This is a genomic window from Desulfovibrio cuneatus DSM 11391 (assembly GCF_000430005.1).
Taxonomy (GTDB): domain Bacteria; phylum Desulfobacterota; class Desulfovibrionia; order Desulfovibrionales; family Desulfovibrionaceae; genus Frigididesulfovibrio; species Frigididesulfovibrio cuneatus.
Genome location: NZ_KE387017.1, coordinates 57,249 through 114,919 on the forward strand (window position 1 = coordinate 57,249; position 57,671 = coordinate 114,919).

Annotated in this window: 47 protein-coding genes and 1 riboswitch (2 of these 48 cut by a window edge); of the genes, 23 read left to right on the forward strand and 24 right to left on the reverse strand. The window is 54.2% G+C overall.

Annotated features, from left to right (window positions below; translation table 11 throughout):
• From G497_RS0112855 to pdxA, 4 genes are all read left to right on the forward strand, one after another.
• On the forward strand, positions 1 to 23 hold the 3' end of the coding sequence (locus G497_RS0112855; protein ID WP_027188439.1) for a DeoR/GlpR family DNA-binding transcription regulator. The gene continues 751 nt to the left of window position 1, outside the view; only the last 23 of its 774 coding nucleotides appear in the window; its start codon lies off the left edge, out of view; it ends in the stop codon at positions 21 to 23.
• Positions 24 to 111: 88 nt separating this feature from the next.
• On the forward strand, positions 112 to 1,071 hold the full coding sequence (locus G497_RS0112860; RefSeq protein WP_027188440.1) for a 2-keto-3-deoxygluconate permease: 960 nt from the start codon (positions 112 to 114) through the stop codon (positions 1,069 to 1,071).
• A 2-nt stretch (positions 1,072 to 1,073) separates the two neighbouring features.
• Complete coding sequence (locus G497_RS0112865; protein WP_034637976.1) at positions 1,074 to 2,357, forward strand: four-carbon acid sugar kinase family protein; 1,284 nt, start codon at positions 1,074 to 1,076, stop codon at positions 2,355 to 2,357.
• A gap of 72 nt (positions 2,358 to 2,429) precedes the next feature.
• Entirely contained in the window at positions 2,430 to 3,446 is a 1,017-nt protein-coding gene (gene pdxA / locus G497_RS0112870) for a 4-hydroxythreonine-4-phosphate dehydrogenase PdxA (RefSeq protein ID WP_027188442.1), read from the forward strand.
• A 97-nt stretch (positions 3,447 to 3,543) separates the two neighbouring features.
• On the opposite strand, the gene grdA is transcribed toward pdxA, so the two are convergent.
• The 15 genes from grdA to G497_RS0112955 all read right to left on the reverse strand — a co-directional run bounded on the left by grdA (position 3,544) and on the right by G497_RS0112955 (position 20,145).
• Positions 3,544 to 4,020 carry a glycine/sarcosine/betaine reductase complex selenoprotein A gene (gene grdA / locus G497_RS0112875; protein ID WP_084516290.1) on the reverse strand — a complete coding sequence of 159 codons (477 nt, stop codon included), beginning with the start codon at positions 4,018 to 4,020 and terminating at the stop codon, positions 3,544 to 3,546.
• A gap of 234 nt (positions 4,021 to 4,254) precedes the next feature.
• Positions 4,255 to 4,575: a thioredoxin family protein gene (locus G497_RS0112885; RefSeq protein WP_027188445.1), complete on the reverse strand. Its 321-nt coding sequence runs from the start codon at positions 4,573 to 4,575 to the stop codon at positions 4,255 to 4,257.
• A 62-nt stretch (positions 4,576 to 4,637) separates the two neighbouring features.
• A complete protein-coding gene (grdD, locus tag G497_RS0112890; RefSeq protein ID WP_027188446.1) occupies positions 4,638 to 5,792 on the reverse strand; it encodes a glycine/sarcosine/betaine reductase complex component C subunit alpha in 1,155 nt (384 codons plus the stop codon).
• A 3-nt stretch (positions 5,793 to 5,795) separates the two neighbouring features.
• Complete coding sequence (grdC, locus tag G497_RS0112895; RefSeq protein WP_027188447.1) at positions 5,796 to 7,322, reverse strand: glycine/sarcosine/betaine reductase complex component C subunit beta; 1,527 nt, start codon at positions 7,320 to 7,322, stop codon at positions 5,796 to 5,798.
• A 414-nt stretch (positions 7,323 to 7,736) separates the two neighbouring features.
• Entirely contained in the window at positions 7,737 to 8,651 is a 915-nt protein-coding gene (trxB, locus tag G497_RS0112900; protein ID WP_027188448.1) for a thioredoxin-disulfide reductase, read from the reverse strand.
• Between the two features lie 343 nt (positions 8,652 to 8,994).
• The gene (gene grdB, locus G497_RS0112910) at positions 8,995 to 10,299 is read right to left on the reverse strand and encodes a glycine reductase complex selenoprotein B (RefSeq protein ID WP_084516292.1); all 1,305 of its coding nucleotides are present in this window, start codon (positions 10,297 to 10,299) and stop codon (positions 8,995 to 8,997) included.
• A gap of 72 nt (positions 10,300 to 10,371) precedes the next feature.
• Positions 10,372 to 11,658 (reverse strand): glycine/sarcosine/betaine reductase component B subunit, encoded by a 1,287-nt coding sequence (locus G497_RS0112915; protein ID WP_027188451.1) that lies wholly within the window; start codon positions 11,656 to 11,658, stop codon positions 10,372 to 10,374.
• Positions 11,648 to 12,148 (reverse strand): GrdX family protein, encoded by a 501-nt coding sequence (locus G497_RS20240; RefSeq protein ID WP_051258123.1) that lies wholly within the window; start codon positions 12,146 to 12,148, stop codon positions 11,648 to 11,650. The genes G497_RS0112915 and G497_RS20240 overlap by 11 nt, the downstream gene beginning before the upstream one ends.
• A 61-nt stretch (positions 12,149 to 12,209) precedes the next feature.
• Positions 12,210 to 12,303: riboswitch (glycine riboswitch) on the reverse strand.
• Between the two features lie 296 nt (positions 12,304 to 12,599).
• Complete coding sequence (gene uhpC, locus G497_RS0112925) at positions 12,600 to 13,913, reverse strand: MFS transporter family glucose-6-phosphate receptor UhpC (RefSeq protein WP_027188452.1); 1,314 nt, start codon at positions 13,911 to 13,913, stop codon at positions 12,600 to 12,602.
• A gap of 203 nt (positions 13,914 to 14,116) precedes the next feature.
• Positions 14,117 to 14,914 (reverse strand): inositol monophosphatase family protein, encoded by a 798-nt coding sequence (locus G497_RS0112930; RefSeq protein WP_027188453.1) that lies wholly within the window; start codon positions 14,912 to 14,914, stop codon positions 14,117 to 14,119.
• 117 nt (positions 14,915 to 15,031) lie between these two features.
• Complete coding sequence (locus tag G497_RS0112935) at positions 15,032 to 16,420, reverse strand: (2Fe-2S)-binding protein (RefSeq protein WP_027188454.1); 1,389 nt, start codon at positions 16,418 to 16,420, stop codon at positions 15,032 to 15,034.
• 2 nt (positions 16,421 to 16,422) lie between these two features.
• A complete protein-coding gene (locus G497_RS0112940; RefSeq protein WP_027188455.1) occupies positions 16,423 to 16,743 on the reverse strand; it encodes a (2Fe-2S)-binding protein in 321 nt (106 codons plus the stop codon).
• Between the two features lie 94 nt (positions 16,744 to 16,837).
• On the reverse strand, positions 16,838 to 17,845 hold the full coding sequence (locus G497_RS0112945; protein ID WP_027188456.1) for a proline racemase family protein: 1,008 nt from the start codon (positions 17,843 to 17,845) through the stop codon (positions 16,838 to 16,840).
• Between the two features lie 29 nt (positions 17,846 to 17,874).
• Entirely contained in the window at positions 17,875 to 19,071 is a 1,197-nt protein-coding gene (locus G497_RS0112950) for an NAD(P)/FAD-dependent oxidoreductase (protein ID WP_027188457.1), read from the reverse strand.
• 186 nt (positions 19,072 to 19,257) lie between these two features.
• A complete protein-coding gene (locus G497_RS0112955; protein ID WP_027188458.1) occupies positions 19,258 to 20,145 on the reverse strand; it encodes a dihydrodipicolinate synthase family protein in 888 nt (295 codons plus the stop codon).
• Between the two features lie 532 nt (positions 20,146 to 20,677).
• Between G497_RS0112955 and G497_RS0112965 the strand changes: the two genes are divergently transcribed.
• Positions 20,678 to 22,723, forward strand: a complete 2,046-nt coding sequence (locus tag G497_RS0112965; protein WP_027188459.1) for a sigma-54-dependent Fis family transcriptional regulator — start codon at positions 20,678 to 20,680, stop codon at positions 22,721 to 22,723.
• A 402-nt stretch (positions 22,724 to 23,125) separates the two neighbouring features.
• The gene (locus tag G497_RS0112970; RefSeq protein ID WP_027188460.1) at positions 23,126 to 24,628 is read left to right on the forward strand and encodes an aldehyde dehydrogenase; all 1,503 of its coding nucleotides are present in this window, start codon (positions 23,126 to 23,128) and stop codon (positions 24,626 to 24,628) included.
• On the opposite strand, the gene G497_RS0112975 is transcribed toward G497_RS0112970, so the two are convergent.
• Positions 24,612 to 25,331 carry a type VI secretion system domain-containing protein gene (locus G497_RS0112975; RefSeq protein WP_156908121.1) on the reverse strand — a complete coding sequence of 240 codons (720 nt, stop codon included), beginning with the start codon at positions 25,329 to 25,331 and terminating at the stop codon, positions 24,612 to 24,614. The two genes, G497_RS0112970 and G497_RS0112975, sit on opposite strands and share 17 nt — an antisense overlap.
• 509 nt (positions 25,332 to 25,840) lie before the next feature.
• Between G497_RS0112975 and G497_RS0112980 the strand changes: the two genes are divergently transcribed.
• The 9 genes from G497_RS0112980 (at position 25,841) to G497_RS0113020 (ending at position 35,734) form a co-directional block, all read left to right on the forward strand.
• Positions 25,841 to 26,542: a succinate dehydrogenase/fumarate reductase transmembrane subunit gene (locus G497_RS0112980; RefSeq protein ID WP_084516293.1), complete on the forward strand. Its 702-nt coding sequence runs from the start codon at positions 25,841 to 25,843 to the stop codon at positions 26,540 to 26,542.
• Positions 26,543 to 26,577: 35 nt separating this feature from the next.
• Complete coding sequence (locus G497_RS0112985; protein ID WP_027188463.1) at positions 26,578 to 28,452, forward strand: fumarate reductase flavoprotein subunit; 1,875 nt, start codon at positions 26,578 to 26,580, stop codon at positions 28,450 to 28,452.
• 12 nt (positions 28,453 to 28,464) lie between these two features.
• A complete protein-coding gene (locus G497_RS0112990) occupies positions 28,465 to 29,250 on the forward strand; it encodes a fumarate reductase iron-sulfur subunit (RefSeq protein ID WP_027188464.1) in 786 nt (261 codons plus the stop codon).
• A complete protein-coding gene (locus G497_RS0112995; protein ID WP_027188465.1) occupies positions 29,237 to 30,076 on the forward strand; it encodes a fumarate hydratase in 840 nt (279 codons plus the stop codon). Before G497_RS0112990 ends, G497_RS0112995 begins: the two co-directional genes overlap by 14 nt.
• Positions 30,076 to 30,618 (forward strand): Fe-S-containing hydro-lyase, encoded by a 543-nt coding sequence (locus G497_RS0113000; protein WP_027188466.1) that lies wholly within the window; start codon positions 30,076 to 30,078, stop codon positions 30,616 to 30,618. The genes G497_RS0112995 and G497_RS0113000 overlap by 1 nt, the downstream gene beginning before the upstream one ends.
• A gap of 315 nt (positions 30,619 to 30,933) precedes the next feature.
• The gene (locus G497_RS0113005) at positions 30,934 to 32,256 is read left to right on the forward strand and encodes a malic enzyme-like NAD(P)-binding protein (protein WP_027188467.1); all 1,323 of its coding nucleotides are present in this window, start codon (positions 30,934 to 30,936) and stop codon (positions 32,254 to 32,256) included.
• Positions 32,257 to 32,688: 432 nt separating this feature from the next.
• Entirely contained in the window at positions 32,689 to 34,224 is a 1,536-nt protein-coding gene (locus tag G497_RS0113010; protein WP_027188468.1) for an SLC13 family permease, read from the forward strand.
• A 182-nt stretch (positions 34,225 to 34,406) separates the two neighbouring features.
• Entirely contained in the window at positions 34,407 to 35,255 is an 849-nt protein-coding gene (locus G497_RS0113015) for a threonine/serine exporter family protein (protein ID WP_211228765.1), read from the forward strand.
• 2 nt (positions 35,256 to 35,257) lie between these two features.
• A complete protein-coding gene (locus tag G497_RS0113020; protein ID WP_027188470.1) occupies positions 35,258 to 35,734 on the forward strand; it encodes a threonine/serine exporter family protein in 477 nt (158 codons plus the stop codon).
• A 196-nt stretch (positions 35,735 to 35,930) separates the two neighbouring features.
• On the opposite strand, the gene G497_RS19375 is transcribed toward G497_RS0113020, so the two are convergent.
• The 3 genes from G497_RS19375 to G497_RS0113040 all read right to left on the reverse strand — a co-directional run bounded on the left by G497_RS19375 (position 35,931) and on the right by G497_RS0113040 (position 41,615).
• The gene (locus G497_RS19375; RefSeq protein ID WP_027188471.1) at positions 35,931 to 36,659 is read right to left on the reverse strand and encodes a TrkA C-terminal domain-containing protein; all 729 of its coding nucleotides are present in this window, start codon (positions 36,657 to 36,659) and stop codon (positions 35,931 to 35,933) included.
• Positions 36,660 to 36,932: 273 nt separating this feature from the next.
• On the reverse strand, positions 36,933 to 41,018 hold the full coding sequence (locus G497_RS0113035) for an MFS transporter (protein WP_027188473.1): 4,086 nt from the start codon (positions 41,016 to 41,018) through the stop codon (positions 36,933 to 36,935).
• A gap of 255 nt (positions 41,019 to 41,273) precedes the next feature.
• The gene (locus tag G497_RS0113040) at positions 41,274 to 41,615 is read right to left on the reverse strand and encodes an ArsR/SmtB family transcription factor (protein ID WP_027188474.1); all 342 of its coding nucleotides are present in this window, start codon (positions 41,613 to 41,615) and stop codon (positions 41,274 to 41,276) included.
• A 182-nt stretch (positions 41,616 to 41,797) separates the two neighbouring features.
• Between G497_RS0113040 and cuyA the strand changes: the two genes are divergently transcribed.
• From cuyA to G497_RS0113075, 6 genes are all read left to right on the forward strand, one after another.
• Positions 41,798 to 42,796, forward strand: a complete 999-nt coding sequence (gene cuyA / locus G497_RS0113045) for a D-cysteate sulfo-lyase (protein WP_027188475.1) — start codon at positions 41,798 to 41,800, stop codon at positions 42,794 to 42,796.
• Between the two features lie 303 nt (positions 42,797 to 43,099).
• Positions 43,100 to 44,374, forward strand: a complete 1,275-nt coding sequence (locus G497_RS18250) for a dicarboxylate/amino acid:cation symporter (protein ID WP_034637982.1) — start codon at positions 43,100 to 43,102, stop codon at positions 44,372 to 44,374.
• A gap of 96 nt (positions 44,375 to 44,470) precedes the next feature.
• Complete coding sequence (gene cuyB, locus G497_RS0113055; RefSeq protein ID WP_027188476.1) at positions 44,471 to 45,175, forward strand: cysteate racemase; 705 nt, start codon at positions 44,471 to 44,473, stop codon at positions 45,173 to 45,175.
• A 77-nt stretch (positions 45,176 to 45,252) separates the two neighbouring features.
• On the forward strand, positions 45,253 to 46,650 hold the full coding sequence (locus G497_RS0113060) for a Na+/H+ antiporter NhaC family protein (RefSeq protein WP_027188477.1): 1,398 nt from the start codon (positions 45,253 to 45,255) through the stop codon (positions 46,648 to 46,650).
• A 269-nt stretch (positions 46,651 to 46,919) separates the two neighbouring features.
• Complete coding sequence (locus G497_RS0113070; RefSeq protein ID WP_027188478.1) at positions 46,920 to 47,591, forward strand: GntR family transcriptional regulator; 672 nt, start codon at positions 46,920 to 46,922, stop codon at positions 47,589 to 47,591.
• A 25-nt stretch (positions 47,592 to 47,616) separates the two neighbouring features.
• A complete protein-coding gene (locus tag G497_RS0113075) occupies positions 47,617 to 49,413 on the forward strand; it encodes a YcaO-like family protein (protein ID WP_051258124.1) in 1,797 nt (598 codons plus the stop codon).
• A gap of 107 nt (positions 49,414 to 49,520) precedes the next feature.
• Here the strand turns inward: G497_RS0113075 and G497_RS0113080 are convergent, their stop codons facing one another.
• The 3 genes from G497_RS0113080 to G497_RS0113090 all read right to left on the reverse strand — a co-directional run bounded on the left by G497_RS0113080 (position 49,521) and on the right by G497_RS0113090 (position 54,060).
• Positions 49,521 to 50,699, reverse strand: coding sequence for an MFS transporter (locus G497_RS0113080; protein ID WP_169727007.1), 1,179 nt, complete (start codon positions 50,697 to 50,699; stop codon positions 49,521 to 49,523).
• Between the two features lie 74 nt (positions 50,700 to 50,773).
• Positions 50,774 to 51,838 (reverse strand): phosphotransacetylase family protein, encoded by a 1,065-nt coding sequence (locus G497_RS0113085; RefSeq protein WP_027188481.1) that lies wholly within the window; start codon positions 51,836 to 51,838, stop codon positions 50,774 to 50,776.
• Between the two features lie 92 nt (positions 51,839 to 51,930).
• The gene (locus G497_RS0113090; protein WP_027188482.1) at positions 51,931 to 54,060 is read right to left on the reverse strand and encodes an acetate--CoA ligase family protein; all 2,130 of its coding nucleotides are present in this window, start codon (positions 54,058 to 54,060) and stop codon (positions 51,931 to 51,933) included.
• Positions 54,061 to 54,087: 27 nt separating this feature from the next.
• Between G497_RS0113090 and rnc the strand changes: the two genes are divergently transcribed.
• Positions 54,088 to 54,774, forward strand: coding sequence for a ribonuclease III (rnc, locus tag G497_RS0113095; RefSeq protein ID WP_027188483.1), 687 nt, complete (start codon positions 54,088 to 54,090; stop codon positions 54,772 to 54,774).
• Positions 54,775 to 55,100: 326 nt separating this feature from the next.
• Here rnc and G497_RS0113100 read toward each other — a convergent pair whose 3' ends face one another.
• A complete protein-coding gene (locus tag G497_RS0113100; protein ID WP_027188484.1) occupies positions 55,101 to 55,991 on the reverse strand; it encodes a flagellin N-terminal helical domain-containing protein in 891 nt (296 codons plus the stop codon).
• A gap of 952 nt (positions 55,992 to 56,943) precedes the next feature.
• Complete coding sequence (locus G497_RS0113110) at positions 56,944 to 57,309, reverse strand: molybdenum cofactor biosynthesis protein MoaE (protein ID WP_027188486.1); 366 nt, start codon at positions 57,307 to 57,309, stop codon at positions 56,944 to 56,946.
• A gap of 27 nt (positions 57,310 to 57,336) precedes the next feature.
• Here G497_RS0113110 and G497_RS18255 point away from each other — a divergent pair, with 27 nt between their 5' ends.
• Positions 57,337 to 57,671, forward strand: partial view of a hypothetical protein gene (locus G497_RS18255; protein ID WP_051258125.1) — the 5' portion only. Its footprint extends 2,347 nt past the window's final position; 335 of the gene's 2,682 nt are visible here — the first part of the coding sequence; its start codon is at positions 57,337 to 57,339; its stop codon lies beyond the right edge, outside the window.

The window sequence follows — 57,671 nt, forward strand, 5'->3', positions numbered from 1 at the left end:
TGCCATTGGTGGAAAAACCGTAAGGTCCGCAGGGTGTTGGTTCATGGTGTTTTTTGAAACAGCAAAGGCACGTGTACACTTTTTTCCCATAACCCTTCTTAGGAGGACATCATGAAACAGGTTCCCATTACTGACTGGCTTCAAAAATTGCCCGGTGGCATGATGCTTGTGCCCCTCATTCTTGGTTCGCTGGTGGGGACATTTGCGCCAGACTTTTTGCAGCTTGGCTCGTTTACCACAGCCTTGTTCAAAAACAGCGCATTACCTTTGATAGGGCTGCTTATTTTGGCAACAGGCGCACAAATTAACGCCCGTCAAAGTACTGGCGTGTTTAAACGGTGCGGTGTTGTGCTGCTGGGGAAAACCCTTATTCCAGCCCTGCTTGTTATTGTGTATGGCAACATTTTTGGGCGGGAAGGAATACTGGGTGTTTCCCTTATTGCTGCCATGATCGCCTTTACCAACTCCAACGGGGGGTTGTGGCTGGCCCTTGCCGGGCAGTATGGCAATGAGGAAGACAGAGGCGCTTATATTGCCAGTGGCCTGAATGACGGCCCCTTCTTTACCCTGCTTGCTCTTGGCCTTTCCGGCCACGCCAACGTACCCTGGCAGGCTATTGTGGGCACCGTTATTCCCTTTATTGTGGGGTTTGTGTGGGGAAATGTGGACCGCAAATTTGCTGACATGATGAAGCCCACAGCCGCCATTACCATTCCATTTTTCTCCTTTGCACTGGGCACCGGCATTAACCTGAATAACCTGATAACAGGTGGCATGACAGGCATTTTGTTGGGTATTGCTGTTACTGTGGTTACGGGCACCCTGTGTTTTATCGGCTACCGCTGGTTTGTGAAAGATTCCAACCCCGGCATTGGCTTTGCGGCAGGTACCACCGCTGGCAACGCTGTTTCCAGTGTTATTGTGGTTACCCAGGCCGACCCAAGCTTTGCCTCCTTCCAGGGCGTTGCCACAGCACAAATTGCTGCTGCCGTGCTGGTTACTGCCTTGCTTAGCCCGCTCTTTACGCACTACATGTCCAAGCGCTACGCCAAGGTGAAGCAAGGGGCATAGCCATGAACCAATATGCTGTGATTGCGGATGATTTAACTGGCGCAGGCGATACAGGCGTGCAGTTTGCCAAGGCGGGAACTGCTGCCCGTATTTTGTTGGGCAACTGGGGCCGTAATGACATTGTCGGGTGCGAAGTGGTGGTTACCCACACTGAAAGCCGCGCCCTTGCGCCAAAGCAGGCCTATGCGGCGGTGGCCAATTGTGCCACCGCGCTGGCGGAAGCCGGGGTTATGCCCCTGTATAAAAAGGTCGATTCCACCTTGCGCGGGCAAATTGGGGCGGAAATTGATGCCATGATGGACGTGTGGCACCTGCCCATGGCCTTGTTGTGCCCGGCGTTTCCTGCCAATGGCAGAACACTGGTGGGGGGCTACCTGCTGGTGCAGGGGCAGCCTGTTTCCCGCACACCCATTGGGGTAGACCCCGTTTGCCCCGTTAAGGAAAGCCACATTCCCACCTTGCTGCACGGGCAAACCACCCGCCTTGTGCACAGCATAAACTGTTCCGACCTGGATAAAGGGGAAGAACACGTGCAGGCATTACTTACAGAGTTTGCCGCACAAGGCGGTGGCATTGTGGTGGCAGATGCTGTTACCCAGCAGGACATGGCCTTGCTGGAAGCGGCCTGTTATGCCGTGAACCCATCAATTTTGCTTGTGGGTTCGGCAGGGTTGGCCCAGCCGCGGGCTGCCCGTTTGCAACAGCAAAAGCCTACACCCAAGCCGGTACTGACCATTGTGGGTTCAGTAAACCCCGTTTCGCGCGAGCAGCTTAAGCGTTTGCAGCGTGAAGGTGCAGGCTTTTTGCTGGTTACGGCGGCTGATTTGCTGGCAGAAGAAAGTGCCTGGCAAGCTATTTTGCAGCAAAAGCAGAATGAACTGCAACGTATGCTGTTACAGTATTCCAATGTGGCGGTGGCCACACCGGGCAACCGGGAAGAAGTGCAGGCTATGGTACAGCAAGGCGAAGCGTTGGGCATTTCCGTGCAGGAACTCGCCCACAGAATTGCCGCCCGCACAACCCATGTTGCCAAAACAGTGCTGCAAGAAGGGCCGGAACCTGCAGTGGCAGGGGTAGTGGTAACAGGTGGCGACATGGCCCAGGCCATGCTTTCCCACCTGGGCGTCACTGGCATTAACCTGCTGGACGAAGTAAGCCCCGGCATTCCTGTTGGGCTTTTGTGTGGCACAAGTGTTGGTGGCTTGCGGGTGGTAACCAAGGCTGGCGGGTTTGGCACGGCGGAAGCGCTTGTGGAAGCAGCCACTTTTTTACGAGAACGTGCATAAGCGACGCTTAGGCAGTGCCCCACGCCTTTGGCGTGATACGGGGCACTGCTGCGGAGCAGAAGAGGAGCGTATATGACAGTCCCCATTTTGGCCCTTACTATGGGCGACCCGGCCGGAGTTGGGCCGGAAATTATAGCCAAAGCCCTGGGGCGGGTGGAAGACCTGGCAGGCTGTTTGCCTTTTGTGGTGGGTGATTACGCCACCATGCAAGGGCAGGCCCAGTATTTGCAACCAGGGTATTCATTTGTGCGGGTTGCCAGTGCGGAAGAAGTGAAGGCCCTGCCCAAAACACACTTTGGTGTGTACCAGCCGCATGGCAACCTGCACGGCATTGTGGCGGGGCAACTTTCTGCCCAGGCCGGGCAGGCCGCTGCGGCCTATGTTTATGGGGCTATTGAGCTTGCCAAGCAGGGGGCTATTCAAGGTATTGTTACCGCACCGTTGAACAAGGCTGCCCTGCACATGGGGGGCGACACCCACCCAGGCCACACGGAAATGCTGGCAGAAGGGTTTGGGGTGGAAAATTACGCCATGGTACTGGCAGCAGAAGGCAGTTATGTGTTCCACGTAACCACGCACTGCTCCCTGCGTGATGCCATTGGGCTGCTTACTGTGGAAAGTGTGTTGCAGCGCATTATTTTGGCCCACCTGCTTGCCAAAGCACTGGGGCAGGAACAAGACGTCATTGGTGTGGCAGGGGTAAACCCCCATGCCGGGGAAAACGGCTTGTTTGGCACAGAAGAGATTGACACTATTGCCGTTGCTGTGGAACAAGCCAAAGCTCAGGGCATTCCTGTTGTGGGGCCACTTCCTGCTGACGTGCTGTTCCCGCAAATGGCACGGGGGAAATACCACTTTGCCATAGCCATGTACCATGACCAGGGGCATGCCGTGTTCAAAGCCCTGTACTTTGATACAGGGGTGAATATTACCATTGGTCTTCCTGTTATTCGTACTTCCGTAGACCATGGCACGGCCTTTGATATTGCGGGCAAAGGCATTGCCCAGGAACAAAGCATGGTGGAAGCCATTCTGCTGGCAGCAAAGCTTGGGCCGAGCTGGAAAAGTATTAGCGAACAGTCGCAATAATTGTCTTTATTGGATTTTACAGTAAAAATACAGGCTGGCTCTTTTAGTAAGGAGCCAGCCTGTATTTTCAACGTAGGTCATATGGGCATTCTGTATGTTACAGAACGTTTTTCCCGTGTTTTTCACGCATTTCGGCAACAGAGGCGGCCAGTGCGTCGCCGTCCATTACCATTTCCATCATGCTGATTTGTTCTTCCCAGGCGGCTGGGTCGGCTTCGGCTTTCAGCAGGGGGTCAAGAATGTGGTATACGGGGAGTCCCAACGAGACTCCGGCCAATGGGCCTGCAAAGGTAGGGTCGCCAGCGGTTACGGTTTCGGCATAAATGCCTGCCCCTTCCGCATCAGAAGCCCCCAGTACAACAACGGTATTTTCCGCTCCGTACTGTTCGGTAGCGTCTTTTACACGCTGCTGATTTTGCAGGTCCATGGCGCCTGCCGCGGTTCAGACAAAGCATTCAGTGGCAGCAAAAACCACTTCAGCTCCGCTGGCGGCAAATACGCTTTCCATGGCAGGGCTGGGAATTCCGTCCCTTTCGCCCAGCAGGACCAGCTTTTTTCCGGTCAGCTTGCTCATTTTCCGTCTCCTTACAACGGGTTACAGGGTTGTGGCACTGTGCAGGGCATAGTGCATTCTTAAAAATTCTCTCACAGGAGTTGGGGACGCGTTGATTAGCTGGCGTTTTGGAAACGTGCAGTTATTTCGTTTGGCAAGGCGCAAACCTTTTTTGAAGCAGGAGTGGACTCTTTCGTCCTCGACTGTTTAAAAAAAGTGAAGCAACGCCGCCAAACGGAATAAATCAGCGTTTTCTCAGCCTGCCAGGGCGGCGGTTTTAGCCTTCACCGCCTCCAAGGTGACTTCTGCCCCGGCCAGGCGGTCTTTGCATTGGCCCCCGTTAAAGAATAAAAATGTAGGCACGCTCATAACCTTCAGCTCAATGCACATGCGGCGGTTGCCTGCCACGTTTACCTTGCAGAATGTCACTTTGCCTTCATACTCCGCGGCAAGCTTTTCAATTTCCGGCATCAGGGCAAGGCACGGGCCGCATTGTGGACCCCAAAAATCGAGCACCACAGGACCTGTGCTTTGGGTTACTTCCTGTTCAAAATTCTCTTTGGTAATCTCTATCATGGCATTCTCCTTTGGTTGTTTGTTTGTGGATTGGGTCGGCAAACCTTCTCCAACAAAAATAACTAAATGAAGCCAGCGCGGCGCAGAACGCCTTCCGCACTTGCCTTGGCGCAGGCAGGCACGCGCACCACGGGGCCAGTGCAGCCCATGGCGGTTTCCGCATACATGCCTTGGGCCCACAGGGCTTCGGCGGCGGCTTCCATGTCCAGCACGTCTACCCCGGCAATTTCTGCGTCCACTGGTACCACCGGGGGTTTTTGAACAGCTTTTGTTGCAGGGCCTTCTTTGGGGCGCAATTTTTCCAGCTCTGTATCCAGCCCGGCAGTGCGGGCGGTGTGTAGTTCTGTTGCAAGCGCTTCTGGCAGGTTACCCTGCACCGCCTGGGCCGTAAGGGCCAGCGCATTGGCTACCACAGGCGCGCCGGAAGCACGGGAAACAATGGAAACCACCTTGCCCCAGCCTTCCCCAACGGAAGGGCCGTAGCCAAAGCCAACGCTTTCATACCCGCCGCCTGTGGTGAAGGTGGCAAATATTTTCATCAGGGCATTTCCGGTAAGGGTGTCGCACACCAGCACATCCACTGCCCCGGTTACAAGGTCGTTGCCACGCAGCAGGTTGCCACCATCGCCCCTGCCGCTGCTGCCAAGGTTTACAGCATAGCCATTTTCTTGCAGGCGGGTAAGGCTGCGCAGGGCAGGGCCTGCCCCTTCGCTGTTTAAAAAGGCTACGCTGGGGTTTACCAGCCCGCAGGCCTTGGCAACGGCTGTGCCATATACGGCGTTGCGCAGCAAGGCTTCCCCCCGGCTGGCAGCCGTTGCCCCGGTGCAGGAAGCAATGAACATGGGGCGCCCCTTGGCAGGGGTGACTACACGCCCAATGGTGGCTACCCCAATGGGGAAGGGAAAGTGCATGGCCACAGCCCCTGCCACGGTGCCTTCGGCCAGGGCTTTTTCCAGCGCTGCCACCACGTTGGCTTCGCAATTATCGGTTTCCAGCCATTCCAGGGCTTCAAACCCTGGCACTTTGGGGCCAATGGCTACCACACGCAGGCCAGGGGTGGCCTGCTGGGCCATAAGGCCGCCTTGCAACACTTCTGCTGCGCCCAGTTCACTGCCAAGGGCCATTAGCCCAAGGCGCAGCACCGGGCCACCATTTTGGGCGCGGGCCAACAGGTTTTCCAGGGCCTCGCCAATGGCTTTGCGTGTTGTGCTGTTCATGGCTTACCCCTTCAGGCGGCTGGCAAGGTCGCCCAGCACTTCAAGAATAACGGCTTCCACATCTTGGCGGGAAACACTGCCTTGTGCAGGTTTTGGCGCTTCCACCATGAAGGAGGCACCGTCTGCCAGGTTGGTGAGCCGCCCAAGGAACAGGCTGCCTTTGCCAATAATCATAGCCCGTTGCATGGTGCCATTGCTAATGGCTTTTGCGGCATGGCCCAAAAAGGGCACGCCAGATGGAATGTGACCCTGGGTGGGGGCAAACCCCGGCACCCCGTGCTGGCGCACAAAGTCGGGTATGGCGGCTTTTTCGCCCTGGCCTTTCATAACTGCCAGGGCAGCAATCATTTTAAAGTTGGCTTCCGGCACGTTGCCCGCCCCTGCGGGCACGGTTACTTCCGGGTCGTGCAGTTCCGGGGCGTATTTGTCCACATCGGCAAACTTCAGGCCAGCGGCTTGCAATGGTTCCCACACCAGGGCGGTGGTTACGGCCTGGGGGGAAGCCCCGGCTGCCACGGTGTGCTTGCCCAAAGCGTCCAGACGTATAACGGGCAGGGTGCCGTCATCTGGCGTAAGCAGCAGGGCAAAGCAACCCAGCACATTTTCCATGGGGGGAACGTTCTTTTTTACATGCTCGCGGGCGTTCATGTACAGTTTGGGAATGGAGCCACCGCTGACTACAGCCACGTTTTTGCGTGCGCCGCAGGCAACCATGCTGGCGGAAGTAATAATAGCGGCCACCGGGGCTGCGCAAAAGGCCCGCAGGTCGAACCCGCTGGCATTGCCGCACCCGGCAATTTCGGCAATGGCTTTGGCCATGTTGCCGCCGCCGCGCTGGTTAATGTCGCCCACGGCTTCTTCGGAACAATCCACCACGAAGTCGATGTCATCTGGCTTCATGCCGGCATTTTTTATCAGGTGCAGCAGGGCAAGCACTGCCCCGGCTTTGCTGGCAAGGTTTTCCAGCAGTACGTGGGCGCTGAGGTTTTCATCCACGTCGTGCCCCGGGCGGCAGCAGCCCACAACAGCACCGTGGTAATACAGGGGCAAGGCATGGCGCTGGTTTACTTCTTCGGTAATGGCGGTAGCTTCGCGCCCCTGTCCCAGGCGTTTAAGCTGTTCCGGGCCAAGCAGGGGGTGGCTTTCCAGGGCAGGGCGCACAGAAGCGGCAAACCCTTTTTCCAACCATACAAGGTCAAACACATCACATATGTCCAGCAGGCCCAAAAATTCATCTTCAGGCATGATTTCGCCAAATTCGCCAAAACGCTGGGCCTGGGCCACCGGGTTGTCCAGGTGCGGGCGGGGCAGGGCTTCCAGGGCGTTGGTGTCTATGGCACCAATATAGGCCAGGTGCGGGGCGTACTGGCAAATGGCATCAAAAGGGCGCACAGCCCCGGCAAGTGACGCCAAAAAGGGCGATTCCGGGTGTGCTTTGCGCTCCTGATAGGTGGTGGTGCCATAGTGCAGCCCCAGTTCTGAAGCGTAGTTCAGGCAATACGCAGTTGCCTTGATTGCGGCTGTAACCATGGGGGGTCTCCGTAAAGAATATTTTGTGTGTGTAATCTGGGGACGTTGTCCCCCATACCCCCTACAAGGGGAATGATTGACTCGGCCCTTCCTGGACCTCGGCCTGCGACTCCCGCCCTACGGGCGGTTCCCAATTGTGCTTCCTGCACAATTGTCCCCTTGCCCCCCATTTGCATCCCCTTTTCCGCAAAGCGAAAAAGAGAACGCTGATGCGGGTTCCAAGGTCATTATGTCCTTAGTGGTGGAGTGGGGGAGGAGGTAGAGCCTTTCCCTGAACAAAGCACTCACCCGATTACTGAGGATTTTTTGGCTCTGCCCAGGAAGGGAAGTTGTGTGCGGGGCGATGTGTATTGAGGCATACATGAGCGTCGCACACAACGAACCTGACACAGGCAGAACAAAAAAGACTAGTAATCAATGGGTGACGATAAAGTGATAGGCGGACATGGCTGCCAAAGCACCGTCGCCCGCTGCGGTAACAACCTGCCGCAAGGGCGTGTTGCGCACATCGCCTGCGGCAAAAATGCCCGGCACAGAAGTTTGGAGGCGCTCATCCGTGGCTATCCAGCCGCCATCCACCCTGTCCAGTTGTCCATTGAGGAACGTGGCGGTGGGCACGGTGCCCACAAACACAAATACCCCGGCAACGGGCAGGGTGCTTAGCTCCCCTGTTTTGACGTTTTTCAGGGTTATGCCTTCCACAAGGCCTTCACCGTCTATGCTTTCCACGACGCTATCCCACACGGCCACAATTTTCTCATTCTTCAAGGCACGGTCTATTGCCATGCGGTCTGCCCGGAATTCGTCGCGGCGGTGCACAATGGATACCTTGGAAGCAAACCGGGTAAGGTAACAGGCTTCTTCCACGGCGGTGTTGCCGCCGCCAATAACCGCCACTTCTTCATCGGTAAAAAAGGCCCCGTCGCACACGGCGCAAAAGCTGACACCAGCGCCAATAAGGTCGTTTTCACCCTTGCAGCCAAGGCGGCGAAATGTTGCCCCTGTAGCCACAATAATGGCTTTTGCGGCAATATCGCCTGCATCGGTATGCACAGTGTGGTGCTTTTCCCCTGGGGTAATGCCGCGCACCAGCGCATTGCGAAATTCCACACCCAGGGACATGGCGTGGTCGTAAAACGATTGGGCCAGGTCCGGCCCGCTGATGGCCTTGATGCCGGGCCAGTTTTCCACTTCATTGGTAATAAGAATTTGCCCGCCGTGGCTGGTTTTTTCCAGCACCACAAGGTCCAGCCCGGCCCGCTTGCCGTAAATGGCTGCGGTAAGCCCGGCGGCACCGCCGCCTATAATAACCAGCTCATGTGTTTCCATGTGCGTTTCATTCCTTTGCTGCTATTATGTTGCACCTTTTAACAAATTGACAATGAGGCATCAGAAAACGCTGTATTTTTTGTGTTTGGCAAGGCGCAAGCGTTTTTACCAAAGGGGGTGGGCTCTTTGGCCCTGCCCCCTTTGGTAAAAAGGTGAAGAAACGCCGCCAACCCAAAAACAGTATTTCCTGAGAAGATCACTCATTCAAGGGCACTTGGGAAACGCGTAGTTATTTTGTTTGGCAAGGCACGAGCTTTTTTTGAAGCAGGAGTGGACTCTTCCGTCCTCGACTGTTTCAAAAAAAGTGAAGTAACGCCGCCAAACGGAATAAATCAGCGTTTCTTTAGAAGACGGTTTGCTCGGTGACATCGGCCCCCAAAGCCTTCAGGGCTTTTTCCACCAGACCGCGGCGCAATTTTTTTTCTTCTGCGGGGGAAAGGGTGGGGTTCCCCAAGGGGTAAGGAATGGCCACCGTGGGAATGATGCGGTTGGCACCCACGCTTTGGGAAATGGGCACAATGGAGGCCATGTGCACAACAGGCATGTCGCCAGCTTCTTCAATAGCTTTTGCAAGCGTTGCACCGCAACGCGTACAAGTTCCTCACGTGGATGTGAGGATAACCGCCTGTACGTTGGCCTCCTTCAGTTTTTGGCCAATTTCTTCCCCCCACTTTTTGGCGCTGGCAACGGCTGTGCCGTTACCCACAGTGGAGTAGAACAGGTGGTGGAGCTTGCCAATTTTCTTTTCTCTTTCCAGGTCGCGCAGCACGTCTACGGGCAGCACCCTGTCTGCATCCTGGTTGGCAAAGGTCTGGTCATACCCGCCGTGAGCGGTCTGGTAGGTTGTGTCTGTCAGGTCGTTCACCCCGGCAATGTCATATTCGCCGTAGCTGCGGGCACTGGAAGCGGCAATGTGGTCCGGGTTGCCTTTGGGCACTATTCCGCCGGAGGTCACCAGGGCAATGGTGGCCCCTGCCATGTTGGTAATGCCGGGGCGCGGTGTTACCCTGTCGAACACGGGCATTTTATATTCTGTGGTAAAGGGCTTGCCTGCCAGTTTCAGCAGCAGCATGTCTACAGCGCGTTCTGCACCGGGCTTTTCGTAGAACATGTTCACCCGTACCCCGCGCTCAATATAGCCTTCAGCTTCCGGGCTTTGCAGGGCTTCTTTGCGCAGTAATTTCAGCAGCAGGGCAGCCATGGCCGGAATGGCCTGGCCCATGCCGCGGGCGCTGTCTGCCGCCGGAATAATGTAGGTGCCTGCCTTATACAGTTCTACGCCGGGGTTTTCAGGAAACATGGCGGTAACGGTGGGAATGCCACACGCTTCGCCTATAGCCGCGCACACGGTGCCGCAAGCCATGCCGTAGCGGCCTGCGTTAAAGGCCGGGCCTGCCACCAGGGCATCTGCCTTGTATTTCTTTACAGTAGTGGCCACCAGGGCTGCCACTTCTTTCTGGTTTGCCACGCAGTAGTTGTCGCCGCACACAATGGTGGCAACCACTTCTGCTTCACCTTTCAGGGCTGCATGCAGGGCCATGGCAGGGCCAGCCTGCCCCACCCTCACTTCCGGCTTGTGGTCTGCCATTTCTTCGCCGCCAACGCCGCCAAAGAACTGGTTTATGTAATGAATAACACGATATGCCATGAATATTCTCCTTTATCACCCCATGGGGTGTTGCGTGCTTTACATGCCGCCGCAGGCGGCTTGAGAGATAGCTTAAATGGTGTAGGCCCCAATTTTATTGAACCCTAGCTCGTTGGTGGCCCCAAGAATGGCTTGCAGTTCCACTTCCATGGAACCGTCGGCCCGCAGGGAACCGAAGAAGCCGCCAGCAATCACGTCGGCCTGGGCCGGGTCGCCCAGTACTTTTGCCATGGGGGGCAGCACAATGGTGGCGTTGGCATTGCCAGCCGTGACCACGGCGGTCCCTTCCGGGCAGGAATCTGCCAGCGACTGGCTTGCCCCGTTGGCCCCGGCATATTCGTCTGTGACCAGCACGGTTTTAATGCCTGCGCTTTCTGCTTTCACGCAGTTAAGCACCAGGTCGGCGTCGGGGTTGCCAAAGCCTTCTTCGGAAATAACGGCGGCGGTAACACCCAGCATGCTGGCCAGTTTTACGGCATAGGAAGAACTGCGCTGCTTGTCTGCCAGGGTCACGTTTTCATTGGTCAGGATAACGCCCACAAAGTTGATTTCTTTGCCATGGCGGGCATACAGGGCTTTGATAATGGGGTTATTCTGGTGCACGTACGTGTTGTTTTTATCGCAGGCAGAAACGCAGTTGCCGGAAATAACGGCACCGTCCATTATTTCTGTGGGGCTGATAAGGGTGGGCAGGGTTTTTTTGGCATCAACACCGTATACCCAGGTGTCGTGCAGCAGCCCTTGCGATTGGAGCATGTAAATATAGGCCACCTTGGGCAGGCCGGGGTGGGCTGCCATGGCTTCTGCCAGGGGGGGGAATGCATAGTGTTCCACGCGGGCTGCTTTTGCTGCTTTGCAGCGGCAGGCCAGGTAATGGGCGGCTTTAAGCCCCACCATGCGGCAGGTGGCTTCTGCTTCATGCAGGGTCACGTCTTCACGCGGGGTAAGGCCCAGCACAATGTTGCAGGTGCTGGAAAAAGGGGTGTAGGCTGCGCCGGGGCCGCTCATGTCCACAATACCTTCCTGCGGGGCCACAAGGCGGCCTGTGGTGAGCACGGTGGCACCTTCCAGCACAAAGGTTGCGCCTTGGCCCACTGTTTCCACACCGCCAATAAAGCCGGGGAACACTTCGTTGCCACCAGAGAGTTTGCAACGTGGTTCCACAGCGTCTTTTACGGGCATAATACGAATGCTCTCGCCGGGGTGGGCCAAATCAACCGTAACCGCGGCAAGGCGTGGGTCTTCAAGCAGCAGGGCTTGTAGTTCCTGCTGGTTGATAACCAGAACATCATTTTCCAGGGTTGTTTGCGGACCGAAGCGCAGGGAGCGCACGGGAGCCTTATGCAATTCAAGCTTCACAGTTCCCTCCAGTACAGGGCAATAAGGTATCAGGCAGGAAGGGCGGTATGCCGCCTTCAAGCCCAAGTTCAGCCCACCCCGCTTGGGCAAGGGGCAGGCGCATCAGTTCAAGGTCAATGGTGGCGCAGTCGCGCAGGAATGAATGGGGGGCTTGGTGCGGCAACAGCACCGGGGCGGTTTGGTAAATACCCAGAGCTTCCTCCACAAGATGCAGGGAGGTAAGGTTTACCTGTGCTTGCTGTGTGGTGGCCTGTGTATTTGCCTGAATGGTGGAGGCTGTGCTGTTTTGGAGCAAGAGAGAGCGGTAAGGCTGCTGGTGCGGCCTGTAATTACCGTACAGCGGGTGGTGCAAAAGCTGCCACCCGGCATGCACCCGGTTGCGCCCTGCAAGGAGCACATCCAGTGAGGAAACAGGCGTCAGGCCCAGTTCCCAGCCAGGAAAGCGCAGAACGCGCATAAGCGGATTGTTTGAAAAAAGCACAAACACCATAACAATAGCCCCCCCGTTGGGGTTTAGCCCTGTTATAAGCGTTCATGCCTACTTCAGAGTGCGTCCAGCCATGCTCCTTGGGCCTGAGAGATTCGGTTGCCCTTTCCCCTTCGGCGTTGCCGGAAAATTCCAGCAAACTCTCACATAGCTTTCAACCGCGTTGGGCAGTGGGGGGCGGTTTTGCCGCGTTTCCCGTTTGCCTCGTACTATACTGTACAGTAAAGGAAAAATGCATCATCACGTTACGCCATTATACTATTCCTCCCCTGTAGAATGCAAGTGTCTTTGTCGGAGATTGAGAAAATTTTCCCAATCTCCGAAATGTGAGACGGATGGCCAGAGTTTGTTCTTTGTGAATGGAATGGCACAAGCCCTGGCTTGAGAACGAGAAACATCTGACCAAGTAGAGAAATGTACGGTGTGGCAGCAAGGCTGTTGCCACACCATAGCGCTACACTTTCTTAGGGTTGATAATGGGAACGATAAGGATGGCGGAAAGCAGGGATGCGGCAACCATGACAATAAAGAAGCCGTTCCAGCCAAAGCCTTCAATCACTTTTGCCACAGGCAGGCCGGTCATAGCTGCGCCCATATAGCCGAACAAGCCCACAAACCCGGTGGCTGTGCCTGCATATTCTTTGTGGGCCACTTCTGCCGCTGCCATGCCCGTGAGCATTTGGGGGCCAAAAATGAAGAAGCCGATGAGGAAGAACACGGTGCCAAGGGCAATATAGCTGGTAAGGGGCAACAGCCACAGGGCCCCAACAGACAACATGATGCCCAGCATGAAAATGATGTTCATGGGCACGCGGTTGCCACGGAAAAGAACGTCTGACCCCCAACCAGCCACAATGGTGCCAATGAAGCCGCCAATTTCCAGCATGGTAATGGCAGAGTTTGCCACCACAAGGTCAACACCATGCTGACGCACCAAATAGAGGTTGCCCCAGTCGTTTACCCCAATGCGAACGACGTATACAAGCACGTAGGAAAGGGCGAGGAGCCAAATGTATTTGTTGGTAAGGACGTATTTTTTCAGAATTGTCCAGGTGGAAAGGGTGTTGTCACTTTTCTTGACCTGGTCAATTTCCAGTTCGTCGTTGCGCCATTCACCCACTTTGGGTAAACCCATGGATTCTGGCCTGTCGCGCAGCAGCAGGCATACCAGCACCCCGGCAACAATGCCGATAATACCGGGGATAACCATGCCGTAACGCCAGCCGTAATGCACAGCAAGGTACCCGGCCAGCAAGGGAATAATGGCCCCGCCCACGTTGTGGGACGTGTTACACATTGCCCACCAGAAGCCGCGTTCATTACGCGAATACCAAGTGGTGAGAATTTTTGTGCAGGGGGGCCAGCCCCAGCCCTGGAAGAAGGCGTTCAAGCCCCACAGCAGGGCGAACATGGCCACAGAAGAACTCATGCCAAATAGAATGTTGATAATACCAGTGATAATAAGGCCAATACCCATGAAATAGCGGGGGTTTGCCTTGTCGCTCATAATGCCGCCAATAAAGCGGGATGAACCGTATACAATGTAAAAAATAGTACTAAGCATGCCCACATCGGAAAGCTGTAACCCTAGGTCTTCCAGCATTTTTGGCATAATGGACTTGTAACTGTTGCGGGTGAAGTAAAACACAGCATACCCGAGCCAGATGGAGGCCATTACGTGCAGTCGCCAATACTTGTAATCTTTGTCAATTTCTTCTGCGTTTTTGGTTACAGGCTGAGGTGGGGAAGCTTTAAGCCAGTCAAACATGGGATTCTCCTGCGAGTTAAGGGTGCATCAGAGAAACGAGTGTTTGGAACTGAATACCTTGCAGAAACCCAAACGGTGTTTCAGCATTGAAAATGTATATGTAGCGCAGGCAGGGCGACCTGCGGGAATGGCTGTGCGTATTACCACGTGGTACCGGAATGCACAGGAGTGCTTTCTGTGTTCAGGGAAACTCCGTGTGGGAGTTAGCGGTGTTTTGCAATGGCTTCCAGGGCTTTGGCGTGCAGGCGTTTGTCGCCACTTGCCAGTACTTTCATGCCGGAATGCATGGTTAGGGGGTTTCCTTCCCAATCAGACATAACGCCCCCGGCTCCTTCAATGATGGGCACCAGGGCGCAGTAATCCACTTCACGCATAATGCCGCTGTCGTAACACAGGTCTATTTTACCTGCGGCAAGGCTCATGTAACCATAACAGGCCCCACCATATACCCGCCACTTGGTGGAGGTACGCAGGTATTCATAGGCCGCTTTATCTTCCGGGAACACAAATTCTGTGTTGCTGGAAGCGGCAAGGGCGGTGCCCATGTCGTCGTGCTCGCGGGTGCCAATGGGCAGGCCGTTTACGGTGGAAGGCATGCCATGCACCCCAACCCAGCGTTCAGCCATTACAGGCATCTCAACCACGCCAAGAACGGGCGAGCCATTGCGGCACAGGGCAATAAGCGTTCCATAAAAGGGGTAGCCCACAATGAACTGGCGGGTGCCGTCAATGGGGTCAATTACCCACACGTATTCGGCGTCTGCCGAACTGGCCCCGTATTCTTCCCCCAGCATGCCGTGGTCAGGGAAAGCCTGGCGGATAATGCCGCACACTTCGCGTTCTACCCGTTCATCTGTTTCTGTTACTGGGCTGGCATCGCCTTTTGTCTTAAAGCTGTAATTGCCGCGCAGGTATTTCGCCCTGTGTTCAGTTAACATTTCACGTGAACGGTCGGCTGCCTGCATGGCAACCTTGAGGAACTTTTCGTATTCTGCGCTCATTTCAAACTCCATTTGACCTGTAAGGGTCTGTAAAAGTTGTTGTGTGCGTGCTGCAGTGTGTGGCAAAAATTACTACTGCAAATTTCGTGAACAGAAACGTTGGAAATTGCCCTGTTGTTACAAGCCCTCTGGGGGGCAGGTGAGGCTTGCCATCTCTCCAAAATTTAACGGGAACAGGGGTGGTTGTGCCCTGTATGGTTCAATGCATTCCAGCGGAATGTTATGGGCTTGGGCTATCATTTCCGCCACAGGGGCAGCGCACATGCGCCCCTGGCAGGTGCCCATGCCGGGGCGAGCTTGAGACTTCAGGCCGTCTGGGGAATAGCTGCCAGCCATAATAGCTTCACGCAGGGTTTTGGCGGTGAGTTCTTCACAACGGCACACAATGGCGCTGTCTGCCGGTTGCAGGCATTCCAGCCTGGGGGCAAAAACGGTATCCATAAATGGTTGCATGGCCTCGCAACGGCGCAGGCGGCGCTGTTCCGGCAGGGCAAAGGTGTTACGTTGTTCCGGAGTGATTTTGCCAAGGGTGTAGCAGGCATCAAGGGCTGCCAGGGTGCCCCGTGCTGTTGCGGCGGCAGCCCCGCGCACCCCCGCAACGTCCCCCGCGCAGCGCAGGCCAGCCACACAGGTGTTGCCCCACGTGTCAGTTTCCGCATGCCAGTAGCGTTGGCGGGGATTCCACACATGGCGCACCCCGGCAAGGCGGGTAATGCGCGATTCAGAAACAACCCCTTCGTGCAGCAATACTGTGGTGCCTTCCACGTGGCGTGTTTTGCCAGCAAAGTAGAAAGAAACACGCAAGTTGTTTTTCTCTTTCTCAATGGCAAGCTGAGTGGCCCCTGGGTAGCAGCGGGTGCGCAGGGCCATGTTCAGGCCAAGGCCCATGCCATGGGCCATGTACTGTGGGCGGGCCAGTGCCCCAGGCAGGGCAGGCAGGGCTTTTATGGGGTTGCTGAGATTTCCGGTAAGCACCACCCCTGCCACGCGCACCCCAAAGTGCAAAAGGTGGCTGACTGTTTGTAACAATAATGGCCCGTTGCCACACAGCACCACAGGCCCTTCGGGCAATATACCAGCGGATTTCAGTAAAATGTCGGTGGCACCTGCCCCCAGCACACCGGGTAATGTCCAGCCCGGCAGGGGCACAGGGCGTTCCATACCGCCTGTAGCCAAAATGATTTGGTCGGCCGTAATGCCGTGGCTTTGCCCTTTATGGCTGAAGTAAATTCTGCCAGGAGCAATGTGCCATACCTCTGCCCCCGCCAAAAAGGTAACAGGGGCGTTTGTGAAGGCCCGGCACAAGGAGGCCCCTTCGGCATATTCCTTACCAATGGCTTGCACTGTTGCGGGTTGGGCACTTCCGGCAGAGCGGAAAATTTGCCCGCCAGCTTCTGGTTGCCTGTCCAGCACTAAGGGCTGCACACCATGGCGGGCCGCTTCAAGGGCAGCAGCCATGCCCGCAGGGCCAGCGCCAATTACCACAAGGCTCCAATGTGTTTGCATGGCTATTCCTTTGTGCCGCTGGGGGCAATGCCCGTAAAGTTGGGGGCACCCTGCTGGCGCCGCACGCGCATATCTTGCTTTACAGGTACAAGGCAGGCCCGCTGGTTTGGCACGCCGTTAATTTCCATAAGGCATTCGTAGCACACTCCCATAAGGCAAAAAGGGCCGCGCTGTTCGTGCTTGATGGCTGTTGTACGGGCATAGGGAATGCTGTAACGCAACACAGCGGCAGCTACGCTGGTGCCTTCCGGTACTACAAGGGCGTTGCCTTCCACAAAAATGGTTACCGTGGGGTCAGGGGCTGGCAGAACTGGCTTAAACATGCTGCACCTCAGGGGTTCTTCATTATTCCATTCTTCTGTTACGTTTGCTGCATGGCGTTCATTTGGCATGTGGCTTTGCCCTTCGTGTTGTTCTTTAATCCATGCGGAAGCCAAAGCGCAGGGGATCCTCTGGGTCGATGACAAACTTGTGCAGCCCGGTGAAGTGGGCCCTGCCGGAAACTTCCGGCACGCCGCCTTTGCATGTGCCTATGGTAACGGCTTCCACAATGCGGGCCGTAAACTGGGTGCCAATAATGCTTTCATGCACAAATTCTTCGTTCAGCCCAAGCTGGCCTTTGGCGAACAGGGAGGCAACACGGGCCGAAGTGCCTGTTCCGCAGGGGGAACGGTCTACCGAGCTGGGCAGGAAAATAACGGTGTTGCGGAAAGTGGCTTTGGGGTCGTCTGGCTTGGCGTTGAACATGACGTGGGAAATACCCTTCAGGAAGGGGTCTGTAGGGTGCACAAACGGTACTTCCTTGCGCACGGCTTCACCAAAGGCCTGGGCTGCTTTGATGATATCGGATAAATGGGCAGGGCGCAGGGTCAGGTTATTCATGTTGGCCGCATCGGTAATGGCATAGGTATTACCGCCGAAGGCCACGTCATAGGGCACAGGGCCAAAGCCGGGCACTTCCACTGTGCCGCTACGGTATAAAAAGGAGGGTACGTTGCGGAAGGTAACTTGCTTTACCCTTCCGTTTTCCACCAGGGCGCGCGTGCGTACAAGGCCTGCGGCGGTGTCTATGTTTACTTCGGTAATTTTCCCCGTAATGGGAATGCGCCCACTTTCCAGCATGGCGGTAACGCATCCAATAGTACTGTGCCCGCACATGCTCATAAGGCCGCTGGCATCAATGAACAAAATACCCATGTGCGCTTCCGGGTGGCAGGGGGGCAGCCAAATGGTACCCGACATGTTCCCGTGCCCGCGTGGCTCCTGCATTACGGCAGAAACTAGCCAGCCAAGGTGTTCTTTGGCATAGGCCATTTTTTCTTGCATGGTGTTGCCAGGAATATCCGGCACGCCTGCAATAAGGTTGCGGGTGGGGTTGCCAGCGGTATGGGTGTCAATGGATTCAATGATATTGGTAACGTGCATGGCATTTTCCTTATGGGTGCAAGCTGGGGTTAGGCTTGGGCTGGCAGGGCAGGCGGGTTCAGGCCAAAACGGTCTATATGCAGTGGGCCAAGTTCTATGGCCGGTTCAAGCCCTTGTAACATTTGTGAAACCAGGGTGCCTGTAATAAGTGAAAGGCCAATGCCGTTGCCTTCATGCCCGGCGGCCACATACACCCCCTGTATATGGGTGGGGGAAATTATGGGTTTGCCATCAGGTGAGGCAGGGCGCAGCCCTGCATAGGCGCGAATGATGCGCGTTTGGCTAAACTTGGGAAAAAAGTGGGTGGCACGGCTGGCAATGGCGCGCATAACTTCCGGGTGGGGGGCAATGTCCATGCCCACAAAGCGGCGGCTGCTGCCCACCAGCACTGTGCCTGCGTGGGAAGGTTCCACCACAAAGGCTACCCCAAAGCGTTCCATTTCCGGGGTAACGCCTGTGCGGGCCACGCCGCCTTTGGCCGCAAGGTAGCCATATTCCGCATAATTTTTACCCACCAGCCCTTGCAGCCGTTCTGTTACCAGAATTTGTCCCTGGCGCGGGCGGATGGGCACCTGCACACCTGCCATGGCTGCCAGTTCTGGTGTCCACACCCCGGCACACAGCACAACCTTTTGGGTGGCAATGGTTCCGTTGGTTGTTTCCACCCTGGCAAGCTGGCCGTTTTCCACCACGATGTTGGTAACGCGGGTGCGGGTAAACAGGTTTGCACCGTGGCCTTTTGCCATGTGGGCAAGGCCAAAGGCAAGGCGCATGGGGTTTAGCTTTGCATCCCCCATAAAATTCAGGCAGGCAACCACGTGGTCTGCCACGTTGGGTTCACGGCGGCGCAATTCGTCTTGCTCCCACAGCTCAACGGGCACGCCTTCGTTTTTTTTGCCTTCATAGGTGGCACGCACTGTTTCCAGGTCGTTTTCATTGTCCACCAAAAGGCCGAGCCCTTCCGGAGTAAATTCAATGTCACAGGGCAATAGGGGGGCAAACTGGGGGAAAAGGTCAAGGCCCATTTTGCAAAAACGGCTGAAGTAGCCTGGGGGGCTGTCATAGGTTACTGCATGGCCATCACACCGGCGGCTGGAACCCCAGGCAAATTCACCCAGTTCCACCAGCGCGACCTGGGCCCCTTCGCGTGCCAGGCAGGCTGCCACTGCTGTGCCCACAGCACCGCCGCCTATAACAACAATATCCGCAACTTCGTGTTTATTCATGGCGCTTTGCTTCCCGTTGCACCCGTGCCGCTTGGCCTGGGCGTGTTACCGTAAGTGCTTAAGCTACACCAGTTTGCGTGGTTCCCAAGGCAGTACCCCCCGCCAAAAGAACGACCTTTTCTGGCAGGGGTGCCTGGCTCTTTCCTGCAAGTTACCCAAGGGGTGGCAGCCAGCAGGAAGACGGGGTTATTTAAAGGTGGTGGTTTGCAACACGGCATCCACTGCGGCTTTGGTGGCGGCGGAAATAGGCAGGCGTGGGGCGCGCAACACCCCGTTACCCATTCCCTGCTTTTGCAGTACATACTTGGTTATTTGCCACAGTTCGCCCGTGCTTTCCGTAAGTTGCAGCAGGGGAAGCAGCTTGCGGTACAGGGTGCGTGCCCCGACAAGGTCGCCTTTTTTGGTGATAAGATCGAACAGTTCCACAGCCTGGGCAGGGGCCACGTTAGCCAGTACGCAAATCCAGCCTTTGGCGCCCATAACGAAGCTTTCATAGGCCAGGTTTTCACTCCCACACAGAATGACAAGTTCCTTTTCCAGGGTGTCCACCATAAGGGTAAGGCGTGTAATGTCCCCGGTGGATTCCTTCAGGTATTCCATGTGTGGCAGTGTAGCAATTCGCTCCATTGTTTCCGGGGCAATGTCCACCCCTGCGCTGCCGGGGTTGTTGTATACCATTACTGGCAGAGTGACATTTTCGGAAACATGCTTGTAGTAGGCATAAATTTCGTCTTGGCTCAGGTGCATGCCTGGGGCTGGCAGAACCATAACCGCGTCAGCATTAATGGAGGCTGCGTGGCGGCACACTTCCAGGGTAGTTTCCATGTTTTGGGAAACAGCACCTATCATTACTGGCACGCGCCCTTTTACTTCCTTCATGCAGAATTCAGCATATGCCTTGCGTTCTTCCAGGGAAAGGGCAGCAAATTCCCCGGTAGCACCCAGGGGCAAAAGGCCGTGTACGCCGGAACCAATGAGCCAGTTCAAATGCTTTGCCGCTGTTGTATAATCAATTCCGCCATCAGCAAGGAAGGGGGTAACGGTTACCGCGATGATGCCATGCATTTTTTTCATACCTGTTCTCACCTTGTGGTTGTGTTGTAGAATGCCCCGGTGAACAAGATTGGGGCCCTGTGCCGCAGCGTTTCATTGCATGTTGTGTAAAGCATATACATTATTGCTTGCAAGTTTGAATGCAACTCTGGGGCCAAAAATGCGGTAATGCAATAATTTGCTGTAACTAATGAATATTATTTTTTTGCGCATCGTATTTTTTTATTGCGCCGTGTATATTTGTGTTGCGTTTCGCTGCAATGGTCTGCATAATGTGCTGCATGTGTAGCGAATGGCAACAGATGCTGTCTTGCAAAGCGAAGAACTACGCAGCAAGGGCATTGTAAAAGGAACTGGCTGCGTGTTGCAGCAAGATATGTCTTTTTTGTTACGCCTTGGTGCGTGATGTGCAACGAAGCGCTCCACATAGGCAACTATTGGTGGGTAATGCAGCATTTTTCTACAATGGTGCAGAATGCCACTTCCTCTCTTTTCAGCATGAATTGGTACTGTCCAGGCAGGCTTCGCCTTGCCAGCAATTTAGGAGTTTTTCATGGCACAATCGATTTTTGCCGTTTCAGCCCCTCAAGAAGCCATTCGCGCTGCGTGGCATACTTTTGTGAGTGGCGAACCCCTGCTTGGTGCCCCTGTTGCTCCTCATATTCTGACAGGATGGGAAAAAAGCCGAAAATATGGGGTAGACCCATTGCGGGCGCAAGTACCCCCTGTGCTAGGGCAAAAAGAGCTGGAAGAATTGTGCGAGGCAAACAAGGCATTGTTGCAAAGTGCGGAACCCATGCTGCGCATGCTGGAAGTTTCCATACGTGAAACAGGCTACATTGCAACCTTGGCGGTGGCTTCCGGCCATTTGCTGGCTGTGGTTGGCGACGATACCCTTATGGAGCAGGCCAGGGCGCAGTATAATATTCCTGGGGCAGAACGCAGCTTGAAAACTGTAGGTGCTTCCGCTCTTTCCCTGAGTATTTCAGAACGCCGCCCCGTGCAGGTAACTGGTTTTGAGCATTACAACCGTTTTTTTCATGAATGGCGCTGCACCGCTGCCCCCATTTTTGATGCCGGGGAGAAGCCCATTGGTTCCCTGACCATTTCCAGCCACATTTCCCGGCCTGACATGCACACCCTTACCCTGGCCCAGTCCTGTGCAGACTGCATAAGCATTCGCCTGCGGGAACATGCTCTTATGGAGTCGCAACGGCACCTGAACGCCATGTTGGAATCTGTGCATAATTCCCTGCCGGAAGCCGTGGTAGCCATTAACCCTGCGGGGGTGGTGACTCATGCCAACCAAAAGGCGGTGGCCCTGTTTTCGCAAATTGCCCAAAACGTGGTGGGGGCACACCTGGAAGGTTTGTTCAGCAGGCCGGAAATGCCGCGTATTTTACAACTTGTGGGCCGGGGCCAGCGGGAAACCCTGGAGCTTGAAGTGCTTTCCGCCAAAGGCCCTACAAACCGCATGTGTCGGTTTGAGCCCATTCGCCTGGATAATGGCACCACCTGCGGCATGACCCTTTCCATAAGCACCAAAAGCCAGGTTATTGATATTGCCAAGCATGTGGGGGGCAATTACGCCAAGTATTGCTTTGACGACATCAAAGGAGAAAGCCCGTTACTGAAAGGGCAAATAGAGCTTGCCCGCCGGGCAGCTGCCAGTGCCCACCGTGTGTTGTTGTATGGAGAAAGTGGCACCGGTAAAGAGCTGTTTGCTCAGTCTATTCACAACTGTAGCAAACACCACAATGGGCCATTTGTCGCTATTTCCTGCGCTGCTATTCCGCGCGACCTTATTGAGTCGGAACTATTTGGGTATGTGGGCGGTGCTTTTACCGGGGCGCGGCGTAATGGCATGGTGGGGAAAATGGAACTGGCAACAGGGGGCACCCTGTTTCTGGATGAAGTAAACAGCCTGCCCCTGGAAATGCAGGCCAAGCTGTTGCGGGTGTTGCAGCAAATGGAAATTGTTCGCCTTGGCGACACAAAGCCAACCCCCATTGATGCGCGGGTTATTGCTGCCACCAACCAGGATTTGCGCGAAGCCGTGCACCAGGGCACCTTCCGGGAAGACCTGTATTTTCGCCTGAACGTGGTGGAAATTACCATTCCCCCCCTGCGGGAACGCAACGAAGATATTGGACTTTTGGCCCACCAGTTTTTTCGGCGGCAAAGCTTGGAAACCAGCGTACCCTTCCCCCATGTGGGGGCAGATGCCCTGGATGCCCTGTACCGCTATTCATGGCCGGGCAACGTGCGGGAACTGGACAACGTGTGTGAACGTGCCCTGCTTATGGCAGGGGGGGCTGCCATCACCTTGGCCCACTTGCCGCCGCACATTGTTGGGGCCGCCACAGCCATACCGTGCGCCAGTCCAACAAGCACTGGGGGAATAGGCGGTACAGCAGGGGGGGGGCGTAGGGCAACGGCTTTTGGTGGTGTCGCTACCGGGGTGGACGATGCCTACAGGCGAGTTGTGCAGGAAGCCATGGCTATGTGCAATAACAACATTAGCATGGCGGCGGAACACCTGGGCATTGCCCGCACCACACTTTACAGAAAATTGAAAAAGTACGGGCTGGAAGGGTAAGTGTTGCGAGAGCATTTCAACTTTGAAATGCTCTGTGGACGCGCAGCGGACACTCGCGAAGCGTGTCGTTTTATTCTCTTATCACCTTGGGTTATGTTGAGTTGCCCATGTGTATTACGGAAAATGAATACAACTGTTCAAAGGTAAAATGCTCTAGCGGGATAAATGACCTTGCTTCAAAGCTCTGTGCTGTTAAAAGGCATATAGGGTGTATGTCGTATTTTGCTACAGCCGCTACGCAATATGTGTAGCGGCTTGCTACATTCAGCAGGTGCAACAAATAAAAGACTCAATGAATTAAGCCTGTTTCAGCTTCGCACGGGAATTGCAAGAGGTTTTCCATACCCACGGAAGATTTTTGCCTGCCGTGCAACATACTGCATATTGATACAGGAGGAATTTATGTCTGACTTTTTGACAACAGCCCAATACGAGGCCATGGCCCGTTCCCTTTCATTTCCCACACAGGCTTTTATTGGTGGCAAGTTTGTGCCTGCTGCTTCTGGCAAAACAATGGACACCATTAACCCCGCCACAGGGGAAAAAATAGCTGAAGTGGCTTCTTGCGGGGTTGAAGATGTAAACCGCGCTGTTGCCGCAGCCCGTAAAAGTTTTGAACGTGGGGTGTGGGCAAAAATGCACCCCACGGAACGCAAAAAGATTTGCCTGCGCTTTGCAGAACTGCTGGAAAAGAACGCAGTGGAACTGGCTGTGCTGGAATCTGTTGATAGCGGCAAGCCCATTCGCGAATGCCTAATGACTGACCTGCCGGAAACCATTGAGTGCCTTATTTGGCATGCGGAAATTGCAGACAAGCAGTATGGTGGCATTTCCCCTTCCGGCAGTGGGGCGCTTGGCCTTATTGTGAAAGAACCCATTGGGGTTGTGGCCTGCGTGCTGCCCTGGAACTTCCCGCTGATGATGGTAGGGTGGAAGCTTGGCCCTGCCCTTGCCGAAGGGAATAGTATTATCTTGAAGCCCGCCAGCGTAACCCCCCTTACTACCCTGAAACTGGCTGAATTTGCAGCCGCAGCGGGCATTCCTGAAGGTGTACTGAACATTGTACCTGGCCCCGGTGCCCTGGTGGGTGAAGCCCTTGGCCTGCACCCGGACGTAGACGTTATTTCCTTTACCGGCTCTACCGAGGTGGGCAGGCTGTTCCTGCGCTATTCCAGCGAAAGTAACCTGAAACGTATTGTACTGGAACTTGGTGGCAAAAGCCCGTTTGTGGTGCTGGACGATGTAAAAGACTACACCGTGGCAGCCCAGCACGCCGTGCAGGCGGCCTTTTGGAACATGGGGGAAAACTGCACAGGCAACTCCCGCATTATTCTGCCCAACAACCGCAAGGCAGAGTTCCTGGAAGCCATGAAAAAACATCTGCAAGGCTGGAAAATTGGTAACCCCCTGGACCCTGCAAATGCCCTGGGCAGCATGGTTAGCAAAAGCCATTTTACTACGGTTATGGGCTACATTGAAAAAGGCAAAGCAGAAGGTGCCACCGCTGTGGTGGGCGGCGCGCCACTAGGCATTGGCAGTGGGTTGTTCATTCCCCCCACCATTTTTGATGGTGTGCTGCCCACGCACACCATTGCCAACGAAGAAATATTTGGCCCGGTCACAACCTTGCTGGGGGTGAACTCCAATGAGGAAGCCCTGCGCATTGCCAACAATACCGTGTACGGCTTGCAAGCTACCCTGTTCACTGATGACATTACCAACGGCCACCTGTTTGCCCGTGAAATGAAGGCTGGCACCGTTTCCGTAAACAACTTCAGCGAAGGTGACAACACCACACCCTTTGGTGGCTACAAGCTTTCTGGCTTTGGCGGGAAAGATAAAGGGCGTGAATCCCACGACCAGTATCTGGAAACCAAAACTATTTTCATTAATTTGAATAAGTAACAAGAGTTCTGCAACGTTGTTTGCGTATCCTCTTTGTTAGTTCCAAATCAAATTCGGTTGCTTTGTAAACAGGTACCGAATCATGTTGAGAAAACAACACTGCCCAGCAATTTTTGGTTGTGCTGGGCAGTGCTTCACATTTCTTTCTGTGTATTATCTTGAAAGATTTACTTTCCCCCCTACACCAGCCAAAAAATTTGGGCATCCGTTTCTTCTGCCGCATCGTCTCCAGGGTAGTTCCCCAGAAGCACCCCATGGCCCCTTCCCCGTTTTGCCGCTGGAGCAGGTGGGCAATCCAGGTTTGGGTGGCCTCACTGGCAAAGGGGGTGCCGTCGTAAAATTTCAGGTGCACCACGTCGGGGAACTGGCTCACAAGGGCCACAAGGCCAATGCACTCCACACTGTGGGCTGTTTTGGCCCCAATGCCATCCAGGCAGCGGGCCACCATAAAGTGCCCGTCCAGCCAGAAGGGAGCCTTGCCAGCGGAGCGCTCAAGCTGCGGCAGCACAGCGGCATACTGGCGGTTTTCCACAACTTGCTCATAGGCCAGGGTGCGTTCACGCGGAATGGCCCGCACCTGGGTGTTGCCTGTGGCGGTTGTTTGGGGCAACTGGTTCACCGTGCCCCACGCCGCTGCCCGGTGCAGGAAAAGGAGAGTAGAAATGTGGCTCGTTTCCATTTGTCGCAAGAAAGGCGTATGCACATCACCTGCCAATCTGAGAAGGATTTTGTAGTAATAGCATACGTTGCTTGATGGAGTTGGCGCATGGGGAGGTCGTCCCAAAGGATAAATGGGCTTTTAAGGGTGTTTTTCCTTGTAGCGTTCTGCATTGCTTATGATTGTCAACGTAATATAGCTAGTTTTGACTATAGGTGCGCATACAATTCCCCCAAGTGTTATTTCAATTGTGGTATTAAAGGGGAATAATTTTATGACTGGTAAAATATTCTATACAACCGTGTTGAAATATTGTAACATAACACATGGGTGTTATTCAGGATTATTTCCAATGCCCGCTTGCCTCTTGTTACTTTTTTCCCTTTCTTTTCATATGTCCATAAGGCTACTCTCTCTAAGCTATTCCTTACTATAAGATAATAGCTGTGCAGTAAGTGTATTGCCCTTGTGGAGTGCATATATCCCATTTCTTTCAATACGCTTTGCGGCTTTCTGCGATTTCTGCCTACAAACCTTTGCCCAAGGAGCTTTACATGAGTGACTCTTTGTCTTTCAATGCCAGAGCTAATCAGGGAAGTCCGGGACTGGCCGGTTCCCAGGGAAGCTATGTGGCTTCGCCTGGTAAGCTGGCGGGACGTCTGGACGTTTTGCAGGCCCTTTCCGGGGTGCTGCTAATTCTTTTTCTGTGGGCACACCTGTTGCTTGTTTCCAGTGTTATTGTCAGCCCTGCCTTAATGAACGGCATTGGCTGGTTTTTTGAGGTTACTTTTATGGCTCAGATAGGTGGGCCTGTTATTCTGTTGCTGATGGTTTTTCACTTTATTATTGCAGCCCGCAAAATGCCTTTCCGCACGGGAGAGCTGTGCACCTTCTGGAAGCATGCCAAGCGGCTGCATCACAAAGACACCTGGCTGTGGTTGGTGCAGGTTGTGACTGCCATTGTCATTCTGGTTATGGCCAGCATTCATGTACATGCCGTGCTCAGCACGTTGCCCATTACCGCGGCAAAAAGCGCGGAACGGGTGCAAAACGGCTGGCTTCTCTTTTACCTGGTGCTGTTACCCATGGCTGAATTGCATGTGAGCATTGGCTTTTATCGCCTTGGCGTGAAATATGGGTACATAAGCAGTGGGGCCCGCAGCAAATTTCAGCGTGTGGAATACTACATGGCAGGAACCTTCATTGTTATTGGCCTGCTCACGTTGTTGCGTTTCTCTTACCTTACCATCAGCTAGGGTAGCCTGATCCGAATTCCCACAGGAGCGAATACATGAAGATAATTTATACGGATGTCCTTTGTATCGGTGCCGGGTTAGCCGGGGAGCGGGTTGCCGTGGAAGCTGCCCAGGCTGGTTTTAACACAATTTGCCTTTCTCTGGTTCCGCCGCGCCGTTCACATTCTTCGGCTGCCATGGGGGGCATGCAGGCCGCCCTGGGTAACTCCATTATGGGCGAAGGCGACTGCCCGGACGTGCACTTTGCTGACACCATAAAAGGTTCGGATTGGGGCGCAGACCAGGAAGTGGCCCGCATCTTTGCCGATACTGCCCCCATTGTTATGCGCGAAATGGCTAACTGGGGCGTGCCCTGGAGCCGCGTTGTGGCTGGCAAGCATACCTACTTCAAGGGTGGTAAACCCTTTGAGGCAGAAGAAAAAGCCGCAAACCATGGCCTTATCCATTCCCGTGCCTTTGGTGGCACTGCCAAATGGCGCACCTGCTATACCTCAGACGGCACAGGCCACGCCGTGCTGTATACCCTGGACAACAAGCTGCTCCAGTTGGGGGTGGAAATTCACGACCGCACCCAGGCCGAAGCCCTGATTCACGACGGGGAAAAATGCATGGGCTGCATTGCCCGTTGCTTGCGCACAGGTGAGCTTATTGCCTATTTTGCCCAGGCCACCCTTATTGCCACAGGCGGCTACGGCCGTATTTACCGGGCCACCACCAACGCCGTTATTTGCGATGGCGGCGGGCAAATTGCCGCCCTGGAAACAGGCGTTGTGCCCCTTGGTAATATGGAAGCTGTGCAGTTTCACCCCACAGGCACCGTGCCCACCGACATTCTGGTAACCGAAGGGTGCCGGGGCGATGGTGGCACCTTGCTGGACGTGAATGAATACCGCTTCATGCCGGATTACGAGCCGGAAAAAGCAGAACTGGCCTCCCGCGACGTGGTTTCCCGCCGCATGACAGAGCACATGCGCAAGGGGCTTGGGGTAAAATCGCCTTACGGTGACCATTTATGGCTGGATATTCGCCACCTTGGCGAGCAGCACATTACCACCAACCTGCGCGAAGTGTATGACATTTGTACCAGCTTTTTGGGGGTGAACCCCATTCACCAGCTTATTCCTGTGCGGCCTACCCAGCACTATTCCATGGGCGGGGTGCGAACCAACCGCGACGGCGCAGCTTATGGCCTTTCCGGCTTGTTCAGCGCTGGCGAAGCGGCCTGCTGGGATATGCACGGCTTTAACCGCCTTGGCGGCAACTCCCTGGCGGAAACCGTGGTGGCAGGGCGGTATGTGGGTAAGCGCATTGTGGAATTTTTGCGCGGTCACACTGCGGAGTTCAATACAGGAGCCATGCGCGAAGCTGCTTCCCTGGTGCAAGGGCGCATTGACGCCATTACGGCACGCGGTAAAAGCGGCGAAAATTGCTACATACTGCGCAATGAAATGCAAAATATCATGATGGAATACGTGGGCATTTTCCGCAACGGGCCAGACCTGCAAACCGCTGTGGACAAGCTGCAAGTGCTGCTGGAGCGCGCGGGCAAAATCGGCCTGCACGGTTCTGCCAGTGCTGGTGGCGGGTTTAAGCCGGAACTTTCCATGGCGCTCCGCATTCCGGGCATGGTCAAACTGGCTATTTGCACGGCCTATGGTGCGCTTATGCGCACTGAAAGCCGCGGGGCACACACCCGTGAAGACTTCCCGGAACGCAACGACCGTGACTGGCTGAACCGCACCCTGGCGTACTGGAAAGAAGGGGCAACCCTGCCGGAACTGAAGTATGAGGCTGCCTCGCCCTGGTTTGAAATTCCTCCGGGCGACCGTGGCTACGGCGGCGGTAAAATTATTCCCGTTGAAGTGCCGGAAGGCATGGTGCGTGAGAAAAAGCCGACAAATCTCGAGTAAAGGGAGCCCTCAATGAATCGTAAACTCCAATTTGAAATTTTCCGCTATAACCCAACTGACCCCAATTCCGTGCCGCACATGCAGTCATTCCATGTGAATGAGTATGACAGCATGACCCTGTTCATTGCCCTGAACCTGATTCGTGAAGAACAGGACCCCAGCCTGCAATTTGACTTCTGCTGCCGGGCGGGCATTTGCGGTTCGTGCGGTATGGTTATTAACGGGCGCCCCGGCCTTGCCTGCAACACCCAAACGTGCGATTTGCCCGAACGTATCATTCTGCACCCGCTGCCTGTATTCAAACTGGTGGGCGACCTTTCCGTGGATACGGGCGTGTGGTTCCGCAACGTGGGCACAAAAATAGAATCCTGGATTCATAGCAGTAAGCCCTTCGACCCTCAGGCCGAAGAAGAGCGTATGGAAAATGCCCTGGCCACTGAAATATTCGAACTGGACCGCTGCATTGAATGTGGCTGTTGCGTTTCCGCCTGTGGTACAGCCCGCATGCGTGAAGATTTTATTGGTGCAACGTCCATTAACCGCATGGCCCGTTTTCACATTGACCCGCGTGACGAACGCACCCCGCAGGACTTTTACGACCTGATAGGCGACGACAACGGCGTGTTTGGGTGTATGGGCCTGCTGGCGTGTGAAGATGTGTGCCCCAAAAAACTGCCATTGCAAGACCAGCTTGGCATTATGCGCCGCATGCTGGCACTCAATTCGGTTAAAGGCATTGTGCCTGCCTCCATCCTGAAAAAAATGAACAAGGGGTGTGGTTGCCATGCGAAAAGTTAGCGCACAAGATGTGCATGTAGCGGTAAGGGATATGATTCTTGAGGCTTCCCGTTATTTGCCCAAGGATGTGTACCAGGCTCTGCAAACCCGCATGACGGAAGAAACTTCTGCCGCTGGCAAGGAAATTCTGCGCCAGCTTCTGGAAAATGCCGATTATGCGGCAGAGTCTGGTTTGGCCCTGTGCCAGGACACCGGGGCGGCTATCTTTTTTGTGGAACATGGCGAAGATGTGCGCATTGAGGGCGGTACCCTTAATGAAACACTGAACAAAGCCATGGTGGAAGGCTACGACAAAGGCTTTTTGCGTAAATCCATGTGCCACCCCCTTACCCGGAAAAATACCGGGGATAACCGCCCGGCTATTATCCACACCGAGCTGGTGCCGGGTGATAAAATTACAATCAAGTTTATGGCCAAAGGGGGCGGCAGCGAAAACATGTCGCGCTGCACCATGCTTACCCCTGCCATGGGCTGGGCAGGCATTAAAGAATTTGTAGTGCGCCGCATGGCAGAAGCCGGGCCAAACCCCTGCCCCCCCACCATTGTGGGTGTGGGCGTTGGCGGCACCTTCGACCTTGCCCCAACCCTTGCTAAAAAGGCGCTGTTCCGCCCGGTGGGCGTGCGTAACCCGGATACGGAAATTGCAGCCATGGAAATGGAATTGCTGGGTGAAATCAATGCCCTGGGCGTTGGTCCCATGGGCCTTGGGGGCACCACCTCCAGCCTGGATGTAAAAATTGAGATGGCCCCCTGCCATATTGCCAGTTTGCCCGTGGCAGTGAATGTGCAGTGCCATTCTTCACGAATCCGGGAGGTAATTTTATAATGGCTACCTACAAACTTTCCACCCCCCTGCAAGACGCTGACCTTGCCACGCTCCATGCAGGCGATGTGGTGCTGCTTTCCGGCACTGTGTACACCGCCCGCGATTCTGCCCATAAACGCATCATAGAAACGCTGGATAAAGGGGAGCAATTGCCCTTTGAATTGCAAGGGGCTGCCATTTATTATGTTGGGCCAACCCCTGCCCCCCCTGGGTTTGTTATTGGTTCGGCAGGCCCCACCACCAGCGGGCGTATGGACAGCTACACCCCGCGCCTGCATGACCTTGGTTTGAAAGCCAGCATTGGCAAAGGCAAGCGTAGCCAGGCTGTGCGCGATGCTTTGCAACGCAACACCTGTGTGTATTTTGGGGCTACCGGGGGCGCAGGGGCGCTGCTTTCCAAGTGCATTACTGCCGCAGAAGTTATTGCCTACGAGGAACTGGGGCCGGAAGCCATTCGCAAGCTCACGGTAAAAGAGCTGCCCCTGCTGGTAATTAACGACTCCCACGGGGCGGAGCTGTACGCCAAACCTAACATAGATTGAGGAAACGCTGATTTATTCCGTTTGGCGTCGTTACTTCGCTTTTTTTGAAACAGTCGAGGACGGAAGAGTCCACTCCTGCTTCAAAAAAAGCTCGTGCCTTGCCAAACGAAATAACTGAGCGTTTCCCAGATACCGCTTAAGCGAATGCCCTTGGAACCCGCATCAGCGTTCAGTTTTTCGCAAAGCGAAAACTGAACGCAAATGGGGGTCAAGGGGCGTCACGTCCCTTGCAGGGGGTATGGGGGACAGCGTCCCCTAATGAAAAACAAAAAATTTGCGTTTCCCCGAGATAACCTTCAACCAAAGGAAACCGACATGGCACTGTTCACGAAGCAAGATGCGTTGGATTACCACGAATTTCCCCGCCACGGTAAAGTTGAAGTCGTACCCACCAAGCGGTGCGAAAATCAGAAAGATCTTTCTATGGCTTACTCCCCCGGCGTGGCAGAAGCATGCATGGCCATTCACGCTGACCCGGCCCTGGCAAACCTTTACACTGGCAAGGCTAACTTGGTGGCAGTTGTTTCCAACGGTACAGCAGTGCTTGGGCTTGGCAACATTGGTCCCCTGGCAGGCAAGCCGGTTATGGAAGGCAAGGGTGTGCTTTTTAAGCTGTTTGCCGACATTGATGTGTTTGACCTTGAACTGAACCTGAGCGACCCGGATAAAATTATTGAAGTGGTCAAGGCCATGGAGCCCACTTTTGGTGGCATTAACCTTGAAGACATCAAGGCACCGGAGTGCTTTTACATTGAAGAGCGCCTGAAAGCCGAAATGAACATTCCCGTGTTTCACGACGACCAGCACGGCACAGCCGTTATTTCTGGTGCAGGGCTTATTAACGCGGCTGAAATTACCGGGAAGAAAATTGCCGACTGCAAGGTGGTGGTTGTGGGGGCCGGGGCGGCTGGCATTGCTTGCGCCAAGTTTTATGTGGCCCTTGGGGTAGACCCTGCTAACCTGTTTATGTTCGACTCCAAAGGGCTTTTGCACAAAGGCCGTACAGACCTGAACAAATACAAACAGGCATTTGCCCAGCCCAACAGTAAGGGTACCTTGGCAGACGCCATGAAAGATGCAGACATGTTCCTGGGGCTTTCTTCCAAGAACCTGCTTTCCAAAGACATGGTCAAAAGCATGAGCAAAAAGTCGCCTGTTATTTTTGCCTGCGCCAACCCGGACCCTGAAATTAGCTACCTTGATGCCAAGGAAGCCCGCCCCGACTGCATTATGGGCACAGGTAGAACAGACTACCCCAACCAGGTGAATAACGTTTCCGGCTTTCCCTTTATTTTTCGCGGTGCACTAGACGTGCAGGCAAAGGAAATTAATGAAGCCATGAAAGTTGCCGCAGCAAAAGCCCTGGCTGATTTGGCAAAAGAACCAGTGCCGGAAGAAGTGAGCGCCCTGTATGGCGGGCAAAAGTTCAGCTTTGGGCTGGACTACGTTATTCCCAAGCCGCTAGACCCGCGCATTCTGCTGTGGGAAACCCCGGCTGTTGCCCAGGCCGCTATGGATACAGGCGTTGCCAAAGCACCCATTGCAGATATGGCAGCCTACAAAACCGCTCTTAAAAAACGTGTGGATGCAGCACACGCTCGCATAAAAACGTTCACCGACAGTTACTACAACAAGTAACGCTGCTCGAATTGCGGTTTATTACGGATGCCTTTACGCATAGGACGCGGGCATCCGTAATAAACCAAATACATGCTTTTATCTTGCTGGCCACACCCTTGTCGCCGGAACCTCTCTGACCCGGTTTTTTTGGAGCCCCAAGGCACCCCATTGCATTGTGTATTTACAGTGTAGTGCTTTGGGTGTTACTCTAATTCACTACCTAGATATAGTTCTATCTTGTACTCATATAATACAAACTAGCTATTTTCGGGTGTAGTCTTTTGGGTTTGTTACTGGTCCGCCGCAGGGTTATTGTCATGGTGTCCTGTTATTTTACGGAACCGCTGCTGCAATGGTATTCGTCAGTGGTTTACGCGTAAAACATTGCTGGTTGCTGCGCTGTACTTCCTGTATCCGCAGTCAGCCACATTAAACTTCTAAGGAGCACTTATGGAGATTGGACAAATTACCAAGATGTCTGGACGCCATATCGGCTTTTTCTTGGGCTTATTTCTCTTTATCCTTCTTCTTCTGCTTCCTGCACCAGAAGGTATGAAGCTGGCTGCATGGCGCGTTGCTGCCATCACTGCCCTCATGGCCACGTGGTGGATTACAGAAGCCATTCCCATTCCTGCCACCAGCTTGCTGCCCCTGTTCCTGTTCCCCGCCCTTGGGGTTATGCCTGCTAAGCTCACGGCAGCGCCCTATGCTGACGATGTTATCTATCTGTTTATTGGTGGCTTTTTCCTTGCCGTGACCATGGAACGGTGGAACTTGCACCGCCGTGTTGCCCTGAACACCATCAAGCTTGTGGGCTCCAGCCCCGCAAAGCTCGTTCTTGGGTTTATGGTGGCTACCGCGTTCTTGTCCATGTGGGTGAGTAACAGCGCCACTGCCATGATGATGGTTCCCATTGGTCTGGCTGTTGTTTCTGAGGTAACAGGCCTGAGTGCTTCCGACTTGAAGAACAATACCGACGGAAAAAATACAGACATGAACTTTGGCCGGGCCTTAATGCTTGGCATTGCCTATGCGGCGTCTATTGGCGGTTTGGCCACCATCATAGGCACCCCCCCCAACGCCATTTTGGTGGGCATAGTGAAAAAAATGTATAACTATGAAATCTCCTTTTTCCAGTGGATGCAGGTGGGCCTGCCCCTGGCTGTTGTAACCCTTTTCGTTACCTGGTTTATTTTGATCAAGTTTTTGTTCCCCACCAAGCCTTTTGTGCGCGGAAATGCCGGTGAAGTTATTGACGATGAAATAGCCAAGCTTGGTAACATTACCCGGCCAGAGCTGACCATTCTGATTATCGCCAGCTGTATGGCAACCTTGTGGATTATCAGCGGGTTTGTGTTCAAGCATGTTCCTGCTTTGAAAATGATAAATGACTCTACCATTGCCATTGGTGGTGCCGTTATTCTTTTTGCGACTCCCATTAGCCTGAGTAAAGGTGAATTTTTGCTGGACTGGAAAACGGCGGTGAAGATTCCGTGGGACGTTGTACTGCTTTTTGGTGGGGGCCTTGCCCTTGCCAACGGCTTCCAGCAAACAGAACTTACCCATTACATTGCCCAGCAATTGGTGCACCTGCAAGGCATGCATTCCTACCTGCTCATAACAATCATTGTTATTTTCACCATTTCGCTGACGGAAGTAACGTCCAACACTGCCACCGCAACCTTGCTTGTTCCCATAATGGGCACAGTGGCCATTGCCATTGGCATTAACCCCATTGGCCCCATGGTGGCCGCAGCGTTTGCCGCTTCCTATGCCTTCATGCTGCCTGTGGCAACACCCCCCAACGCTGTCGCTTATGGTAGTGGTTGTTTCACTATCAAGAACATGGCAATGGCCGGTTTGTGGATAAACCTGTTCTGTTTTGTTATTATCCCTGTAACCCTGTATCTTTTGATACCGCTGTTCTGGGGTGAAAACCTTAACATGGTGCCTGAGTGGGCAAAAATAGTTGCACAACCAAAGTAGCATGTATATGGTATGAAAAAGGGACGCGAAGGCGTCCCTTTTTTTTGATGCATTCATTGTTTGAAAAAACTCGGCGCGTATGGGATAATTTTTCCCTAGGTTATTTGGGCTTGAAGGAACGTTTTGCTGGTGCACTAGTGAAAGAATGTGGCAAACTGAACATCTTTATAGGAACGGGCAAGATGAAAAATAAGCAGGTTGCTTGCGCAATGGCGCAGGCACAGGGCGTGGTTGGCAACAAGGTGCCCCTTGACATGGAAGAGCCAGCACCCTGTTCCGGCGCGCAACGCGACATAACACGGCTTTGTGCCTATTGCGGGCAACTGTGCCTGCAACACGGGGCGGAAACGGCCCTTGTGGACCAGTTGACCACACGCATGGGCATGGCCTTTGGCATGCAAAGTGTGGAAGTGGCCATTAGCACAACCTTTATTGTGGTTACCACCCTGAGCAATGGCGTGTGCATTACCACCACCCGGCGCAGCACAGACAGGGGCATTAACATGCATGTGGTGGCAGAAGTGCAAAAAACGGTCATTATGGCGGAACATGGTGAGCTGGAGGTGAGCCAGGTGCAGGAGCGATTTGCAAACCTTGCTCCCTTGCGCTACCCACGCCCTGTGGTGGTGGGCATGGTGGCTGCTTCTTGCGCTGCCTTTGCCTTTCTTGCCGGGGGGGATGCCCCCGCCCTGGGCATTGCTGCCATGGCTTCAGGCATTGCCATGTATGTGCGTATTCAGTTTGCGGCCAAGCACTTTAACCCGCTCATATCCTTTGGTGTGGCTGCTTTTGTAGCAACCCTCGTGGCTGCCTATGCCTGTAAGCAGGGGTGGAGCACCACCCCCAATATTGCCCTGGCCGCCTGTGTGCTGTTTCTGGTGCCGGGCTTTCCTATGGTCAATGCCATTTCTGATGTGTTGAAAGGGTATACCAATACAGCCATTGCCCGCTGGGCCATAGCAACACTATTGACCATTTTTTCCTGCCTTGGGGTTATTGGGGCCCTCAGCATTGTGGGGTATCAGGCATGAGTATGGAATCTTTTCTTGTTTGGCTGCCTTCATTGTTGCTCGATATTGTTGTGGCCAGTATTCCTTCCGTGGGGTTTGCCCTTCTTTTCAACGTGCCGCAGCGAGCTTTGAAGTATTGCGCATTGCTTGGCGGGGGCGGGCATGGCTTGCGCTTTCTTTTGTTGCACTTGGGGGTTCATATTATTCCGGCAAGTCTTGCGGCTTCCCTGTGTATCGGGTTTTCCGGCATTTATTTGGCGCGCAAGTTCCATGCCCACCCCAAGGTGTTTACCGTTGCGGCACTTATTCCCATGATTCCCGGGGTGCTTGCCCACAAGGCCACCGTGGCTATGCTTTCCATGTACCAGCAAGGGGTAACCTATGTGCTGCTGGAACGCTGGCTTACTGCCTTTTTGGATGCCGTGGGCATTATCGGGGTGCTGGTGTTGGGGCTGGTGTTGCCGGGTATGTTGTTCTATCGCAGGCAGCCTGTGGTGTAAGCAGGGGCTGCCAACTGCATGCAGGCACCGTGTACTCCTGCTGTGTGCGGGGTGCTGAAAACGGCAAGGTACAGGGCGTACCTTGCCGTTTTTGTTATGGGATGCCATGGCCTGCTGGAGAATACCGCGCTTTGTCTGCCAAGGCAGAATGTTCTCAAGTAAACTGCGGTAATCTCAATGGCATAATGCCATCAACTTAATCGTTACTATTTTTGCCAGTGGGGTGCAGGTGGGGGTGGGATTGCTGGTCAAGTAACTGCAAAATAGATTTTTCTTTGCCCAGCACAATAATGTTGTCATTAATGCACAGGCACGTATCGCCGTCAATATGTTCCAGCACTTCATCATTACGTTCAATAAGCAAAATCTGAATACCAAAGTTTTTGCGCAGGGCGCACTGCTTTAACGGGATATTAACAATAGTTTCAGGTGGATATGAGAGGTGAATGTTGGCAATGATGTTGGAGCCAAGGGTGTCCATAATGGTAATGGGGTTAATTTGCCGTTTGCGCAGCTTGCGGTAGAGCTTTTCAATGAAATTATCAAGCATTTTGTTGGCTTTTTTGAACTTGACCAGCCCGAATACAACAAAAAAGGCAATGGTCAGGGTGGCGCTTAACCCTACAAACGTGTTCATGTCGGAAGCAGACATATCCAGAAAAATATTGACGATGGTGGAAACCACAATAAGGGAAAAAATATAGCCAAACAGCATGGCAATGGCAGCAAGGCGCCTTCTTTTTTGGGACATGGTAATGGGTTCGCTTTGGGAAGTGGTAAAGCCGCATAATGTTAGTAGCGAAATGACCTGGAAGCGGGCTTTATCTTCAGGCAGGCCTGTAAGCCGAAAAAGAACAGTAAAAATTTCCGTGATGATAATGTAAATTATACTGAAGGCAATAAGCAGGATAATGGAATCAATCATGGTGCGTTACTATCTTTGTTGTAGCGCATAACTGCGCGAGTTGGGTTACAGGGGGGAGCCTGTTTCTAGCCAGTGTATCCTTGGAACATGGTTTGTTATGTATTTTTCCATACAAGGTGTACACGCTTTCCATGCTTCTTGCCAAGCCTTATTTATTGCCCCCAGCAGGCTGGGCATGTGTATTCGTTACAGTTCTCCCCTGAAAGCACAAGGGCCTGCCCTTGCGCTATGCATGGGGGCAGGCCCTTGTGGTGTATGTTTTGGGGTCTTGTTTCAGGAAGTTGTTGGCCCTTCCAGCAGCGCCTTCAATTCCCTGTAGTTTGTTTTCCCGGTGCCCAGTAAGGGGATGCTGGCAACCTGCACTACCCGTTTTACGGCATACAGCCCGGAAAGGCCGCTGCGGCGCAACGCCGCGTTGGCTTCCTGCGTGGTAATGGGCATGGGGGTGAATAGCACAATTTCGCCGCCCAAGTCCTCTGCCCCGGCTTCCACCGCCAGGGCCGGGCCTTCCTGCGGGGCATCTTCCCGGTGGGAAAAAGCTTCCAGCAGCACCGTTTCCATCTGCGGCAGGGAAATCATTTCCCCGCCCACTTTCACAAAGCGCTTCAGCCTGCCACGGAAAAAGAGGATGTTATGCTCGTCCATGCTCACTAAATCGCCTGTGCGGTACCAGCTTTGTCCTTCATATTCCACAAAGGGGTTGGGTGCAGTGCCCAGGTAGCCGCCAAAAATGCTTGGCCCGCGCACCAGCAGCATGCCAGTTGCCCCCGGTTGCACCGGGCCGGTAATGTGCCCGTTGTCTTCCTGCACCAGGGCTGCCTGCACGGAAGGTAGCAGCAGGCCAATGCTGCCGGGCACAACGTGTCCTGGCACGTTTACGGAAACCACCGGGGAACATTCGGTAATGCCATAGCCTTCACATAATGATGCCTGCGGGCACAGCCGGGCAAAAGCTGCGTACACACGTTCCGGGCATTTTTCCGCCCCCACAAAGGCGTAGCGTAGCTTGTTCAGAACATGGGGGGCAGGTTTACTGGGGCTTTGAAGTGGGCTGGCAGGCCCGGCAGTTTCCGCCAGTTGTGCCTGTTGGGTTTTGTCTGCCATGTCCAGTATGGCGCTAAGGAACGTGGGGGGTGAAGCCACCAGGGAAAGGCTAAAATCGCGCAGTATGCCCAGCAAAGGGCCAGCTTCCGTGGGGTTGGGGTAAAAGGCCGCGCGCAGGCCAAGGGCCAGGGGCAGCACAATGTTCACCATAAGGCCAAAGGAGTGGAAGGGGGGCAGCATGGCCAGTACGCTGTCGTCTGCCTTTACTTTGAGCACGCCAATAAGGTCGCGGGCATTGGTGAGCAGGTTGGTGTGGCTTAAGGGCACAGCCTTGGGGAGCGATTCGGAACCAGAAGTGAACAGCACTGCCGCAATGTCTGGAATGGTGCCTTGGGGCAGAGTTTTGGTGGTGTAGGCCTTAACGGCTGCACGGAGTTTGTCTTTCCAGCCAAGGGAGCGGGCCACGTCTTCCAGCAGCACCCATTGCACAGGCAGGCTCTCCAGGGCAAGGCCCTGGCTGAGCAGCCGGGCCGTGAACTGGGTGGCGCTAATGGCGTGTTCAATGCCTGCCACCTGGCAACAGTGGGCCAGGTTGCTTTGCCCCACAGTCCAGTTGAGCATAACAGGGGTTTTGCCTGCCAGTTGCAGGGCCAGCCACACAGGCAGCACTGCGGGCACGGCAGGCAGCATAAGCCCTACCCGTTGCCCCGGAATGCGCCGGAATGATTCTGCCAGGGCCATGGCCCCCATCAGTACCTGCCTGTGGGTGCGCAGTGTTTGGCGGTCTGCCATCAGGGCGGCTTTGGGGGTGCGGCGTACGTTGTGCAGGAAGGCATGGGCAATGGTGTTGGCCCCTTCTGGTACTGCCAGGGGGCGGGAGGCATCTACAAACGCATCCCAGGCTTTTTGCAGGGCAGGGGCCAAGGGGCCTTCTGCCTGGGCTTCCTGCAAGCCATATTGCGCGGCCTGTACGCAGTCTCCCACGGTCACAAGCCCTTCCAGCCAGGTAATGGTTTTGCCTTCCAGCACTTCAAGGGCCAGGGCTAGTTCCATCAAGGCAAGGCTGTCCAGCCCAAGGTCGGCCCCCAGGCGCTGGGTGTTTTCCAGCACATGGTCAGGTTCCAGCCCGGCCTGCTGGCGGAGCAGGGCATACACGCTTTCACGCAGGGCAGCGGGAATGGTGGCAGTATCCATGTTGCCCCCTGCAAGGCCGGGTTCAGGCAGGGCTACGGGAGTATGCCCCTGCCAGAAAAAGCGGGGGTAGGTTACTGCCGGGCGGGTGGCGTTTTCGTAAAACGCTTCCAGGTAGCGGTTCAGGGTTGCTTTGTCTGCGGTGCGGGGTACGTCTTGCGGTTCATAAAATTCCACATGCACCGGGCGGCGCGGGGTGAACAGCAGCAAGTTGGCCAGCACCGTTTTGACACCGCGCAGCAGGGCCTTGCCAAATACAGGGGCTTTCCCGGCATTCTCTGGCCCGGCATAGCCAAAACTGCTGCCCCACAGTCCGGTTGTGCGCACCAGCACCACCCGCTGTTCCGGCAGGGTACTCAGGATGCTGGCCACCCCGGAATTGCCTCCCAGGTGTTCCTTGGCACTGCGGTACAACTGCCCGGAAGGATACAGCAGCACGCTGTCGCCCTGGCGTAATCCTGCAATAATGGCGTCTATGCCAGCCTGAATTTTTGCCTTGGCTCCCCTGCCGTCGCGCTTGGCGTCTGGCAACAGCACCGGGTGCAGGGCGCGGGCAACAAGGCGGCCTGCCGGGGAGTCGAACTGGTGTGCGTCTGCCAAGGGGCGTGGCCTTTTACCTGCGGTAAGGGCATATATTATAATTGGGTCAATAAGGGCCGGGTGGTTGGGCAGGAATAAAATGGAGCCGTTGCCTTCAATAGTTTCCAGCCCGGAAACCGTAACCTTATAGCGCAGGGAAAGCAGTGCTTGCAGGCATGTGCCCAGCACGGAACGCACAGCACACGCCAGGGAATAGTCCGGCAGGGGGCCTGTGGTTTCAGCGGTAGCCTGTGGCTGGGCCTGCGTTGCGCTTGCTGCTTTTTTGTGCAGCCAAAGGGCAAAAAACAGGGCCGCAACGGCACCTGCCAGCAGTAGCTGGGAAGGCAGAACCTTGCCACACAAACCAAAAATGACGCCAGAAGCAAGAATGCCTGTAAAGCTGGCGAAGCCGGAAATGCCCAGTATTTTACCTTTTTCCCCGGCTATAGGGCGCAGTTGAATGGTACTGACCACGGGAATAAGAAAAATGCCCCCGGCTAAGCCCGCCAGCAGAAAACTGCCCAGAAGCAGGGGCAATTGCCCAGCCTGGGGCAGCAGGGGAACAGCCCCACCCAAGAGCAGGCCAGCGCCCATGCCTGCACAGGATTTAGGGGCAATGGTGACCCAGTGTTCCGCGGGTATACGTGCTGCCAGCAGTGAGCCAATGCATACCCCAACCATGAGGGCTACAGAAAGCAGGCTGGTAATGGTAAAAGAGTATCCCAACTGGATAACCCCAAGGTTGTTCAGGGAAAGCACCACAAAGGTGGAACACAGGTAGAAAAAGGCTTCTGCAATAATGGACAGAAACAGCAATTTGTCTTTGTGGAACAGTTCATTGGTTTGCTGGAAAGAACTTACCGGCCCAAGCCAGGGAAACGGGGTGGTGTGGGCCTGGGGAGTGTGGCCAGTGGCTGATTTGCCAATGCCATAGGCCGTGCCAATGCCCACAACGGAAAACAGGCAGGCAATGAGACCAATGTACAGGCCCCCCGGCATGGCAGGGTTTTGGGCAGACTTGGCCGCCATAAAGGGCAGGGCGGGCAGGTCAAGCACCAATCCTGCCCCGGCAATGCCAAGCAAAATGGTCACTGTGGTGGCAAGCTTAAGCAGGGCATTCACCCTGGGTACGTGGTGGGTTTCAAAATTTTCCGGAATGGCTCCATTCAGGGCAGGGCTGAAAAAGGTGGATTGCAAGCCCATAAGAAAAACTACCGTGACCATACCATACCAGTGGAACGTTGCGTTGGTGCTGCACAGGGCCACAAGCCCCAGGGCCATGGCTACCAGTTCCATATATTTGGCCCCTATAATGGTAGTGCGCTTGGAGTAGCGGTCTGCTACCCAGCCAGCCCAGGCTGAACAACAAATAAATGGCACGGCAAACAGGGTTGTGGCCACCCCTTGCAGCCATTCCAATTGGGCTGTAGCCGCCAGCAACAGGGCCGCTTGCTTGAAAAAATTGTCGTTGAAGGTGCCAATGGCATAACTTGTGCCCATGTTGAGCAGGCGTTTGCTGTTGGCGGGTACTGGCTGGTGGTGCATGAATATCTCCGGTTGGAGAAACGCTGATTTATTCCGTTTGGCGGCGTTGCGTCACTTTTTTTGAAACAGTCGAGGACGGAAGAGTTGACTCGGCCCGTCCTGGGCCTCGGCCTTCGGCTCCCGCCCTTTGGGCAGTTCCCAATTCCGCTTTCCTGCGGAATTGTCACTCCTGCTTCAAAAAAAGCTCACGCACAGAGCCTGTGTCCCCGACCTTGCCAAACGAAATAACTGCGCGTTTCTAAAATACCTTTTAATTTAGTGTTTCCTTTGATGTGCAGAGGAAATTCCCAATTCTTCGTTGATAAAAGTATGCAGTTTTTCCAGGGCAGCCAGCACAGCGCCATGCTGCACAGCATACAGCGCCAAACGCCCCTTGCGCCGAACGGAAAGGATTCCGGCTTTTTCCAGTACCGCAAGGTGGTGCACAATGGTACTGCGCCCTAAAGGGAGTGCTTCTGTAATGGCTTTGATGGAAAGTTCTTCGCCAGGTTCGAATAACAAAAGAATGCGCTGGCGGGTGGTGTCGCCCATGGCGGCAAATGTTGCGGCAATGGGTTCCCAGTGGGGGGGTAAGCTATGAAGGTATTGTGTTCTCATGACTATATAACTAGTTTTTTAGTTTTATTATGTCAAGCTTTTTCCTATAGCCGCGTACACGTAATTTGGATGTCGTTTTCTTGTGCAGCCAGCACAAATTGCCCTTGACATAAATTTCACGATTATATATTTTTGTCGTAATGTCGACATTTACTCAAACTGCACTTGTAAAGGAGTGGCACATGAATTTGGCTCAATTTGCTCGCAGAGGTTACGTAACTGAACCCACCCCCCTTGAAAGACTGGATAACTTTTCGGCTGCACTGGGCAACAAAGTAACTGTGTACATCAAGCGCGACGACCTGCTGCCAGGCTGCGCTGGTGGCAACAAAACCAGAAAGCTTGACTTTTGCATTGCCGACGCCCTGGCCCAAGGCGCAGACACCATTATTACTTGCGGTGCTGTGCAGTCTAACCACTGCCGCCTGACCCTTTCCTGGGCTGTGAAAGAAAAAATGGATTGCCACCTGGTTCTGGAAGAACGCGTGAAGGGCAGCTATAAGGCTGATGGCTCCGGCAACAACTTCCTGTTCAACCTGCTTGGCGCAAAAAGCGTGAAGGCTGTGCCCGGCGGCTCCCCCATGCTGGAAGAAATGGGCAAAGTGGCAGAAGCTTTGAAGGCACAAGGCAAAAAGCCTTACATTATTCCCGGCGGCGCTTCCAACGCTCTTGGTGCCCTTGGCTATGCTTCTTGCGCTCAGGAAACCATGGAACAGTTGTTCCTCATGGGCGTGAACATTCACACCATGGTAGTGCCCAGCGGCAGTGCAGGCACCCACGCAGGTATTGTGACCGGCATGTATGCCAACAATACCAACATTCCGGTGAAAGGTATCAACGTAAGCCGCACCAAAGAAGTGCAAGAACCCATTGTGCACAAACTGGTGTGTGAAACTGCCAAGCTCATCGGCATTAAGCAGGAAATTCCTGCCAGCGCTGTAGATTGCAACGGCGACTACGTTGGCCCCGGCTACTCCCTGCCTACTGATTCCATGGTGGAAGCTGTGAAGCTTCTGGCCAGAACAGAAAGCATTCTGCTGGACCCCGTGTACTCCGGCAAGGCCATGGCTGGCTTTATTGACTTGATCCGCAAAGACACATTCCCCAAGGGCAGCAACGTGTTGTTCCTGCACACCGGTGGTTCGCCTGCGTTGTATGCCTACACCGATACCTTCAAATAACGAAAACACTCTTTTTTCCGCTCCTGCGGCGGGGTAGATGCTTCGGCGGGTAGCCGCCTACTCCCCGCTTAGTCGCTCCACGGCTCGCTACGCTTGCGATTGCCTTCGGCGTTAAGGAAGCGTGGCAGGACAGAAGTGTTTGTTTGGTCCGTCCTGCCAAAAGAGCATCCAGTCTCCAGTTAATTGTCTTTCAGACCCCGGCGGAAACATGCGTTGCGTGTGCGCCGGGGCCTGGAATGACATGGTGTGTAACGTGTACAAGTATTGTTTTGTGTAATAACTCTTCGTAATGCAGGAGAATGTATGGCCACAACAGAAAAACAACGGCTTGGTTTGCCAGCCCTTATGGGCATTGGCTTTGCCCTGGGTATTTTTGCGGGCGTGCTTGTGAAATATTTCCCAAGCTTTGACCCGGCATGGTTCAAGCCCCTGGGAGATTTGTTCATCCGTCTTATTCGTATGGTGGTTGTGCCCCTTGTATTTTGCTCTATCGTTTCCGGGGCGGCAAGCATGGGCAATGCCTCCAAGCTGGGGCGCATTGCTGTTACTTCTATCGTGTATTTTTTGCTTACCACAGTGGTAGCGGTGGTTATTGGCCTTACCGTGGCGCACTTTATTGCGCCGGGTGCCGGGGTTTCATTGCCTTCTGATATCGCGCAAATGAAAGCTGTTATTCCCCCCAGCATGTCGCAAACGCTGCTGAACATTGTGCCCATTAACCCCATGGAAGCCATGGCTTCCGGCAATTTGCTGCAAATTTTGTTTTTTGCCATTGTTTTGGGCTTTGCATTGAGCGCTATGGGCGAAAAAGCCCAAATTGTCATTGATTTTTTTGAGCAAATGAACACCACCATGGGCAAAATTACTTCCATGGTTATGGCGGTGGCCCCCATTGGTGTATTTTCCCTTATTGCCTTTACCGTGGCATCCTTCGGCCTGAAGGTGCTGTTGCCCCTGGCCATGCTGGTGGTAACGGTGTATGTGGCCGCTATTTTGCAAATATTTCTGGTGTATGTTCCCCTTATTAAAGGGGTAACAAAGCTTAGTTTGCGTGCCTATTTTCGCCTTATGCTGGAGCCGTTCCTTCTGGCCTTTACCACGTGTTCTAGTGTGGCGGCCTTGCCTGCAAACATGCGGGCAGCCAGGGGCATGGGGGCCAGCAAGGAAGTGTGCAGTTTTGTCATTCCCCTTGGTACCACGGTGAACATGGACGGTGCCGCCCTGTACCTGGGTATTGCTGCCTGCTTTGTGGCAGAAGTGTACGGCATTACACTCAGCATGGGCCAGCAGGTAACCATTGTGGTCATGTCCCTTATTGCTTCCATCGGTTCCGTAGGGGTTCCCGGTTCCGCCCTTATTGTTATGACCATGGTATTCAGCCAAATTGGCCTGCCCATTGAAGGCATTGCCCTTGTGGCTGGCATTGACCGGGTGCTGGATATGGCCCGTACAACTATTAATATTATGGGCGACTCCACAGGGGCCGTGCTGGTTTCCGCCATGGTGGATAAAGAAACCGTGGCACAGGAAATTGCCCACATGCCCGCAGGTTCTTTGCTGGTAGAAGAAGAGAAGTAGCCGCAAGAAGGGGATTTTCCCCCTTTTTCGAGCGTGCAGGTGCTACGCGTGCATGGCTGAAGTTATTTTTCAACGTTGAGGAAAGTAGGGCTGGTCATGAACACATTGAAGCAGGAAAAAGTTGCAGGCATTATCGGGGGCATGGGGCCGGAAGCAACCGTGGACCTTATGCAGCGCATTATACGCAATACCCCGGCCTTGGGAGATGCTGACCACATTCGCTGCATTGTGGACAACAACCCCAAAATACCTTCCAGAATGAAGGCCTTGCTGGAAAATAGCGGCGAAGACCCCGGGGCTGCAATGGCTGCCATGGGGCGCAGGCTGGAAGCATGGGGGGCAGATTTTTTAGCCATTCCCTGCAACACAGCCCACAATTACCTGCCAGACGTGGTGCAGGCAGTGGGCATTCCTGTGCTGGATATGGTGGATTTGGCGGTGCAGCAGGCACGGGCGCAAAAGCCCGGCTTGCGTTGCGCTGGGATAATGGCCACCCCCATGGTGCGCATAACAAAGCTGTATGAACACAGGTTTGCCCCCTATGGGATAACGGTTTTGTATGCCATTGGGGATGACGAACAAAATTTATTTCGTATTATCAAGGAAGTAAAGGCAGGCAAGGTTACCCCTGCCCTGCGTGAAGAGCTGCTGGCCATTAAACAGAACATGCTGGGGCAGGGGGCCGAGGTGTGCATTCTGGCCTGCACGGAACTTGGTATTTTGGCGCAGGAAGATGCAAACACCCTGGATGCGGCGGAAGTGCTTGCCAAGGAAATTGTACGCTTGGCTAAGAGCCAGTAGGGTTTTCTTCTATTTTGAAATATCCAAATAGAATTTGCGATTTTGGTGTTTATCTAATTTAGTAAAAGGAACGATCGATGGACAATGACTTGAAAATGCGTGGTGGGTTTTGGGGCGGCTTAGTGCCCCTTGTCATCATGGTGGGTGGGCTTATCTGGCTTTCCGTGGCAGAGCGGGGCGGAACAAAATCTTTTTGGGCCGCAGCTTGGATAGCCATTGCCGTGGGCATATTTTTTGCCAAAAACCCCAAAGACTATTGCGAATCCATCATGCGGGGCATTGGGGATAAAACGGGTATTGTTATTGTGACCGCGTGGCTGTTTGCCGGGGTTTTTGGCAAGCTCATGACAGCCGGGGGCCTGGTGAACGGCCTGCTGTGGATGGGTATGACCACAGGGGCGCAGGGAGCAATTTTTGTGCTGCTGGTGTTTCTTGCTGCCATGCTGTTTTCCCTTGGCACGGGCTCAAGCACGGGCACATGCATTGCCTTGGCCCCTGTGCTGTACCCGGCGGGCTATTTTTTGGGGGCAGACCCGGCCATGCTGGCCCTTGCCATTCTTTCCGGCGCAGCCTTTGGCGACAACCTGGCCCCTGTTTCAGATACCACCATCGTTTCTGCCTTCACACAAGGTGCAACCATGCAGGATGTGGTAAGAAGCCGCTTCCCCCTGTGTATGACAGCAGCGGCGTTTACGGCGGTGGTATTTCTTTTGTTTGGCAGCTCCGGAGAAGTGACAAAATTGCCGGAAATACATGCCAACCTGAATTCCAGTGGCTTGCTTATGTTGCTGGCCCTGGTGGTAGTTGTGGTTTCCTCCCTGGCAGGGCGTCATATTATTGAATCGCTCATTTATGGCAACATTACTGCGGCTGCTGTGGGTATTGTAAGCGGGAATCTCAAATTGACAGCTCTCTTCAGCATTCCCGCCAAACGGGGCGACTCCACAGGCCTTATTGAAGACGGCGTGAACAGTGTTGTGGGCGCAATTATTTTTGCTATTCTTATTCTTGCTGTGACCCAGGTGCTTGTGGAAAGCGGCATTATGCGGCGCATTCTGGCCCTGGCTGAAAGCGCTATTGTGAAAACGGTGCGGCAGGCAGAGTCTTTTATTGTGCTGGTCACCATTCTGATTTCCATTCCCATTTCTGCCAATGCCCCGGCGGAACTCTTGGTGGGGCCTTCTCTTGTGCGGCCTGTGGGCGTTAAGTTTGACCTTGCCCCGGCACGGCGGGCAAACCTTATGGACTGCGCCGTGTGTACCATATTCTTCACCCTGCCATGGCACATAGTTGTTGCCGCCTGGTATACCGCTATTATTGCGGCTTCTGAAGTGTACCAAATATCGGCCCCTTCCATTACCGTGGCTTTTTATAACCCGTACTCATGGGCGCTCTTGCTTGTGCTGTTCTTTTCCATTGCCACAGGCTGGAACCGCAAGTTTGGCGGGAACGAACAGGAACACGTGGCCAAGTAGTGTTCTGGTTGTTGCATGCCTGCCTTGGCGGCAGGCATGCAACACGCTATTTTGTGTTGCAGGTTAAAACTCTTTGCTTTTTTCCCTTGTGGCAAGCGCAGGCTGGTTAGCCTGCGCTTGCCTTGCATGGTGGCCTGTTCAGGGAATACGGAAGAACAAAGAACTAGGCAACCTTCTGTGATTATGCTAGAATTTATAAGTAAATGGGTGCCATGGGTAACCGCACCTTGTATAAAAAATCGACATTACCCAAGACTATCAGGAACGGTATGCGCCAGATAAAAACGTACAGCGAACAAATTATTAACTATATAAAAGCAATGTTGCTGAGCGGTGCGTTAAAGCCCGGCGACAAAGTGAATGAAGTGCACCTTGCCTCGGCTTTGTCCATAAGCCGCGCCCCTGTGCGTGAAGCCTTGCAAATGCTTACTAAGGAAGGGCTTATTGTGTATCTGCCACAGCGTGGCAAGTTTATTAAGGCCCTTACCTCCCAGGAAATTTTAGATAGTTACTATATAGGCGGCGTGCTGGAAGGGGCTGCCGTGGGGGCATGTGTGGAACAGTTTACGGAATGCGATTTTGCCCAGTTGCAGGCCTGTATTCAAGAAATGGCAGGGCTGGACCAAGCTGCTGAGTATGCAAAAGAATTTAGCCGCATTGATATTTGTTTCCATAAAAAACTCCTTTGTTACACAGAAAACAAACTCATTATCGACTATTCCAGAAACATGTGCCAGCGCATGTCTAAATTTTTGCTGTTACGCCATTGGCCCGTGTGTTTTTCAGTGGAAGAAATTGTGGCCCGGCACCAGCGCATCCTTGATGCCCTGGTTACACGCCACCCGTACACGGTGGAGGTAGCCATTCGTGAACACTACAAAGAACTTGGCGTGCAAATGTCGGTGTATGGGTGTGTAGTGCCGCCGTATCAAGTAAGCTGATTTTTGCCTCAGGATGGATTGCAGCATGATGCAGTATGTATATGCCCATAGCCAAACAGAAGCCACCACCGGCTATTTTTCCTGTGAGCCGGAAACTCCCCTGAACGTGCCGCAACTGCTGGCTTTCCTTGCCGCCCACCCGCACGACAGCTTTATGCGCCGCCATGCCCTGCATGTGTGCAGCAACCTGCCCATGGCTGATGTGGCCTTTGCCTTTGCTGCCATGCGGGAAGCGGGCACAGAGGAAAAGCCACTGCCACTGCCCCTGGTAGCGTTTGCCCATGAGCTGGCTATGGTTTCGGCAGAAGGAACCAGCCTGCTGCCCGCTCTGCTGGGGCCAGGGGAGCAGGCGGAAGCCAGCCTTGCCCCCCCTGTGGTGTGTGAAGAAGCCACCTCCCTGGTGTTATTGCGCTGGCAAACCCTGGCAGATGGCCCCTTGCATGCGGCCTGGGGCAAGGTGTTTACGGAAAATATGGCAGGCCACCGCCTGTTGGTGGCACCGCAGGCCACAGGGCTTGCACCCCTGTATGCGCAGGAACCAGCCACACAGCCGGAGCAAACAACTGAACAGCCGCAAATTCCTGGCAGCGCCGCTGTGTTCCGCACGCCTCTGGCCGCTCCCATGGCGCAATTACGGGAAGCGGTGGCAGCCCGCTTCCAGGGCAAGCCAGGGTACACCCGCCCCCCGGCGGAAGAAACTGCCGCCCTTGCGGCCCAGCGCCTGGAAGAGTGCGGTATTATTGATGGCGAAGAAATGCGCCACGTGGCATCCCTAAGCCCGGTGGCCTTGATGCGCCCTTGGCGGGTGCGCTTGCAGGTGGAAGGCGGCAGGCATGCCTTTGGTTTACAGGGCAAGGCCACCACGTATGGTCGGGGGCTGAATGTAGGGGCTGCGCGTGCTTCCTGCCTCATGGAAATGGTGGAGCGGGCCAGCCTGTATGTGAGTGTGGCTGGGGGGCAGGTGCTGCACAGGGCCAGTTCAATGCCCATTGTTCAGGCCCGGCGCAGTGAGCTTGTGGCCCAGGGCCGCCTTGCCCTGAACCCGCAGGAATACCCCTTGGAAGCGCCCTGCGGCGACCCCGTGCTGCACTGGGTGGAAGGGCAGGATGCCACCGGGCAGACCGTGTGGGTGCCCCTGCAAATGGTGACGCTGTTTAGCAACCTTGATGAAATAGATTTGTTCGACTCCTTGGGTTCCACAGGCATTGCCACAGGCAATACCCTTGCAGAAGCCAAGGTGGCGGCACTGACGGAAATTATTGAGCGCGATGCCGAAGCCACCACCCCCTATGTGAAGCAGGGGTGCTTTACCCTGCACGCCGAGCATGACCCTGAATTGGCCAGGCTGCTGGAAGCCTACCGCCAGTGCGGTATTCATGTGCATGTACAAAATTTGACAGGCCCCTTGGGCGTGCCCGTATACAAATGTTTTGCCATGAGCCCCAAAGGGCAGGTGGCGCGCGGGTTTGGGGCAGGGCTGAACGGCAAGCGGGCGCTTGTTTCGGCCTTGACGGAAACGCCGTTTCCCTTCCCCGGCGGTGGTCCTTCCGGCCCCATGCTGCGCGGGGTACCCCAGTGCGATGTGGACAGCCTGCCAAACCATAGCCTTGGCAGCCCGGAAGCAGACCTTGCCCTTTTGGAAGATGTGCTGTGCGCTAGCGGGCGTATGCCCGTGTATGTGATTATGACCCATGAAACACTGCAATTTCCTGTGGTGCGGGCCTTTGTGTCGGGCATGGAACTGGCGGCAGATCGCGACACTTTCTCTCGCATTCCTTACAGGCTGTGGGAAAATTACCTGCGGCAGTTTGCAGAAGAATAGACGAAGGCAAATTACAAGGCCCTTGCACAACTGGTTGTGCAAGGGCCTTGTGGTTTTGAGGTGTTTTATTGGGGGACAGTGTCCCCCAATAACAATCAATAAAATTTTTACGTGTGTTTATGGCGTACAAACGGCAACGCCGCCCCAACAAACACGGCCATAATGGCAAAGCCCAGGCGGAAGCTGGCAAGGTCGCCTGCCAGGCCAAGCATTTGGGGAACAAGGCCGGAGCCGAACAGGGAGGCAAGGGGGGCCATAATGGCAAACAGCAGGGGTTGTTCCTGTATGTCAAAGTGATCTGCAATGTACAAAAACAGCGGGGGAAAGGTCAGGGCAGCCGCCACAGGCTGCAAGAACATGCCCACAGTCAGGGTTGGCAGCCACGGCACTGTCATAAGTGCCATGCTGGCGGTATGCAGGCACAGGCACAGGCGTAGGCTTTTTACCGGCCCCATGCGTTCCGCCAGGTAGCCGCCATACAACACCAGCAAGGGCGGGGCAATGCGGGAAGTACCCAGCAAGGTAGCGGCAGTTTCGGCAGAAAAGCCAAATTCATCTTGCAGCAGCAGGCCAAGTACGCTGTAGGGAGCAAATTCTCCTGCCACGCTCATGCCAAACAACCAGGTAGCCACCCAAAAGGCCGGGGTTGTCAGAAGGCGCTTCATGCCACGGAAGGACGTGGGCATGGGCGTTTCGTAACCGCCTTTTGCCTTGTACAGGAAAAAAATGCCCCCCAAAACCCCGGCAGCCCCAAGGCCAAACACTGTGGCGCGCCAGCCAAAGTGGGTGGCACTGGCTGCGGCAAGCAGCGGGCCCAGAATAAAGCTTGCGTTGGGGCCAAGTTCATGCACGGCAATGGTTCTGCCCCAAGCTTCCGGGTGGGAAAGGCTGCGCAGCACGGAAAGCCCAGCGGTAAAGTAGTGGCCGCTGGCTACCCCTACCAGAAAAAACAGAATGGAAAGCATGCCCTTGCCGTGGGTTTGGGAAAGCACCATCAGGGTAATACCACTGGCAATGGTGGCAAGGCCTACCATGTGGCGGGGGCGCATAAGGGAGCAGGTAATGGCAGAAGCCAGCACGCTTAAGGCATAGCCAATGGCAATATACAGCAGGAACAGGGTGGACTCACTGTGGGAAAGGTCCATTTCCTGTTCAATAAATCCCAGGAGCGGCCCGAAGACGGCGCGGTTCAGGTAGCTGAACACAAACATGAAGGCCACAAGGCTTATCCAGGGCAGGGCCTGGCGGAACGTTGCGGGCTTTTGGAAGGGAGGGGGGGTAGTCATGGTAAAAAAAGAATGCCCTGCCAATGCCATTTCAACATGAAACTGCACTGACAGGGCATTATGGTTGAGTGTGGTTACAGCCCAAGGCCCTTGCGCAAGGCAATAAAGTCCAGGTTGGCACTGATAAGCTGGGCGCCCTGGCGAATTTTAATAATATCGCGCAGTTTGTGGCGTGTGAGCAGTGCTTCCATTTTTTTGGCTACGGAATAGGTGTCGTCGCGCACCATAATAATGGGCACCCCAAGAGTTTCCGCACGGGAAAGGATAATGTCGTTGGGGTACAGGTTGCCGGTAAGCACAATACAGGGGCAGTTGCCTTCAATGGCAACTAGTTGCACGTCGGCCCTGTCGCCCCCTACCAGCACGGCGGCGTTGGAATGGCGGCGAAAATGGGTCATGAAGTTTTCTACCTGCATGGTGCCAATAAGAAAGCTTTCCACCATGCCATTGGCCTTTTCCTGGGCCGTTACCAGCCTGCCCCCAAGGCAGCGGGCAAGGTCTGTTGCGCAAATGGAACTCATGAGGGGGTCGTGGGGTAAAATACCCAGCACAGGAATGCCCTTGCGCTCTAAAAAGGGCTGCACCACACTTGTGACTTCGTTCATGAAGGAGGCAGGGATATCGTTGATAACAGCCCCCAGCATGGCATCGCCCAGGGCTTCTTTGTAGGCAATAAGCACATCGTAGTTCAGCTCAAAATTCAGCCTGTCAATAACAACAACTTTCAGCCCCAGTTCTTGTATAATTTTGAAGCTGTCCAGCCCGCAGTATTTGCCGGAAATCATGTGCCCGGAACCGGAAACAAGCATCATGTCTGTATTGGCAGAAAGGGTTTTGTATGCCTTGCCAATGCGTTCCAGGTGGTTGTCTTCTTGCCCGCTAAAGGCGCGCATTTTAAAATCTTGGGTAATAAGCACCGGGTTTACCAGGTCTTTGGGCTGTTCCAGGCCCAGCACTTCCTGCACAAAACAGGCGTCTTCGTCCACCATGGTGTCTTCATGCTCACCCGGAACGGCCCCCACAGGTTTCATGTACCCAAGGCGCAGGCCTTCTTTCTGTAGCCGTAAGCCAATGCCAAGGCTGAGCATGTTTTTTCCGGCGTAGGGGCTGGTTGAGCCAATATACAAACCAGTTGCCATAGAATTCTCCTTCGCATTATGCCTGCGGTATCATAACTTCCTGTAGCAAGCAGGTTGCCGGCAGGGGGGGTGTTGGAACGTGTTTGTCCACATTACGCCAAGGGTTGCTTGCGGGCAAGAACCAAACGTATGTCAGCCACGTAGGCTCCGTTTTCGTCTGCCAGCACCGGGTTGCATTCGGCTTCTTCAATTTCAGGAAAATCAAGTGCCAGTTTGGACATGATGAGTAAAATATCTTCAATGGCCGTGAATTTGACGGGCTTTTGGCCGCGCATGCCTGCCAAAATGGGGAATGCCTTGATTTCCCGTACCATATCATGCACGTCTTCCAGGGAAAGGGGGGCAAGGCGGCTGGAAATGTCTTTGAAGGTTTCCACATGAATACCCCCAAGGCCAAACATGACCATGGGGCCAAAAAGCCTGTCACGCTTGAAGCCAATAATCACTTCGCGTGCGCCTGCCGGGGCCATGGCCTGCACAAGGCACCCGGCTATGTAGGCTTCAGGCCGCATGCGGGTGGCACGGTTGGTAATGTCTATAAACGCTGCCCGCACTTTTTCCAGGGAATCCAAGTGCAGCACCACCCCGCCTACGTCGGTTTTATGGGAAATTTGGGGGGAGGCAATTTTTAAGGCCACGGGCAAGCCAAGTTGTTTGGCAATGTGGCAGGCTTCATCGCTGGTGCGGGCCAGTTTTGATTCCAGCATGGGCATTTCATATGCGCTTAAAATGCCCAATGCCTGAAATTCAACAACTTCCAGTCCAGGCTGGTCGCGGGCTGCATCCACTTCTTTGCGGGCTCGGGAAAGGTCGCGGCGGTAGTTTACTTCCACTGGCGGGGGTGTTTCCCGCCACTGGCTATGGCGGTACATGGCCCCCATAACGTCAATGGCAGGTTCAGGAAAGGCAAAGCAGGGTATGTTGTTGGCAGCAAACAGGCGTTTGCCCGGTTCAGCCGAATTGCCCCCCATAAGGCAGGCAAAAATGGGTTTTTCGCAGCCTTTAATGGCTTCGCTCACGCAGGCTGCCACGTCTTCCACCGGAATGCGGGCCGTTGGGGCGGCAAGCACCAGGGCCATGTGTACATTGGGGTCTTGCAGCACCACGGCCAGGGCATCGGCCAGGTTTTTTGCTGTGCCGTCCCCCACCACATCCACCGGGTTAAATACAGAAGCATAGGCTGGTAACATACCCTTTAACCGCTCAATGGTGGAAGGGGCAAAGCGGGCCAGGGTCAGGCCTGCTGCGGTGCAGGCGTCTGTTGCAATAATGCCAGGGCCGCCTGCATTGGTAACCACAGCAATGCCCGGCCCTTTGGGCAGGGGCTGGCAGGCAAAGCCCTGGGCCATGGTAAACAGCCCTTCCATGCTGTGGGCACGAATAACGCCTGTTTGGCGAAAAGCAGCTTCAAAGGCCATGTCTTCCCCAATAAGTGCCCCGGTGTGGGAAGAAGCAGCCCGTGCGCCTGCCGGGGTGCGCCCGGCTTTGAGCAAAATAACCGGATTCTTGCGAGTGGCCTTTTGGGCGTTATGCAAAAAACGGGTGCCGCTTTCAATGCTTTCCAGGTAGCCTACAATGACTTTTGTGGCAGGGTCTTCAGTCATGTGGGCCAGCACGTCGGATTCATCAAGGGCCATTTTGTTGCCAAGGCTGACAAAGGAAGAAAACCCGATATTTTCATCTTTTGCCCAGTCAAACATGGCGGCGCAAAAAGCCCCGGACTGCGAGAAAAAGCCAATGTTCCCAGGCAGCGGCGAATCTTTGGCAAAGGTGGCGTTCATGCCACTAGCCGTGTTAGCCAGGCCAAAGCTGTTTGGGCCAAGCACGGCCATGCCATAGTGTTCCGCTGCGTGTTTTATTTCCAGTTCAAGGGCTGCACCGGGGCCGCCAGTTTCTTTAAACCCTGCGCTAATAATAATGGCAGCGCGTGTGTGCTGTTCACCCAACTGGTGTATGGCGGCCAGCACGTTGGCGGCAGGCAGGCAGATAACGGCAAGGTCCAGGGGCCTGTGCTGGGCCGGAATATCTGCAATGTTGCTAAAAGTGGGCAGACTGAGTATGCTGCCCTCTTTGGGATTTATGGGCAAAATGTGCCCAGAAAACCCTGCGGAAAGAAGATTTTTAACAACAATATTCCCAATTTTCCCCGGTGTGGCCGAAGCACCCACCACAGCAATGGTGTGGGGGGTAAACAGTGCGCTGGTGTTTTTATGGGTAAGCATTGTGGTCTCGAATGACAAGGTGACAATATGGTGGAACAAATACGCCAGGCGCTAAGGTATGACTTTTCAGACCCCGCGTTGCTGGTGCAGGCGTTAACACACAGTTCTGCTGCCAACGAGCTTGCGGGTTTTGAAACCCATAACGAACGGTTGGAGTTTTTGGGCGACGCTGTGCTTGAGCTTTGCGTCTCACAAGAACTGTATAACCGTTTTCCTTTGGCACGTGAAGGGCAATTAACGGCCATGCGCTCAAAAATGGTAAACCAGGAAGTGTTAGCTGGACTTGCCCGTAAAATTGGCTTGGATACAGTACTTATTTTAGGGAAAGGAGAAGAAGGGCAAGGGGGAAGGGTACGCGCCTCATTGCTGGGCGACGCTTTGGAAGCGGTGCTGGGAGCTGTGTATGTGGATGGTGGGTTTGCTGCCGCGCACAAGGTTGTGTTGCACCTTTTTGCTGCGCGCTGGCCCGCTGAACAGCGGGTGAATAAAAATAAAGACCCCAAAAGCAGCTTGCAGGAAGAATGCCAGCGGCTTTTTAAGGACAGGCCCATGTATGTGCTTGAAAGCAGCCAAGGGCCAGAACACGCTAAGGTGTTTACGGTGGCACTTACCCTGCCAGATGCCACCCAGTTTGTTGCTACTGGTTCCAGCATGAAGCGGGCAGAACAGCATGCGGCCCAAAAGGCGCTGGAAGCGCTTGGGGCTGCGGGCTAAAAAAGGTAAACCGAACGAGAACAGTTTGCTTTGAAAATGTTCCAGTACACGTATTTGCGCGTTAAGCACCAAAGCAAGCGTGCGTTACGTTTTGAGAATAGTTTTTCTTAAAGTGAATGTGCTCGCTCAAAAAATACACCGGGCTTGGGTTGGGTGCGAAAAGCCTGACCGGATGTCTTGTCCGGTGGACGTTTCGCACCGCCACCACGCTGGCGGCGGCGCGCCTGTGGCTTTGCAGGCTGTGCCGTATCATTACACTGCGAAGGCAAGGGAAAGCTTGCCCCCGCAGTGTATGTCTTCGGTCTGCCTCAGCCAATGGGCGCGCGTTAGCCTTGAATGAGCTGCATTGCCATTTTTGGCAGGGAGTTTGCCTGGGCCAGCATGGCTGTGGCTGCCTGGGAAAGAATCTGGTTGCGCACAAATTCGGTCATTTCAGTGGCAACGTCCACGTCGGAAATGCGCGATTCTGCTGCCTGGAGGTTTTCAGCCTGCACTTGCAGGTTGCTGATGGTGTTTTCCAAGCGGTTTTGGGCAGCACCAAGGTGGGCACGAATTTTATCTTTGGAGATAATGGCCTCGTTCAGGGCTGTCAAGGATTGCTGGGCTGCTTGTTGGGTGGAAATGGTGAAGCCTGGGCCAACAGCAGACTGGTTGCCAACACCAAGGGCGGAAGCTGTGGAGTTGCCGATTTTGATGTAGTAGTAGTCTTCGGCAGAATCGTTCCCTGTACCAAAGTGAACTTTCAGTTTCCCTATGGCGCTCAAACCGCTCCCGTCGTGGTTGTCGCCGGAAAGGTTCCCGTTGAGCAGGTAAATGCCGTTAAAGTCGGTGGCGTTGGCGATTCGGGTAATTTCTGAAGCCATGGCCTGGTATTCAGATTCGATCATCAAACGCTGGTCAGAGTTGTAGGTACCGGTAGCTGCTTGTTCTGCAAGCTCTTTCATACGAATGAGCTTTTCGTCAACAACACCCAGGGCGCCGTCAGCCGTTTGAATAAGGGAAATGGCATCGTTGGCGTTACGAATGCCTTGGTTCATGCTGGCAATTTCAGCCCGCATGAGTTCCCGAATGGCCAGGCCTGCTGCGTCATCCGCAGCGGTGCCCACGCGCAAACCGGAAGAAAGGCGACGGGTTGAAGTTGCAAGGCGTGCGTAGCTGGCGCCAAGGTTACGAGCAGAGTTCATTGCCATCATGTTGTGGTTTATGACCAAAGACATTGTGTGAGTCCTCCGTAAAAGGGTTTCGATGCCTTTGGTTAGCAAGTACGATGCCAAAATAAAAAATATACGTAAAATCAGCATGTTAAGTTTTTACAGTTTTCGGCCTGAGCCTGGAAGCCTGGAAAAGGGGAAATTTTTACCTGATTTTTTGACAACCCAAATGCTCGTTACCGGTGCGAATAGCCTGCATATTCAGGTTGTTGCCTTGAATGGTTCAGGGGGGGGGCAGGGTGAACAGCGTCTTAGCCAATTTAAGGAAACGGGGAACACAGCATAGGAACTTGGGGTGCCTTTTATGAGCGCGCAGAAATTGTTCTGGCTATAAAGCCAGGGCAAGAAAGCCATAATTGCCCTGTTATCTGGCGGTTTTTTGACATGCGCAGGTCGTGCTGGCTGGAACTTCTCTTTATAATAAGGAAGAGGTGGTGCTGCTACAAGGCACCATGCTTGGTGGGCGGGAGAATAGGCACGGAACAGACAGAACCGCTGTGCCGGGTAGCGCAAGCATCAGGGAAACACATATTACGTGTACCCCTAATGCTTGCGCTACCCGGCACAATGGAATAAGCTGTTGATATTGAGGGAGCTTTATATAATGTATGCCCCCTTGGAATGCCAGTCAATATTTCTCTGGCCTGGGTTGGGTGCGCCTGTTTTGCTCATCTCTTTATTACCCCTGGCGGGTACCTTCCCTTAAGCCAAAGTCGCGTTTTAGTTCAATAGCCCTTATGGCGTGAATATTGCATGTTTTTCAATGCATGGAAAATATTCCCGCGCACGGTGGGAGCAATAAACAAATGAAATGAGTTGGTTGCTCTGCAAGGAGTATAACGAAAAATCATTGCCACAAAACAGGCGTAGGTGAGCTTTGTTCGCCGTTAAACGACTATTTCAGGTGGTAAAGGTTTTCGTGTAGGCCTTGGTCGCACCGTGCGCGGCACGCCTTACCTTATTCCATGTAGACTTCTTGTTTGAATACGGCTTCGCTTTTTATGGTATCAAGCAGGTCGGCAAGGGTGTGCTTTACGTGCTCGCGTATGTCGCCAGCCACTATAAGAAGCATTACGTCGTCACCAGGTTTGAGCATTCCGGATTTGCATTGGGCAACAATGCGGAAAATGCCAGGCTGTTTTTCTTTTTCCCGGCAAATGGCATGGATTTTGTCCATGTCAGGCTCTACTGTAATGCTGGTAACAGCTTTATGGTCGTTGCGGGAAAAACCACGTACAACACCGTTATGGATCAGCACCATGCCGACTTGGTCGGCAAAGCCGGGTTCTTTTTTTAACTCTGCAAGCGTTTTGTTGATGTCCATGGCTGTATCCTCCTAGGATGATAGTGTATGAAAGCATTGGCTGAATTGCGAAAACAGCTTCCCAATGTAACGGAAGCGCAGATGCGCGCTGACGGGTATTGCCTGTGGCTTGTTTGGCAGGGTGAGCTTAACACCATTTTGGAACAAACCCTGGCAGACTATGGTGGCGTATGCATTGTTGGTAGCCAGGGCCAAAGTCTTTGGTTCTTTTTTACCCAGGACGTTTTTCTTTCTGCGGCGCGGCTTTCTGTTTGGGCTAGGTTTAACAGCCCACGGGCAGCTATGCAAATATTTCCTGCCCGGCTGCAAGTAGACACGGCCCAGCGCAGAATGCTTATTTTTGATGAACCATTGTGGCAGCA

Coding starts and splice junctions, on each gene's coding strand:
- G497_RS0112860 (WP_027188440.1), top strand. CDS start 112: ATGAAACAGGTTCCCATTACTGACTGGCTTCAAAAATTGCCCGGTGGC.
- G497_RS0112865 (WP_034637976.1), top strand. CDS start 1,074: ATGAACCAATATGCTGTGATTGCGGATGATTTAACTGGCGCAGGCGAT.
- pdxA (WP_027188442.1), top strand. CDS start 2,430: ATGACAGTCCCCATTTTGGCCCTTACTATGGGCGACCCGGCCGGAGTT.
- G497_RS0112885 (WP_027188445.1), bottom strand. CDS start 4,575: ATGATAGAGATTACCAAAGAGAATTTTGAACAGGAAGTAACCCAAAGC.
- grdD (WP_027188446.1), bottom strand. CDS start 5,792: ATGAACAGCACAACACGCAAAGCCATTGGCGAGGCCCTGGAAAACCTG.
- grdC (WP_027188447.1), bottom strand. CDS start 7,322: ATGGTTACAGCCGCAATCAAGGCAACTGCGTATTGCCTGAACTACGCT.
- trxB (WP_027188448.1), bottom strand. CDS start 8,651: ATGGAAACACATGAGCTGGTTATTATAGGCGGCGGTGCCGCCGGGCTT.
- G497_RS20240 (WP_051258123.1), bottom strand. CDS start 12,148: ATGGTGTTTGTGCTTTTTTCAAACAATCCGCTTATGCGCGTTCTGCGC.
- uhpC (WP_027188452.1), bottom strand. CDS start 13,913: ATGTTTGACTGGCTTAAAGCTTCCCCACCTCAGCCTGTAACCAAAAAC.
- G497_RS0112930 (WP_027188453.1), bottom strand. CDS start 14,914: ATGAGCGCAGAATACGAAAAGTTCCTCAAGGTTGCCATGCAGGCAGCC.
- G497_RS0112935 (WP_027188454.1), bottom strand. CDS start 16,420: ATGCAAACACATTGGAGCCTTGTGGTAATTGGCGCTGGCCCTGCGGGC.
- G497_RS0112940 (WP_027188455.1), bottom strand. CDS start 16,743: ATGTTTAAGCCAGTTCTGCCAGCCCCTGACCCCACGGTAACCATTTTT.
- G497_RS0112945 (WP_027188456.1), bottom strand. CDS start 17,845: ATGCACGTTACCAATATCATTGAATCCATTGACACCCATACCGCTGGC.
- G497_RS0112950 (WP_027188457.1), bottom strand. CDS start 19,071: ATGAATAAACACGAAGTTGCGGATATTGTTGTTATAGGCGGCGGTGCT.
- G497_RS0112955 (WP_027188458.1), bottom strand. CDS start 20,145: ATGAAAAAAATGCATGGCATCATCGCGGTAACCGTTACCCCCTTCCTT.
- G497_RS0112965 (WP_027188459.1), top strand. CDS start 20,678: ATGGCACAATCGATTTTTGCCGTTTCAGCCCCTCAAGAAGCCATTCGC.
- G497_RS0112970 (WP_027188460.1), top strand. CDS start 23,126: ATGTCTGACTTTTTGACAACAGCCCAATACGAGGCCATGGCCCGTTCC.
- G497_RS0112980 (WP_084516293.1), top strand. CDS start 25,841: ATGAGTGACTCTTTGTCTTTCAATGCCAGAGCTAATCAGGGAAGTCCG.
- G497_RS0112985 (WP_027188463.1), top strand. CDS start 26,578: ATGAAGATAATTTATACGGATGTCCTTTGTATCGGTGCCGGGTTAGCC.
- G497_RS0112990 (WP_027188464.1), top strand. CDS start 28,465: ATGAATCGTAAACTCCAATTTGAAATTTTCCGCTATAACCCAACTGAC.
- G497_RS0112995 (WP_027188465.1), top strand. CDS start 29,237: ATGCGAAAAGTTAGCGCACAAGATGTGCATGTAGCGGTAAGGGATATG.
- G497_RS0113000 (WP_027188466.1), top strand. CDS start 30,076: ATGGCTACCTACAAACTTTCCACCCCCCTGCAAGACGCTGACCTTGCC.
- G497_RS0113005 (WP_027188467.1), top strand. CDS start 30,934: ATGGCACTGTTCACGAAGCAAGATGCGTTGGATTACCACGAATTTCCC.
- G497_RS0113010 (WP_027188468.1), top strand. CDS start 32,689: ATGGAGATTGGACAAATTACCAAGATGTCTGGACGCCATATCGGCTTT.
- G497_RS0113015 (WP_211228765.1), top strand. CDS start 34,407: ATGAAAAATAAGCAGGTTGCTTGCGCAATGGCGCAGGCACAGGGCGTG.
- G497_RS0113020 (WP_027188470.1), top strand. CDS start 35,258: ATGGAATCTTTTCTTGTTTGGCTGCCTTCATTGTTGCTCGATATTGTT.
- G497_RS19375 (WP_027188471.1), bottom strand. CDS start 36,659: ATGATTGATTCCATTATCCTGCTTATTGCCTTCAGTATAATTTACATT.
- G497_RS0113035 (WP_027188473.1), bottom strand. CDS start 41,018: ATGCACCACCAGCCAGTACCCGCCAACAGCAAACGCCTGCTCAACATG.
- G497_RS0113040 (WP_027188474.1), bottom strand. CDS start 41,615: ATGAGAACACAATACCTTCATAGCTTACCCCCCCACTGGGAACCCATT.
- cuyA (WP_027188475.1), top strand. CDS start 41,798: ATGAATTTGGCTCAATTTGCTCGCAGAGGTTACGTAACTGAACCCACC.
- G497_RS18250 (WP_034637982.1), top strand. CDS start 43,100: ATGGCCACAACAGAAAAACAACGGCTTGGTTTGCCAGCCCTTATGGGC.
- cuyB (WP_027188476.1), top strand. CDS start 44,471: ATGAACACATTGAAGCAGGAAAAAGTTGCAGGCATTATCGGGGGCATG.
- G497_RS0113060 (WP_027188477.1), top strand. CDS start 45,253: ATGGACAATGACTTGAAAATGCGTGGTGGGTTTTGGGGCGGCTTAGTG.
- G497_RS0113070 (WP_027188478.1), top strand. CDS start 46,920: ATGCGCCAGATAAAAACGTACAGCGAACAAATTATTAACTATATAAAA.
- G497_RS0113075 (WP_051258124.1), top strand. CDS start 47,617: ATGATGCAGTATGTATATGCCCATAGCCAAACAGAAGCCACCACCGGC.
- G497_RS0113080 (WP_169727007.1), bottom strand. CDS start 50,699: ATGACTACCCCCCCTCCCTTCCAAAAGCCCGCAACGTTCCGCCAGGCC.
- G497_RS0113085 (WP_027188481.1), bottom strand. CDS start 51,838: ATGGCAACTGGTTTGTATATTGGCTCAACCAGCCCCTACGCCGGAAAA.
- G497_RS0113090 (WP_027188482.1), bottom strand. CDS start 54,060: ATGCTTACCCATAAAAACACCAGCGCACTGTTTACCCCCCACACCATT.
- rnc (WP_027188483.1), top strand. CDS start 54,088: ATGGTGGAACAAATACGCCAGGCGCTAAGGTATGACTTTTCAGACCCC.
- G497_RS0113100 (WP_027188484.1), bottom strand. CDS start 55,991: ATGTCTTTGGTCATAAACCACAACATGATGGCAATGAACTCTGCTCGT.
- G497_RS0113110 (WP_027188486.1), bottom strand. CDS start 57,309: ATGGACATCAACAAAACGCTTGCAGAGTTAAAAAAAGAACCCGGCTTT.